This is a genomic window from Vibrio sp. 1069 (genome assembly GCF_033340555.1).
The window spans coordinates 230686-288356 of the sequence record NZ_JAWOWP010000005.1 but is presented as its reverse complement, the minus strand read 5'-3'; the positions used below and the strand labels follow the sequence as shown (position 1 = coordinate 288356).

Annotated in this window: 52 protein-coding genes and 1 pseudogene (2 of these 53 only partly in view); 33 read left to right on the top strand and 20 right to left on the bottom strand. The window is 45.9% G+C overall.

Translation table 11 applies throughout. From position 1 onward, the window contains the following. On the bottom strand, positions 1 to 1041 hold the 5' portion of the coding sequence (locus tag R7040_RS11295; RefSeq protein WP_017633595.1) for a hypothetical protein. It extends 102 nt beyond the left edge of the window; 1041 of the gene's 1143 nt are visible here — the first part of the coding sequence; its start codon is at positions 1039 to 1041; its stop codon lies beyond the left edge, outside the window. 208 nt (positions 1042 to 1249) lie between these two features. On the opposite strand from R7040_RS11295, the gene R7040_RS11290 reads away from it, so the two are divergent. Further along, a complete protein-coding gene (locus R7040_RS11290; RefSeq protein WP_025767962.1) occupies positions 1250 to 1921 on the top strand; it encodes a cupin domain-containing protein in 672 nt (223 codons plus the stop codon). A 73-nt stretch (positions 1922 to 1994) separates the two neighbouring features. Here the strand turns inward: R7040_RS11290 and R7040_RS11285 are convergent, their stop codons facing one another. Next, the gene (locus R7040_RS11285; RefSeq protein WP_005373737.1) at positions 1995 to 2234 is read right to left on the bottom strand and encodes a YdcH family protein; all 240 of its coding nucleotides are present in this window, start codon (positions 2232 to 2234) and stop codon (positions 1995 to 1997) included. Positions 2235 to 2462: 228 nt separating this feature from the next. On the opposite strand from R7040_RS11285, the gene R7040_RS11280 reads away from it, so the two are divergent. Further along, a complete protein-coding gene (locus tag R7040_RS11280; RefSeq protein ID WP_025767963.1) occupies positions 2463 to 3266 on the top strand; it encodes an SDR family NAD(P)-dependent oxidoreductase in 804 nt (267 codons plus the stop codon). Between the two features lie 77 nt (positions 3267 to 3343). Here the strand turns inward: R7040_RS11280 and R7040_RS11275 are convergent, their stop codons facing one another. Beyond that, a complete protein-coding gene (locus R7040_RS11275) occupies positions 3344 to 4246 on the bottom strand; it encodes a LysR family transcriptional regulator (protein WP_017633593.1) in 903 nt (300 codons plus the stop codon). Between the two features lie 80 nt (positions 4247 to 4326). Next, positions 4327 to 5196 (bottom strand): AraC family transcriptional regulator, encoded by an 870-nt coding sequence (locus tag R7040_RS11270; protein ID WP_005387011.1) that lies wholly within the window; start codon positions 5194 to 5196, stop codon positions 4327 to 4329. A 125-nt stretch (positions 5197 to 5321) separates the two neighbouring features. Here R7040_RS11270 and R7040_RS11265 point away from each other — a divergent pair, with 125 nt between their 5' ends. Continuing rightward, positions 5322 to 6470, top strand: coding sequence for a PLP-dependent aminotransferase family protein (locus tag R7040_RS11265; protein ID WP_318081319.1), 1149 nt, complete (start codon positions 5322 to 5324; stop codon positions 6468 to 6470). Positions 6471 to 6881: 411 nt separating this feature from the next. Next, a complete protein-coding gene (locus tag R7040_RS11260; RefSeq protein ID WP_054574562.1) occupies positions 6882 to 7910 on the top strand; it encodes a hypothetical protein in 1029 nt (342 codons plus the stop codon). A gap of 79 nt (positions 7911 to 7989) precedes the next feature. Here R7040_RS11260 and R7040_RS11255 read toward each other — a convergent pair whose 3' ends face one another. After that, on the bottom strand, positions 7990 to 8316 hold the full coding sequence (locus R7040_RS11255; protein ID WP_025767966.1) for a DUF4156 domain-containing protein: 327 nt from the start codon (positions 8314 to 8316) through the stop codon (positions 7990 to 7992). Positions 8317 to 8541: 225 nt separating this feature from the next. On the opposite strand from R7040_RS11255, the gene R7040_RS11250 reads away from it, so the two are divergent. After that, positions 8542 to 9252, top strand: a complete 711-nt coding sequence (locus tag R7040_RS11250) for a biotin/lipoate A/B protein ligase family protein (protein WP_005373753.1) — start codon at positions 8542 to 8544, stop codon at positions 9250 to 9252. Between the two features lie 59 nt (positions 9253 to 9311). Here R7040_RS11250 and R7040_RS30610 read toward each other — a convergent pair. Beyond that, a pseudogene (locus R7040_RS30610) lies at positions 9312 to 9389 on the bottom strand (VOC family protein); the annotation flags it as partial. A gap of 148 nt (positions 9390 to 9537) precedes the next feature. On the opposite strand from R7040_RS30610, the gene R7040_RS11245 reads away from it, so the two are divergent. Next, the gene (locus R7040_RS11245; RefSeq protein ID WP_065275163.1) at positions 9538 to 11106 is read left to right on the top strand and encodes a DEAD/DEAH box helicase; all 1569 of its coding nucleotides are present in this window, start codon (positions 9538 to 9540) and stop codon (positions 11104 to 11106) included. Positions 11107 to 11212: 106 nt separating this feature from the next. Here the strand turns inward: R7040_RS11245 and R7040_RS11240 are convergent, their stop codons facing one another. Then, positions 11213 to 14092, bottom strand: a complete 2880-nt coding sequence (locus tag R7040_RS11240) for an MGH1-like glycoside hydrolase domain-containing protein (RefSeq protein ID WP_318081318.1) — start codon at positions 14090 to 14092, stop codon at positions 11213 to 11215. A 220-nt stretch (positions 14093 to 14312) separates the two neighbouring features. Between R7040_RS11240 and R7040_RS11235 the strand changes: the two genes are divergently transcribed. Further along, on the top strand, positions 14313 to 15224 hold the full coding sequence (locus R7040_RS11235; RefSeq protein ID WP_318096870.1) for a LysR family transcriptional regulator: 912 nt from the start codon (positions 14313 to 14315) through the stop codon (positions 15222 to 15224). Here the strand turns inward: R7040_RS11235 and R7040_RS11230 are convergent. After that, positions 15177 to 16112 (bottom strand): LysR family transcriptional regulator, encoded by a 936-nt coding sequence (locus R7040_RS11230; protein WP_318096869.1) that lies wholly within the window; start codon positions 16110 to 16112, stop codon positions 15177 to 15179. The two genes, R7040_RS11235 and R7040_RS11230, sit on opposite strands and share 48 nt — an antisense overlap. Before the next feature lie 198 nt (positions 16113 to 16310). Here R7040_RS11230 and grxB point away from each other — a divergent pair, with 198 nt between their 5' ends. After that, on the top strand, positions 16311 to 16940 hold the full coding sequence (gene grxB, locus R7040_RS11225; RefSeq protein WP_137282799.1) for a glutaredoxin 2: 630 nt from the start codon (positions 16311 to 16313) through the stop codon (positions 16938 to 16940). Positions 16941 to 16950: 10 nt separating this feature from the next. Then, a complete protein-coding gene (locus R7040_RS11220) occupies positions 16951 to 18075 on the top strand; it encodes an alkene reductase (RefSeq protein WP_318081317.1) in 1125 nt (374 codons plus the stop codon). 82 nt (positions 18076 to 18157) lie between these two features. Here the strand turns inward: R7040_RS11220 and R7040_RS11215 are convergent, their stop codons facing one another. From R7040_RS11215 to R7040_RS11205, 3 genes are read right to left on the bottom strand one after another with little or no spacing between them, the layout of a single operon-like run. Continuing rightward, positions 18158 to 19216, bottom strand: a complete 1059-nt coding sequence (locus R7040_RS11215) for a zinc-binding dehydrogenase (RefSeq protein ID WP_258469489.1) — start codon at positions 19214 to 19216, stop codon at positions 18158 to 18160. A 4-nt stretch (positions 19217 to 19220) separates the two neighbouring features. Then, complete coding sequence (locus R7040_RS11210; protein WP_053304588.1) at positions 19221 to 19733, bottom strand: 2,4'-dihydroxyacetophenone dioxygenase family protein; 513 nt, start codon at positions 19731 to 19733, stop codon at positions 19221 to 19223. A 40-nt stretch (positions 19734 to 19773) separates the two neighbouring features. Further along, positions 19774 to 20535 carry an SDR family NAD(P)-dependent oxidoreductase gene (locus R7040_RS11205; RefSeq protein ID WP_053304589.1) on the bottom strand — a complete coding sequence of 254 codons (762 nt, stop codon included), beginning with the start codon at positions 20533 to 20535 and terminating at the stop codon, positions 19774 to 19776. A gap of 131 nt (positions 20536 to 20666) precedes the next feature. Here R7040_RS11205 and R7040_RS11200 point away from each other — a divergent pair, with 131 nt between their 5' ends. Continuing rightward, entirely contained in the window at positions 20667 to 21689 is a 1023-nt protein-coding gene (locus R7040_RS11200; protein WP_054576148.1) for a helix-turn-helix domain-containing protein, read from the top strand. A gap of 20 nt (positions 21690 to 21709) precedes the next feature. Here the strand turns inward: R7040_RS11200 and R7040_RS11195 are convergent, their stop codons facing one another. Beyond that, positions 21710 to 23143, bottom strand: a complete 1434-nt coding sequence (locus tag R7040_RS11195; protein WP_080996739.1) for a PLP-dependent aminotransferase family protein — start codon at positions 23141 to 23143, stop codon at positions 21710 to 21712. A gap of 271 nt (positions 23144 to 23414) precedes the next feature. Here R7040_RS11195 and doeA point away from each other — a divergent pair, with 271 nt between their 5' ends. From doeA to R7040_RS11165, 6 genes are all read left to right on the top strand, one after another. Beyond that, on the top strand, positions 23415 to 24602 hold the full coding sequence (doeA, locus tag R7040_RS11190) for an ectoine hydrolase DoeA (RefSeq protein WP_005373780.1): 1188 nt from the start codon (positions 23415 to 23417) through the stop codon (positions 24600 to 24602). 54 nt (positions 24603 to 24656) lie between these two features. After that, entirely contained in the window at positions 24657 to 25664 is a 1008-nt protein-coding gene (doeB, locus tag R7040_RS11185; protein ID WP_005373782.1) for a N(2)-acetyl-L-2,4-diaminobutanoate deacetylase DoeB, read from the top strand. 124 nt (positions 25665 to 25788) lie between these two features. Further along, positions 25789 to 26268 (top strand): Lrp/AsnC family transcriptional regulator, encoded by a 480-nt coding sequence (locus R7040_RS11180; RefSeq protein ID WP_005387046.1) that lies wholly within the window; start codon positions 25789 to 25791, stop codon positions 26266 to 26268. A 155-nt stretch (positions 26269 to 26423) separates the two neighbouring features. Further along, positions 26424 to 27944 (top strand): NAD-dependent succinate-semialdehyde dehydrogenase, encoded by a 1521-nt coding sequence (locus R7040_RS11175; RefSeq protein ID WP_213903218.1) that lies wholly within the window; start codon positions 26424 to 26426, stop codon positions 27942 to 27944. 41 nt (positions 27945 to 27985) lie between these two features. Further along, on the top strand, positions 27986 to 29389 hold the full coding sequence (locus R7040_RS11170; RefSeq protein WP_017633577.1) for an aspartate aminotransferase family protein: 1404 nt from the start codon (positions 27986 to 27988) through the stop codon (positions 29387 to 29389). 171 nt (positions 29390 to 29560) lie between these two features. After that, entirely contained in the window at positions 29561 to 30082 is a 522-nt protein-coding gene (locus R7040_RS11165; protein WP_054574550.1) for a DUF2058 domain-containing protein, read from the top strand. A 92-nt stretch (positions 30083 to 30174) separates the two neighbouring features. Here the strand turns inward: R7040_RS11165 and R7040_RS11160 are convergent, their stop codons facing one another. From R7040_RS11160 to R7040_RS11150, 3 genes are all read right to left on the bottom strand, one after another. After that, the gene (locus tag R7040_RS11160; RefSeq protein ID WP_017633575.1) at positions 30175 to 30789 is read right to left on the bottom strand and encodes a LysE family translocator; all 615 of its coding nucleotides are present in this window, start codon (positions 30787 to 30789) and stop codon (positions 30175 to 30177) included. Positions 30790 to 30866: 77 nt separating this feature from the next. After that, complete coding sequence (locus R7040_RS11155; RefSeq protein ID WP_054577722.1) at positions 30867 to 31259, bottom strand: ribosome recycling factor family protein; 393 nt, start codon at positions 31257 to 31259, stop codon at positions 30867 to 30869. A 19-nt stretch (positions 31260 to 31278) separates the two neighbouring features. Next, entirely contained in the window at positions 31279 to 32148 is an 870-nt protein-coding gene (locus R7040_RS11150) for a LysR family transcriptional regulator (protein ID WP_005373812.1), read from the bottom strand. Between the two features lie 105 nt (positions 32149 to 32253). Between R7040_RS11150 and R7040_RS11145 the strand changes: the two genes are divergently transcribed. Then, positions 32254 to 33510, top strand: a complete 1257-nt coding sequence (locus R7040_RS11145; protein ID WP_005373814.1) for an adenylosuccinate synthase — start codon at positions 32254 to 32256, stop codon at positions 33508 to 33510. A gap of 370 nt (positions 33511 to 33880) precedes the next feature. Beyond that, positions 33881 to 34945: an L-asparaginase 2 gene (gene ansB, locus R7040_RS11140; RefSeq protein ID WP_136976629.1), complete on the top strand. Its 1065-nt coding sequence runs from the start codon at positions 33881 to 33883 to the stop codon at positions 34943 to 34945. Positions 34946 to 35021: 76 nt separating this feature from the next. Here the strand turns inward: ansB and R7040_RS11135 are convergent, their stop codons facing one another. Continuing rightward, positions 35022 to 35858 (bottom strand): pyruvate, water dikinase regulatory protein, encoded by an 837-nt coding sequence (locus R7040_RS11135; RefSeq protein WP_005373820.1) that lies wholly within the window; start codon positions 35856 to 35858, stop codon positions 35022 to 35024. Between the two features lie 251 nt (positions 35859 to 36109). Here R7040_RS11135 and ppsA point away from each other — a divergent pair, with 251 nt between their 5' ends. The 4 genes from ppsA (at position 36110) to tyrS (ending at position 41774) form a co-directional block, all read left to right on the top strand. Continuing rightward, a complete protein-coding gene (gene ppsA / locus R7040_RS11130; protein WP_047102763.1) occupies positions 36110 to 38482 on the top strand; it encodes a phosphoenolpyruvate synthase in 2373 nt (790 codons plus the stop codon). Between the two features lie 170 nt (positions 38483 to 38652). Further along, positions 38653 to 39432 carry a hypothetical protein gene (locus tag R7040_RS11125; RefSeq protein WP_005373824.1) on the top strand — a complete coding sequence of 260 codons (780 nt, stop codon included), beginning with the start codon at positions 38653 to 38655 and terminating at the stop codon, positions 39430 to 39432. A gap of 193 nt (positions 39433 to 39625) precedes the next feature. Beyond that, positions 39626 to 40432, top strand: a complete 807-nt coding sequence (locus R7040_RS11120; RefSeq protein WP_025767978.1) for a response regulator transcription factor — start codon at positions 39626 to 39628, stop codon at positions 40430 to 40432. A gap of 82 nt (positions 40433 to 40514) precedes the next feature. Then, complete coding sequence (gene tyrS / locus R7040_RS11115) at positions 40515 to 41774, top strand: tyrosine--tRNA ligase (protein ID WP_025767979.1); 1260 nt, start codon at positions 40515 to 40517, stop codon at positions 41772 to 41774. A gap of 107 nt (positions 41775 to 41881) precedes the next feature. Here the strand turns inward: tyrS and R7040_RS11110 are convergent, their stop codons facing one another. After that, complete coding sequence (locus R7040_RS11110; protein ID WP_053304597.1) at positions 41882 to 42916, bottom strand: ABC transporter substrate-binding protein; 1035 nt, start codon at positions 42914 to 42916, stop codon at positions 41882 to 41884. A 137-nt stretch (positions 42917 to 43053) separates the two neighbouring features. Next, entirely contained in the window at positions 43054 to 43413 is a 360-nt protein-coding gene (locus R7040_RS11105; RefSeq protein ID WP_017819807.1) for a DUF6559 family protein, read from the bottom strand. A gap of 168 nt (positions 43414 to 43581) precedes the next feature. On the opposite strand from R7040_RS11105, the gene R7040_RS11100 reads away from it, so the two are divergent. Then, positions 43582 to 43836 carry a hypothetical protein gene (locus tag R7040_RS11100; RefSeq protein ID WP_005387084.1) on the top strand — a complete coding sequence of 85 codons (255 nt, stop codon included), beginning with the start codon at positions 43582 to 43584 and terminating at the stop codon, positions 43834 to 43836. Positions 43837 to 43937: 101 nt separating this feature from the next. On the opposite strand, the gene R7040_RS11095 is transcribed toward R7040_RS11100, so the two are convergent. Beyond that, on the bottom strand, positions 43938 to 46346 hold the full coding sequence (locus R7040_RS11095) for a beta-mannosidase (RefSeq protein WP_318081316.1): 2409 nt from the start codon (positions 46344 to 46346) through the stop codon (positions 43938 to 43940). A 303-nt stretch (positions 46347 to 46649) separates the two neighbouring features. Here R7040_RS11095 and R7040_RS11090 point away from each other — a divergent pair, with 303 nt between their 5' ends. Next, entirely contained in the window at positions 46650 to 48236 is a 1587-nt protein-coding gene (locus R7040_RS11090) for a BCCT family transporter (protein WP_005373846.1), read from the top strand. Positions 48237 to 48298: 62 nt separating this feature from the next. Here R7040_RS11090 and R7040_RS11085 read toward each other — a convergent pair whose 3' ends face one another. Then, entirely contained in the window at positions 48299 to 49027 is a 729-nt protein-coding gene (locus tag R7040_RS11085) for a UTRA domain-containing protein (RefSeq protein WP_318081315.1), read from the bottom strand. A gap of 210 nt (positions 49028 to 49237) precedes the next feature. Here R7040_RS11085 and R7040_RS11080 point away from each other — a divergent pair, with 210 nt between their 5' ends. The 9 genes from R7040_RS11080 to R7040_RS11040 all read left to right on the top strand — a co-directional run. Further along, positions 49238 to 50305, top strand: coding sequence for an ABC transporter substrate-binding protein (locus tag R7040_RS11080; RefSeq protein ID WP_005373851.1), 1068 nt, complete (start codon positions 49238 to 49240; stop codon positions 50303 to 50305). A gap of 12 nt (positions 50306 to 50317) precedes the next feature. Then, positions 50318 to 51142, top strand: coding sequence for an alkaline phosphatase family protein (locus tag R7040_RS11075; protein ID WP_005373854.1), 825 nt, complete (start codon positions 50318 to 50320; stop codon positions 51140 to 51142). Then, positions 51139 to 52029: an ABC transporter permease gene (locus R7040_RS11070; RefSeq protein WP_017633568.1), complete on the top strand. Its 891-nt coding sequence runs from the start codon at positions 51139 to 51141 to the stop codon at positions 52027 to 52029. The genes R7040_RS11075 and R7040_RS11070 overlap by 4 nt, the downstream gene beginning before the upstream one ends. A gap of 2 nt (positions 52030 to 52031) precedes the next feature. Continuing rightward, positions 52032 to 52820 carry an ABC transporter permease gene (locus R7040_RS11065; protein ID WP_064354533.1) on the top strand — a complete coding sequence of 263 codons (789 nt, stop codon included), beginning with the start codon at positions 52032 to 52034 and terminating at the stop codon, positions 52818 to 52820. Further along, positions 52817 to 53836, top strand: a complete 1020-nt coding sequence (locus tag R7040_RS11060) for an ABC transporter ATP-binding protein (protein ID WP_005373862.1) — start codon at positions 52817 to 52819, stop codon at positions 53834 to 53836. The genes R7040_RS11065 and R7040_RS11060 overlap by 4 nt, the downstream gene beginning before the upstream one ends. A gap of 2 nt (positions 53837 to 53838) precedes the next feature. After that, on the top strand, positions 53839 to 54498 hold the full coding sequence (locus tag R7040_RS11055; RefSeq protein ID WP_064354532.1) for an HAD family hydrolase: 660 nt from the start codon (positions 53839 to 53841) through the stop codon (positions 54496 to 54498). A 192-nt stretch (positions 54499 to 54690) separates the two neighbouring features. Then, complete coding sequence (locus tag R7040_RS11050) at positions 54691 to 55347, top strand: TetR/AcrR family transcriptional regulator (RefSeq protein ID WP_021707693.1); 657 nt, start codon at positions 54691 to 54693, stop codon at positions 55345 to 55347. After that, positions 55334 to 56662, top strand: a complete 1329-nt coding sequence (locus tag R7040_RS11045; protein WP_042523281.1) for an efflux RND transporter periplasmic adaptor subunit — start codon at positions 55334 to 55336, stop codon at positions 56660 to 56662. Before R7040_RS11050 ends, R7040_RS11045 begins: the two co-directional genes overlap by 14 nt. Then, positions 56659 to 57671: the beginning of an efflux RND transporter permease subunit gene (locus tag R7040_RS11040; protein WP_213967454.1), read on the top strand. Its footprint extends 2089 nt past the window's final position; the window shows 1013 of its 3102 coding nt (coding positions 1-1013); the start codon lies at positions 56659 to 56661; the stop codon falls past the right edge of the window. The genes R7040_RS11045 and R7040_RS11040 overlap by 4 nt, the downstream gene beginning before the upstream one ends.

Below are 57671 nucleotides of genomic sequence, written 5' to 3'. Positions count from 1 at the left end.
ACGGATAGTACCGAAGTGAGAAGAATCCCATGCGATCATCGCATCCATTTCTTTATCATTCAGCTCAGTAAAATGCATGTGGTCGCCATGTGCATGACCATCGTAGCTTTCTGCTTCGCCGTAACGTAGACCTGCTGACCAGCTTGGGTTGAAGCGATAAACACCCGAAACATAGTAAGCGCTTAAGTTGTCTGGTGACTCTGCATCGTTTTTATATTTGCTATCTACCACACCGTCTAACAGCATGTATTCAGCCGATAGCGTGAAGTTGCTGTATTTGTAATTACCGTCTGGTGCCCATTTCCAAACAAAATCAGCACCGTAAAGGTTCGCACCTGTCACTGCTGCGCCATGATGGTGATCGTGCTCATGCTCTTCTTCATGACCGTGGTCGTGATCTTCGAATTCTTTAACCTTGCCGTTTTCGTTACGCAGGTAACTTAAACCAAACTGCCAACTTGAAGATTCGGAGAAGTCACTACCAAGCTTCAGCGTCGTGGTGTACACGCCAACTTCAGAACCATCTTCGACAGAAGACATTTTGCTACCACTGAGCGCTTCTACACCAAGTTTTACATAAAGGTCGGTTGGCAACACGATGTTTGCACGTACACCATCATCGTAGTAGTGCGAGCCAAGGAAAGTACGATAAGCAATTGGACGCTCAACAAAGCTATCGGTGTGCATGTGTTGGTTGTTCAGGTAACCAAAGTCAGATAGGAATCGGCCAGCGCGCACGTTTACACCATATGGCAATGCCAAAGTTTCGATGAATGCCTCTTCAAGCTCTAATTCTGTCTCATCACCATGACTTTCAAGAACCGCGGTCAATGCGCCGTAAAACTTGTCGTCGATATTTGATGAGAAGTTTAATTCCGTATGGCCTAGACCAAAGCCTTCTTCGCGCTCAGAATTATGACGTTGGCCATCTTGGTAGTAGCCATCAACAACAACACCAATCTGTGGGTTCGATAGTGTGTCGGCAAAAACAGGGGATGCAAAAATGCTACCGATCACGAGAGACACCAATTTCTTATTCACTACTATTTCCTTTTTGTTATGTTATAACATTTAATTTTGCGATGTTATAATATAACAATTCTCATTACACAAGCAGAAATTTAAATTAGGCTCCGATTTCATGTTCGTACTCAATCCATGAATTGGGCTATCAACAAATGAATCAATTGATGTTTTTTATACGTATACTAATGAGAATTAGTAATTAAATAAGTAACGGAATTTCAATATGTTGAATATGGATTTTTCAAAAAGAATCGTGATAGATACTGCTCAACAGGAGTGGATCGCCAGCCCTTCCAAAGGTGTGTGGCGCAAACCTTTGGAACGAGAAGCCAAAGAATCAGGGCATACCACCAGCGTCGTTAAGTACGAGCCAAATTCGCAGTTTTCGACTCATCCTCACCCTCAAGGAGAAGAAATATTGGTGCTCGAGGGGGTATTCTCTGACGAATACGGTGACTATCCTGCCGGCACTTACCTTCGTAACCCTCCAGGAAGTCAACACGCACCATTTAGCAAAGAAGGCTGTGTGATTTTAGTTAAACTAAATCAGTTCGAATCTGAGGATCTTGAAACAGTTCGCATTAATACAAACCAAGCGAGCTGGCAGAGTGGTGTCGGTGGGTTGCAAGTCATGCCGCTGCATAATTTTGAGCACGAACATGTCGCATTGGTTAAATGGCCAAAAGGTAAGAAGTTTCAACCACACCGTCACTTTGGTGGTGAAGAAATTTTCGTATTGTCAGGAGAGTTTAGAGACGAGCTAGGTACCTATCCCGCTCTCTCTTGGATTCGAAGCCCACATATGAGTGAGCATTTTCCTTTTGTAGAGCAAGAAACGATCATTTGGGTAAAAACTGGTCACCTGCCGCTCCAAGCTCCTGCTCAGCACTCCTAGTGTTTGCACACTTGGCATCGTCCATTGGAACTAAAATCGGCCCGCAATTTACGAGCCGATGATCATTTCGTCACTAAGAACCCATTATTCGCGAGTGGAGCCAGTCTTTGAGCTCAGCCCGGTTATGTTTTAACACGTTCATTTCGTGATCATCAATCGGGCTTCCTTGAAGTTCTAGTACGCGGATTTCCTTATCTAAAGCATTGTAGTTTTTAACGGTTTCAGCAAATGATGCATCGTTTTCGGTAAGCTGAGTAATGGTATCCAAATGTTCTGGGAATTCATGAGTTAATGAGTGATTTTCACCTAACATAGAGACCTCTTGGCTATTATTTGAGTACAAAATAGTGCCTAATTTTTGAGCACCACATGTATAACCGTAGCATCTAATGAGACGTTAATTCGTCGCACCGTCCACAAAAAGAACAACAAAGTTATTTTCAATTTTTCCTAGAAAGTGTTTTCTTTTTAGTCTCAATAGTCGAATGCAAAAGATGCCACTATGATCGTTCTATATTAACCTTCAACAATGAGAGCGATCATGCGAAAGACAATTCTAGTTACTGGATCTACTGACGGTATTGGTTTAGAAACCGCGAAAATGTTAATTAACCGTGAACAACACGTAATAATCCATGGCCGGAATATAGAGAAAGTTCAACAAGTTGAGCAAAGTTTGAGGGAGATGAAAAGTGGTAAAGTTGAAAGCCTTGTTGCTGATTTATCCTCTCCCAATGCGGTAAAACAGATAGTGATGGAGATAACAGAACGGTTCAATCATTTAGACGTCATCATTAACAATGCTGGTGTGTACGCAACACCAAATCCAAGAACTAAAGAGGGTCTTGATGTACGCTTCGCAGTCAACACCATTGCTCCCTACTTACTCACTAGAGAGCTATTGCCGTTGCTCGGAGATACGGGTCGTGTGGTTAATTTGTCTTCAGCTGCACAAACAACAGTAAACACTAGCGCTTTACTCGGTAACAAACCATTGTCAGATGGCGAAGCATATGCCCAAAGCAAATTGGCATTAACGATGTGGTCACGAGCAATCGGACTAAAGCTTAAGAACACTGGCCCTATGTTGGTATCAGTAAACCCAAAATCATTCCTAGGTAGTAAGATGGTTAAAGATGCTTATGGGGTTGCTGGTGGTGATATCCGCTTAGGAGCAGATATTCTAACTCGCGCTGCGCTATCAGAAGAGTTTGCTCAAGCGCATGGTATGTACTTCGATAATGACATTGAAGCATTCGCGCCCCCACACCCTGATGCATTAGATCAAAGTAAAACACAGCAGATAATTGATACTATTGAATTAATCTTAAGCAAACTCTATTAATAACAATTAAGAATTATCTTGAGGTTCGTTTTTATTCGGACCTTAAAAACAATGTATTCGATAAGTGAAACTTGTTATCACTTTTCCGCAAACTCCCAATAAGGTGGCGTGCCATAGTATTCAGCAAAGTAATCAATAAAGGCACGCACCTTAGGCGCAATTAAACGAGAGCTTGGGTACACAGCCCAAATCCCAGCATCCATCGCTAAAGGGTGATCTTCGAGTACTTCCACTAGCTGACCACTTTGTAATTCTTGATAAACACTCCAAACCGAGTTGATAGAAATACCTAACCCGTTTACCGTCGCGTCTCTCATCGCATCACCATTATCAGTTTTAAAACGACCAGAAGTTCTTACATTGACCATTCCATCTTTTGTATTGAATGACCAATTATTCATTCCAACTAAGTTAATACATTGATGATTCGTCAAGTCTTGGGGCTTGTTAGGTCTCCCAAATTGTTCAATATAATCTGGTGATGCAACGATAATACGACGATCTGGCGCAAGCTTTCTTGCGACCAATGAAGAATCTTTCAACTCAGCGACACGAATGGCGACATCGAAACCTCCCTCAACCAGATCAATAATGGAATCAGAAAATCGGCAGTCCACGGTTAACCCTGGGTAACGCGCCATAAAACCTTTTAATGCGGGCACAATATGCAAGCGACCAAAAGTTGCAGAGGCGGTTATACGTAATACTCCCGTTGGCGCACTCTGCCCTGAGCCAACAGCTCCCCTTGCTGCCTCCACTGTTGCAAGGACCTCCTCCGCGTGAGGTAAAAAAGCCTGCCCTTCTTCAGTTAAGGAAACTTTGCGTGTGGTGCGATGAACTAAACGAACTCCTAAGCTGTCCTCAAGTTTGTTGATGTGCGCACTAGCGACAGCAGGAGAAAGTCCAAGCTCCTGACCAGCCATGCTGATGTTGTGTGTCGAAGCCAAACGGACAAATAGCTTTACATGATCGATGTTCATTTAATTTTCAATTATTTGTAAAAAATCACCATATAGAGCTTAGCATTTTCTTCCTTACGGATAGTAAATAAATACTCCAGTTAGAAAAAACTGATGGGCAGATAGAAGTCCAGCTCAAACGCCTCATCATGGCTAAGGAAATGGTTTTTATGATAGTGAACATAAGCGGGAGTAGAACGCTGCTTAAAGCCTGAATTCGGCAACCACTTTTCTAACACCATACTCAATTGAGGAAGAAGCTCTCCATATACCCCTGTTAAGCGAAAAACAGCATGCAAACCACCCGGAATCGTCATTTGATTCACGACACCGCGTACTTTAAGCGGCTTATCAATCGCCATACAAGCCACATAGCGACACTTATCGAGCTCAACCCAAGCGGGGTTGGAGTGATGCAAACCGTATTGAACCGAAAAGTCCCGATTCTCAGAGCTTGCCCACGCCTTCAAAATCAGCCACGCATTACGAATGGAACGGCTATAACCCTCATGCCGCACATAAGCCGCAAAGCGTTGTGGAACCTCCATAATTTTAGGTTCTGGCAACTCGCGTTTAGCAACCCGATGATAACCCGCAGCCACTTCTGGATCTTTTAGATACGGCTTTTCTGCGACTTGTAAATCATGCTTTCGCCACGCGCCAGGAGACATAGCGAACGTTGCTTTAAACGCTCGGCTAAAAGAAGATACCGAGCTAAAGCCGCACTTGTTAGCAATGTCTAACACCGATGAGCTGGTATCAAACATCAGTTGATTGGCGGCGTATTCCATTCTTGTTCGACGGATATATTGATGGACAGACTCCCCTACCACATCTTTAAAAATACGATGGAAGTGCTGTTCAGAATAGGCTGCTACATCTGCTAGCTCTTTAGCCGATAAATCTCTGCTAATGTCCTGGTGAATGTAAAACAGCACGTCATTGATTCTGGAAACTTGTTGATGGCTCACGGAGTAAACTTTCGCTTAAATAGCATAAATGGACATGTTTAACAGCATAAATGGACACACCAAGCTTGGCAATTTACCTATACTATTTCTGACATAAAAAAAGACAATTACGAGAAGCACAGCACATGGAAATCGCACAGTCATTACAACAAACTAAGTCATCCTACATCCGAGAGATCCTCGCAGCAGCGAGCGATAAGAACGTCATTTCTCTTGCAGGTGGCTTGCCGGACGAAAAAACCTTCCCGATCGACTTAATGAAACCGACGCTCGAAAACCTCGCGAATATGCCAGAGGTGTTTCAATATGGCGCAACAGCAGGCTACGCCCCGCTACTTAACTTTTTGACCGATTATTACCAGCTGCCGGAATCTCATTTGGCTATGATCACAACGGGCTCTCAGCAAGGGCTAGATTTGATTGCGCGTGCGTACGTAAATCCGTGCGATAAAGTGGTGATGGAAGCACCGAGCTACCTTGGTGCTATGCAAGTATTCGGTCTAGTGCAAGCCAACATCGTGACCGTTTCACAAACCGAGTGTGGCCCAAACCTAGAAGAACTCGAACAATGCTTTGCCACGCAGCAACCAAAAATGTTCTACGCCGTACCCGATTTTCACAACCCAACGGGCGTATGCTGGGCGCTAGAGACTCGCCAAAAAGTTGCCGAGCTTTGTATACAATACGACGTGGCATTCATCGAAGACGCGCCATACCGCGAGCTGCGTTTTTCTGGTGAAGCGCTTCCACTGGTTTCGGACTTCTGCCCACAGCACTCCATCGTATTGCGCTCTTTCTCCAAAATAGCTTCACCAGGCTTGCGTATTGGTGTAGTTACGGGCAAAAGCAGCTACCTTGAGCCACTCATCAAAATTAAACAAGGTGCCGATCTGCACTCTAGTATTCCTATGCAAGCTTTGCTGCATGGTCTGCTGCAACATGACAACTTCGAAACGCACATTTCAACCATCTGTGCGCTTTACAAATCACGTTACGATGTCATGTTTGCTGAGCTGCAAAAACAGCTGCCAGAAAGTTGCGTACTCAAACCCGTCGATGGTGGCATGTTCGTTTGGGTCGAGATTCCAGAATGCGACACCTTCGAACTGGCGAAAAACCTTCTCGCAAACTGGGTTGCCGTAGTGCCGAGCCCGGTCTTTTATCCAGAAGGTTCAAAGGTAAAAGCCGCTCTGCGTCTTAACTTTACCAATGCTACACCAGAAGAACTGACGACAGCTGTCTCTCGACTCGCGGATGTCCTCAACACGTTGTAATTGAACGCGAGTGTAAGAACCTGCCTTTGAGATTCAAAAAAAGTCTCAAAGGCAGCATCAAAAAAGTTCCCCAAAAAAATTTATATTTTTCCTTCAAATCAACTCTCTACAGTAAGTGCCTGTTTTCTCTTGAACCTCTCACTCATATAAAAATGAGAACTCAATCACGTATTTGATGGTTAGAAAAGTTACGTCTATCTTTCAGTCAAAGACATCAACTTCGCAGCGTTAATGCTCTCAATTTCAGACACTTTATCAATCGTGGCTTAGCGGTTGATAAACGACTAAAAAAGCATCTGTGGGCATACCCACTACGAAGGGTTGACCAGAACCATTCTGAATGTCGCGAGCCAATCTTTTGATTGGCAATTACGTCAGTGAATCGCACCAAATGACAGAGGGGTTATCAGGATGAATACTCGAACCACGACAGGACTCGTCACCATCGGCTGGTCCGTTACACTTTCACTTTTTACCGCATTCGCCGTGTATGCCAATACGTCGCCAAACTGTAGTGACGTATTAGCGGGCAACACAACCGCCGCATCGCAAAAAATGATGGTTTTATTGGGCGAAGACATCACCAAATCCAACCGTATAACTACGGTGATTCCAGCCGAAAACAATCCATTTGTGACCGAAGAACTGGTTTCGGTTTCTAACGACGTATCGCCAAACGGTCGTCTTTCACAAAAGAGTTTGGAAGAGATTCGGAAAGTCCGCTCAAATCTAGAGAAAGCAGCACAGGAAGTAAGCCGATTACAAGGCACTTTTGAAGTGGCTTTCATCAGTTTGATTGATGGTTACTGCCAATTTTCTAATCATAAACGTACTCAACATGCCAAAATCGACTTTGACCATTTGGAAGGCCTCACTTTGTATTCAATCCCCGCTTTAATAGCAATGGTCGATCAGTCGTACTACATGGCAAAGAATCGAATCGCTAATGAGCAGAAACAGTTAAGCGACATTGAAAAAGAGAAACAGAGGCAGAAACAGCAAGCAACTGCGGCAGCAGCCGCTCGTTACCAAGACAGTAACGTACTTGTAAGAGTCGAGAACTTTGATGGCGCTAATGTGACATTTTCCGTTACTAACATTGGTTCACAAGGATCATTGCAACCAAATTTCAACTCGTTTAATGCATATCGTACAGAAAGTGGAGAATTAATCTACAAGTCAGAATCTTTATTACACCTGGCGGATACTGCAGGTAACACACTTGAAACAATGGGTATCGCTGAGCTCTCATCACAAGGTGGAAGTGACATATCGATCTCTCCTGGAGAAACCCGAAAATTCGTTACTAGCATTGCTTCAGAAGTCGCGCCACATACGCAGTTGAGCTTAGAGTTTCCAGCCAAAGTGCTTAATACTGAGCGAGACTTTACATTGTCGTTTTCTGATACATCAGCGGTGGCGACAGCAAACGTTAATTAACGCAAAGTAGCCAGTATTTGTAGAACGCATCAAAGACAGGCGAGCAGCGCCTGTCTTTCAATTATGATCAAGCCAATAGCTACTGTTTGCACTTGTAAGCATTTGCAAACATCGTCACTGACGTAGAAAAGCTCAACGGTTGATACAAGTACAAGGTATCTGCGCCTAAATCCGCCGCCTTGATGCGCATTTGGTTTAGCGTCCCCCAAACCATGTCTTTATCTGCATGAAGCCAGTAGTCGTAAAAGTGTCCTTCTGAGCCGATCACGGTACCCATTAGTTCACAGTTTTCAATCGCATTCACATTGTCCCAAAGCACCTGTACTTGCTCAGATTCTTGAGTTGGGAACGTCACACATCCCGTTAATGATGCCGCTAACGCGAGAGTCATCACTCGCTTTTTCATACTTATATCGCCAAAATTTTTCATAGATGGCAGATTTTATGAATGGCTGATGTGATGACTAGCAAAAACTTTTTATCGCGTGTTCAAGTAGAATTAATGGACAACGGAAAAGATCCAAAAGGTGATCATGCAGCTAGCGAGCAAAAACCTAATAATCACAGACCTAGCAATAAAGCTGTATCTGAGATACAACAGTAATGATTAAATAGCCGCGAGGGATAGAGTTTGGTTGCTAAAAATAAGCTAATTCGCTACACAGCTACGGAAGTCGCTGATGCATTTGACAAAGAAGATGAGCTCATTAAACAAGTTCAGTCCAACCAACTCTCGCAAGTGCTATTGCTTTGGCAAGTAAAAAGTCCAACGCTCGTGCTTCCCGCGGGTAAGAAATGGCCAGTGTCTAATGAGTTAGAACATGCGTTAAATACGTCTGGCTGGAAGCTCTTTTCTCGTAAAACCGGTGGTGCCCCAGTCCCTCAGGTGCCAGGTATTATCAATCTATCCCACATTTACCACTGGCCAGAAGGCGAGCCTTACAACATCAAAAAAGCGTATCTCGATTTATGTGCGATATTAACGGTTTTCTTTAAACAGCTCGGCGTGAAAGTGGATGTTCATGCTACGCCTTATTCCTACTGCGATGGCGAGTACAACCTCAACATTGGCGGGCAAAAAGTCGTGGGAACCGCGCAGCGTGTTTTACTTAAAAAAGGCGGCGGACAAGTGGTATTGTCACAAGCATGCATTCTGATTGATGCCGACGTCGAGAAGATTGTCGAACCAGTACGAATGTGTAATCAGCTTTGCGGTCACAGCGATGATATTCGTGGTGATGTCCACACACCGCTCTTCCATCATGTATCCGACCGCCCATCGGTAGATTCGCTCTTTCAGCAATTGACGAGTGCGTTTTTAACGCATGCAAAAGCGGAGTAATGAAAGGAGCAAGCCTCCCCCACACTCCGAACAGCATTTGATAAACTAAAACTGCATACCGTGATAGCGATGTAAGAATGGGCATCGCCAACGTAAAACCATTCAATCGATCGACCAAACCAGTTATCAGTTTTGCCTGCCAAAAAGAAATGAGATCCAGTTCAAATATTTATCCGTGACGGAATTAGTTGAAGCCTGCGCGTAAAAGCCTCAGAATGTCGCACTTTTCGCACCGATTTGTTTTCGGCGCGTTGTTATCTAACTCTACAATTGAGAATCATACATATGGGTTTTACCTCGTTAGGTCTATCTGCTCCAATCCTTAAAGCTATTCAAGAGAAAGGCTACGACACCCCTTCGCCAATTCAGGCAAAAGCAATTCCTGCTATTTTGGAAGGGAAAGACGTAATGGCAGCAGCGCAGACTGGTACAGGTAAAACTGCAGGCTTTACGCTACCGATTCTTGAGCGTTTATCGAACGGCCCTCGCGTTCGTGCTAACCAAGTTCGAGCACTGATCCTAACGCCAACACGTGAGCTTGCAGCTCAGGTGCAAGAAAACGTATTTATGTACGGCCGTCATCTTCCACTAAGCAGTGCGGTGGTTTTTGGTGGTGTGAAGATCAACCCGCAAATGCAGCGTCTTCGCAAAGGTGCGGATGTGTTGGTCGCGACACCAGGCCGCCTGATGGATTTGTACAACCAAAATGCAGTGAAGTTCGACCAACTGGAAGTGCTAGTACTGGACGAAGCAGACCGCATGCTAGATATGGGCTTTATCCGTGACATTCGTAAGATCCTAGCTCTGCTACCAAAACAGCGTCAGAACCTACTTTTCTCTGCAACTTTCTCGGATGAAATCCGCGACCTTGCGAAAGGCTTGGTGAACAACCCGGTTGAGATTTCCGTTAACCCGGCAAACTCGACGGCGAGAACGGTTGAGCAAAGCATCTACCCAGCAGACGTGAAGAAGAAAGCACCGATGTTGGTTAAATTGATCAAAGACGGCGATTGGAAGCAAGTGCTGGTGTTTACGAAAACGAAACACGGCGCAAACCGTCTGGCGAAGTTCCTGATCGAACAAAATCTACCGGCTGCTGCCATCCACGGCAACAAGAGCCAAGGCGCGCGTACCAAAGCACTGGCGGATTTTAAATCGGGTGAAATTCGTGTGTTGGTCGCGACGGACATTGCTGCGCGCGGTATCGATATTCCGCAATTACCGCAAGTGGTGAACTTTGAGCTACCGAAAGTGGCAGAAGACTACGTTCACCGTATTGGTCGTACTGGCCGCGCGGGCGAAGTAGGTAAAGCGATTTCACTGGTGTGTGCGCTAGAAGCATCTGAGTTGTTTGCGATTGAACGTTTGATTCAAGAAGTACTACCACGTAAAGAGTTGGAAGGTTTTGCGCCAACCAATGTGGTGCCAGAATCTAAACTGGATACGCGCCCAATCAAACCGAAAAAACCTAAGAAGCCGAAAAAACCAAAAGCGCCAAATGCTGCAAGTGAAAATGCCCCAGCAGCCGAAAAGAAAGCAGGCAATGGTGCAAACAAACCTAAACGTCGCTTCAACGGTGGTAGCAACGGCAACAAAAACAGCACCAACCAAGGCGGTGCAGGCAAGCCTAAAGGCAACCGTGAAGGCCAAAGTCGTGCAAACAGTAAACCAGATGACCGCAAACCTAACGGCAACAAGCCAAATGGTAATAAACCGAATGGGAATAAACCAAACGGTAATAAGAGTGGCAACGCTGGTAAACCGTCTGGTAACCGCAAGCCAAACAATGCTAAGCCTGCAGGAAACAAACCGTCAGGTCAGCGCCGTAAGCCTCGTCCGCAAGCTGCAAACTAACCTGTAAACGGCCCCCGATAGCAAATACAACAAAGCCGCTGATAATCTCAGCGGCTTTGTCTTTCTTAGAACACAGTTTTCTAGAACACTGCTTTGTTAAAACAGCCTACATTAAAGGTGTGATTCGAATATCTGCGATTTGCGCTTCGTTCTTTTCACCCTCAATACCACCTGCGTAGATGTAGGTTTCATTCGATTTGAGGTAACTCATATTGAAGTGGTCCTTCAGCGCGACCTGATAGGTTTTTCCCTGCTCCAACGTCACCTCAATTGGCGTTGAGTAACGCATACCTTGGTTTTCACCAATATGGCCCATCTGCAAGTAACCTTGACCAACCACTTTACCTGCATCATCCAATACCTCTAACAATTTCACGGTGTTCGTGATGCCAGTATTAAGTTGCCCTAGGTTATTGTTGTACCAAGCATCGAACTGGTAAGTGCCCGTTACAGGGGCTGTAAACGACTCTGCACCTTTTACGATGCCACTGTCTTTACTCACCGTAACCACTGAGACATTGTCTTTGAGTGGCTGATATTCGCCATCAAGTTTGATGCGGATCTCTTCACCGACACAAACAGGTTGGCTTGGGTTAGAACGGAAGCCTTTATCGTTAATGCTTTCAGCCAAATAACAAGCAAAACCTGTTGGCGTATCGGAATAAGATTGAGCAATCACGTTCTTTTGAATCAGCTCGCCATTGCGATACAAGTTCACGTTGTACTTACTCGTCACGTCAATCGAAACCGAATTATCAACGCTTTTTACCACCAATGTTGGCTCTTGCGGAGAATAAACGCGACTATCTTCACTTGCGTACGGTTTCACACCAGAAACTAAAGTAATGCTGCTATCTACATTCACAAGCGCGCCCAATGTCACGTGGAAATGCCCCTCATCGTCCATCGTGACATTTTCAACTGGGTAGTAACCTGTGTCATCTTTGCTTACTTCAGGCAAGTCAATCGTTACCGAGTAGTTCTTTCCTTTGAAGGCAAAGTTTTCCAACGTGATTTGTTCAGACTGAGCCAACAAGTTATTGCGCACCCAACTTGTGATAAACGGCTTCACTTCCAACTTGCCCGTTTCGGTATGGATGCCGAATAGGGTCTCTACCACCATGTTCAAGTAGCCACCCACAGACCAAAGCTGACGCTGAGAGTTAATAACTGGGCCATCCATGCTTGGATCTTCACCATGATCACTATGGATGATGAATGACTTACCAGAAAGCCACTCTAAGTTTTCCATGTTGGATAAATTAGTTGCCGTACCACGAACCAACGATTGAATGGCATTGTTCGCTGCTGCCACATTTTGTGTTTGATGCGCGGCGCGCAAGCTGTACGCGGTAACAAATGGCCAAATTGCGCGATTATGGTACACAGGCACGTCCGGTTGTTGAGGGAAGTAAACCGGCACGCCAAACTCACTGTGTGGGTAATTGGCCATGATTTGTTTCGCCTGCGCATCACTTGCCACGCCACTGATGATTGCCAACGCTTCGCCCAACATATCGTATTTGTCGACCGCAATGTCTTTGCCATTGTCAAACAAATAGCTTACGTACATACCGCGTTCGGCATTCCAAAACTGATCGTTGATAGCGGTTTTTAACTGCTCAGCCCACTCGGTGTATTTGACCGCGTTGGTTGAGTCGTACTTCTCTGCCAACTTAGCCGCGAGCTGAATCGCGCGGTAGTGAACCACGTTTGTCGATAACGCTTTGCTGCTACCAATCGCATTGACATCGTTTGGCGTCCACGTTGAGTAAGTTTGCTCACGCCAATCGAGGAATGATTGCTCACCAGTGTATAAACCGGATTTCGCATCAAAAGCCGCCAGGCGATCGGCTTCAAGTGTATTACTGATCGCTTTATATGCGCGCTCTGCAAACTGGTTGTACTCTTCCCCATCCAATGCCGAAAGTAAGCGTTCTGCACCAAGCGCCCAAGTCGTACGGTCGGTACTGATTGGCCAACTGCCGCCCGTGCCCGTGTCTTGCACAATCTGCTCGCCATCGTATTGCTGATCGGTCGTGTCGCGGAAAGCAGACAATTTGAAATTCAAACCATTTTGCACGCGAGTTGGATTCATCAATGCAAGCGAAAGGTCTGCTGCGTACGCCAAATCACGCGTCCATACGTAATGCCACTTCGCGCCCGTCTCAAAAACTTCCGCTTTGATTGGGTTGTTGTAGTTGTAATTGCCGTCTTTGATTTCAGAAACGGCAAGCTGGTCTAGCTCTTTCATCGTCAATGCAAACAACGCGTCAAACGCGACATCACCCGACACCACTCGCGGTCCTGTTTGTTCATTGATCACTAAGCCTTGGTCGAGCGCATCACGCAATTCTGTCGTCGTTGAAATACCAAATTCACGCAGCTCAGCTTTAGGATCTTTCACCGAGAAAATCACGGTATCACTCGAGTCATCGTAATTGGCGAACAGTTTCACTTCTTTGCTCTGATGCCCTTCATGCACCATTGCAGGGTCGAGAATCGCATCAGAGTAGTATTTTTCCGCTTCTTCTTGCGTTGCTTTCGTCACAGTCATTGTCGCGCGACTTTCATCGGCAAAGCTCACAGAAAACTTGTAATACCCTTTGTCTTCAAACGTGATCTCAGAGTTGCAGTCATCGTTCATACACGCTTCATTCGTGTCTGGTTTTGGCAGGTACTCCTGAGCTTTATCGAACGCCGCGGGCTCCTCAAAATAGGTGTATTGGATCTGCCAACCCGGATCAGCAATCTTGAACTGATTGCTACCTCGAGCGACGCGCAGTACGGTTTCGTACTCGTTATTACCCAAATAGTTTAGCTTGGCATGCTCTGCCGTGCCCCAATCCCCATTTAAACCACGTAAATATAAGTCGGCTGAAATAATTGGTTTGTCGACCGGCACAGGCGCATCAGAGGAATCTGACCCACATCCAGCAAGACCAATACAAGACGCGACAGCAAGCGCAATAAAACTCGGTTTCATGTTCATCCCTTAGATTGTTGTTTTGGCGACAGTCTAAAGAACACCTTTTTGAGGGGAAAATAGGAAGTCAGGAGCGAGCTATAGATAACATCTATACGTCAGACCCCAACAGTGATGTAGATCTATGAAATGCGCATAATTTCAATCAAATGAGATTACAGATTTGTGATTTATAAATGAAATTGTGCAAAATACCCCTCGTTCTTAGAGGGGAAAGAAAATGGACAAATCTCTGCAGCAATTTTTACTGGTTGCACGCTGCCAAAGCATCAGCGCTGCGGCAAGAATGGGAGGGTTAAGCCAGCCAACGGTAACAAGCAATTTAAAGAAGCTGGAAGAGAATCTCGGCGTGACGCTGTTTGAACGTCATCCTAATGGCATGGTGTTGACCGAATACGGACGCATCCTCTATCGCCATAGCAACGCGATGCAGCATGAATACAACCAAATGATGCAAAGCATTGATGAACGGAAACAGTATCAAGTCGGAAAAATTAAAATGGGTACTGGCGATGCGTGGTGGCCGCTGTTCGTCAAAAAAGCACTCAATGAACATCTGAGCAAGCAGCCATCGGCATCTACGCACGTCGAATTTGGCAACCACTTAGGCTTGATGGATTCATTAATCAGCGAACAGATTGAATTCTTCATCGGCCACGAGATTGTCGGCTTGTCGTCTAAATGTGATGTTACGTTTATTCCGCTATTTCAAACGGTTGATGCCTATTTTGTTTCCCCAAACCACCCACTTCTAGGGAAAACCGTCACCGAAGATATGCTGCACGAATACCCCGCTCTTTCGGTCACTTATGACGCGAAGAAATTCGCTCACGTCATCGATAACCCAATCCCGAAGCAAAATGAACGCGAAAGGCAGCAACTGGATGACAGACCGACTTACGAAGTGGATTCTCTGCTCGCCAGTATTGATGTACTGAAAGAAAGCGTCGCGGTGATGTCTTATACCGGCCACCTCAAACCGTATTTGGAATCCTTTGGCTTACGATGCTTAACCATGGAAAACGAACCAAACCCTGGCACCGTCGGGATTTATCGCCACCGCCGAGAAACCTCTGAATCGCATCTAGATCTGATTGCTAGCATCACTCAGCGCGCTAAATTGCTCAACTAGAAAGTCCAAAAACAGGCGAACTCTTTTCGGTTGATATTGGCGGCTTTGATAAATGACATGTAGATCCGCTTCAGCGCCTTGCGAAAAGGCGCTGAAGTTTTTCATATACCCATCCAAAACCGTTACTAAACGTTGTTTTTTGAGGTCTTGCTGAATATCTAAAATCGATTTCAATGCAATCCCCGCACCGTCCAACGCCCATTGTCGAATCACTTCACCATCATCAGAAAATCGCTTTGGCGTGACCGTGATCGATTGGTGAGACTCTTCATCTTTAAAGTGCCACGTTTTTAATTCTTCATTGCTGCGCACCATGGCTAAGCAGCGATGATCCGCGAGATCTTGTGGACAGTTTGGGACACCTTGCTTCGACAAATAGTCAGGTGATGCGCACAGCACGCGTTGACTCGACGCCAGCCTGCGCGAAATGAGATTGCTGTCCGCTAACTCGCCATAACGAATCACCAAATCGAGCCCCGATTCAGCCAAGTTCGATAAATTGTCATTAAGATAAAGATAAGGCGTCACATCCGGATATTGCTCAGAAAAAGCCGACACCATCGGCTTAATAATTTGTTTGCCAATATCTCGTGGAGCTGAAATTTTCAACGTTCCGCGCACTTGCGAAATACCCGTTTGCAGCAAGTTTTCCGTCTCTTTCACGCTATCAATGATGTTCAGACAAGCTTGATGGTACATTGCCCCTGCGTCCGTGAGTGATACGTGGCGTGTGCTTCGGTTGAGCAGCTTTACGCCATAGCGTTCTTCTATCGCTTGCAGCCTTGCCGTTACCGTCGCCGGAGACAAACCTAACTCCCTTCCCGCCGCTGCCAGACCTTGATGTTTAACGATGCTGACAAACAACGTCATATCCGAAAACTTATCCACCTTCGCGCCCTTATTATTTGGAAAAACTGAATAATCAATTCAGATATAACCCAATTATCAAATTAAGTCGAATCCATATACTGACCCTATCGACATTGTTTAGACCCAGAACGTTATGTGACAGGGCAAAGTTAAACGCCGTAACGCTGTTCAACGCACAACAACACGCCCTGCCCAGCCAAGAGATAGGAAACAAAAATGAAACTGTACATTTATGAACATTGCCCCTTTAGCGCCCGCGTCCGTTTTGTTGCAGGCATGCTGAATATTCAGCTCGATGTCATCAACATTGCTTATGACGACGAGAGCACCACCACAAACCTCATCGGCGCAAAACAAGTTCCTCTTTTGATCAAAGACGATGGTGAAGCCATGGCGGAAAGCTTAGACATCATCAACTACTTCCTTGAATTGGCATCTTCCAATGAAAGCAGCCAACCCTCAGCACCGGTTTTAGACTGGCAAAAACAAGCGTTTTTACCGCTACAAAAAGTCGGGTATCCGCGTTGGTCAAACATGACGTTACCGGAATTTGCAACAGAAACCGCTAAACAAGCATGGCGTGCAAAAAAAGAAACCGAAGCGTTAAATTTTGAAGCCTTGATTAACGATACACCTGCGATTGCGAAAGAAGTCGCCGCTTTGATAGAACAAACCAAACCCTTGCTCAACCTAAGTTCAGAAAAGCAAACGTCACTGGTTGATCAGGCCATTATGTTCTCCATTCTACGCGGTTTTTTCAGTGCGCCCGAAGTGCAATGGGATCCAGCCGTACTTCACTGGATGGCAACCGCTCGTAAAGCGACCAACGTGCCAGTACTTATCTGAGGAGCGCAACATGAAACAAAGAACAAATAAGCTGTTTGAACCAGCTCAACTGAAAGCGTTGTCACTACAAAACCGTATTGTCATGGCACCAATGACTCGCGCACGCACCACTCAGCCGGGCAACATCCCGAATGAGATGATGGCAACGTATTATCAACAGCGCGCTTCTGCCGGGCTGATCATTTCCGAAGCCACGCAAATTTCGGACGATTCTCAAGGCTATTCGTTCACCCCTGGCGTTTACACCGATGCGCAAGTGGCGGGCTGGCAGGGTGTGACCCAAGCGGTCAAATCACAAGGCTCAGCGATGTTTTGTCAGCTATGGCATGTGGGCAGAGTGTCTCACCCAACATTCCAAAATGGTGAACAGCCTATCGCACCATCTGCGCTCGCTCCGGTAGAGACGCAAGTTTGGATTGCAGATGAACAAGGCAACGGCAATATGGTCGATTGTGTTGAGCCTCGCGCCATGACACAAGCGGATATCAACCGAGTTGTCGGTGATTTCGCGAACGCAGCCAAACGCGCCATTGAATCGGGTTTTGATGGTGTAGAAATCCACGGCGGGAATGGGTATCTGATCGATCAGTTCTTAAGAACCAACTCAAACCATCGAATAGACAACTACGGCGGTTCACGAGAAAATCGTATCCGTTTTCTTATCGAAGTAGTGGATGCAGTTATCGCCGCTATTGGTGCGCATCGAGTTGGGGTGAGATTGGCACCATTCATTACGTTTAAAGATATGGACTGCCCAGATATCGTGCAAACGATCCTAGAGGCATCAAAACAGCTACAGGAGCGCGACATTGCCTACTTGCACTTGTCCGAGGCCGATTGGGCCGATGCACCAACGATTCCCGAGACGTTTCGAATCGAACTTAGAAAGCGCTTTCGCAACGCTATCATTGTCGCAGGTCGCTACAATCCTCAACGAGCAAACGAAGTGTTAGAGAAAGGCTACGCGGATCTTGTCGCATTCGGACGGCCATTCGTAGCAAACCCAGACTTAGTCTCTCGCTTGCAACATCACCATCCGTTGGCAGAACTCGATGGCTCAACGTTGTTTGGCGGAAACGAACGAGGCTACACCGATTACCCTGCTCTGCAACAGGAATGCGCAGAACAGGCCTAACAAAAAAGCCCCAACCTAGCTGCTACGGTTGGGGCTGTCACCAAACTAAAATTGGTTTTAGCTAGCTAAATCTGGCTAAGAGTTAAATCACTTCTAACGCGCCGCTGCGCCAAGGTTCGATAACCACTTTGATGTGGTCGTTGGGAGTCATTAACTGTCTAAACGCATCTTCCACACCATCGATCCCTACTTTGGCAGTGAGCATTTTCTGCCAAGGCAACTTATGTTCGGCAATCGCTTGTAGGCATTGCTCAAACTCGTGCGGTTGGTAGTAGTAAGAGAATCTCAAGTCGAGCTCTTTTACCGTCGCGTACGCGTAGTTAATGATTGCGGGTGTCGTATGGATACCCGAGATGACGATTCGCGCTCGGGCAGGAGCGCGGCGCAGAAAATCGTCAATCAAGGTATGCTTGCCAACACACTCATAAATGACCAGGCGTGAATTCATCGCGTACTGTGCCCCGACGGCGATCTCGTCTTCCTTGGTCGAGTTGATCAATCGATTTGCGCCAAACTCGCTGGCAAGTTGCAGCTTTTCTTCCTGAAGATCGACCGCAAGAATATTGCTGACGCCACGTTGTTTCAGTGCAGCAATCACCGCCAGCCCTATAGGGCCGCAACCGACAACCAGCGCTGTTTCTTCCGTTTCGATTTCACTGCGGTTGACCGCGTGCAAACCGACCGCTAGTGGTTCGGTTAATGCCGCCGCCTCAGACGGCATTCCGTCTGGCACAGGTAGCAATAACGCTTCATCAAGCAGGAAATACTCAGAGTAAGCGCCATAAGTACCCGGAGTAACACCAACGCCCGCGCCATTTTGGCTGAGCAACATCGGCACTGAGGTGACTCGGCTACCAACGGACAACGTTTGCTGCGTATCGGCACCGTATTCGATAATTTCCGCGCAGAACTCATGCCCCAACATCACTTGAGCGTGCTCACCGGCTTCATCAGGCATCAACCCGAGCTGGTGGAATACATCAAATACCTCATCCGCGTGTCGAGTAATGTGAAGGTCGGAGCCACAAATGCCACAAGCTAGACTACGAACCAACACTTGTCCCGCTGCAGGTTTGGGGATTTCGACTTGCTTCAGGCGGACACTACCTTCCTGCATTATGATACTGTTCATCTGTTGCATGGGGTTACTCCGCTAGCTCATCGCTTAGGCCAGCAATCGCACCCGGTTTGATGTAGCGCGCAGTGAAGCCTTGTGCTTTCGCTGTTGCAATAACAACTTGCTCAATCCAACCTGCATCCATGATGTTGATGAAGTTACCCTCGTCGTCAAAGTTAATGTTCGCACCTTGGATCACCATAAAGCCATCTGCACCACCCGACTCTTCTGGACAGTGAAAGGTATGAATCGAACCACCTGGCTCATACAAATAACTACCAGCGGTTTGGACTTGGTTTGGGTATTCAATGTAGTGCCAAGCGCCACTCAGTGTATAGAAATGCACCACACCAGTGTGGAAGTGCTTAGGTAAAGTCACGCCCGGTTTGAACTTGGCGCGTATCACCCAAGTTCCGTTTTCTGGATCAAGAAACAGGGGATAAACATCCACACCCGGTAATGCGTCTTTGATGATCGACTCTTCATTGGTATTAAGAGTTAATAAGAAATCTTGGTGCTGAATAACTTCTGGTAATGACATAACTTACATCCTCGCTGTTGCTGTAATGTGGCGTACTCGCCTATCCCATAAGTGGGTACTTAAAATTCTCGAAACCGTCAGATGCGCTGATGGTACAACCGTTGATACAGTTGGCTTTCTCGCTGACCAGAAACGCCACCACATCAGCAATCTCTTCTGGTTGTGTGAAGTTTTGACGCATCTGTTCTTTGCGGATGTGGTCCCACAGGCCAATCTCTTCGTATTGCCTTAACATCGGAGTATCAACGCGTCCCGGAGCGACAGCGCAAACACGAATACCCAATGGTGCGAGTTCTAATGCGGCGCATTTGGTCATCATATCGACTGCGGCTTTACTGACGTTGTAGGTAAAGGTCATCTCAGACGCCATTCGTGCGTAAACAGAAGAAGTATTGAGGATCACGCCCGGCGTGCCTTGCGCTTGGAATTGTCTTCCAGAGGCAAGAATGCCGTAGTAGACGCCATTTTGGTTGACCTTAGAGATCGGCTCAAAATCGGCAATTGGGTCGTGGTCAAGCAGAGGTTTCGGTGCACCGATGCCCGCGTTGTTGACCATGATGTCAAGTGAGCCAAATAGTTCGACCGCGTACTTCACCATGGCTTCGACTTGTTGGTAATCGGTGACGTCCGCAACAAAGGTTTCCAACTGCTTAGGGGCAAAACTTGCGTACATTTGCAGTGATTGCTCTGAAATATCGACAGCAAGCACTTTGGCTCCTTGCTCTCTTAGCTTTGCAATAATAGCTTGCCCAATTCCACCCGCAGCGCCAGTCACGATGGCAGTTTTATTGATAAGTTCCATACAGCTTCTCATCCATGCGTTGTTGTTATCGAAATGTAACTTAGATCAACTCACTGGCACTCACTTGACCTTTTACGAAGTAAATTTGATATATTGCGATTTACAACCTGTTAACATTTTAAAATCGAGACATGTATATCGTACGAAGTGGCGCTGCTGATAAATTTGATAGCTTGGTTTCCGAACTGGGGCAGAATCCGCAAGAGATAATGGCCGCTGTTGGCCTGTCTGCGGCGCAGTTTCGCAATCCCGATACGTATCTCGCCTACCCTAGGCTGGCTGAATTGCTGGAGGAAGCGGCTGCTCGTTGTCAGCAACCGCTGTTTGGCGTGTTGCTCGCCGAGCGTCAAAACCTACAGAGCTTGGGAGACTTACCAATGCTGGTTTCCCGGGCGCAAACGGTCGGTGAAGCCTTGGCGCGGGTGAATGATTTTCTCTATCTGCATTCGTCAGGGGTCACTCTCAACATGACGCCACAAGATGATTGGGTACGGTTGTCGCTCAATATTGATGTGCACAGCGAACGAGGTATCGCGCAGTTGATGCAGCTCAGTGTGTCGCATCTGGCGATGTTTATTGCCAGTCTGCTTGATATTGAAGCAAGTCACTTCGCGCTACATTTGACTCAACACGCAACATTGGAAGTAGAAAAAAGCAAGTTTGCCCAGCAGAACAAACTGCGTTTCGGTGATAAGTTTGACGGTATCCTACTTAAAGCGACTCTGCTTAACGCTAAGAACCACCAAGATGAAGACGCACTAGAGCGCCATTTTCAACAGCACCTCAAAGAGCTGCAAACCCGTTACCCCAACAATCTCAGTGACCAAGCAGCAAACATGATTGGCCGTCTGCTCTCAACCGGAGAATGCAGCGTTGAGCGCGTTGCAAGAGCATTGGACCTGCATCCGAGAATGCTGCAAAACAAGCTGAAACAACAGGGCACAAATTATCGGCAGCTTTTACAACAAGTGCGTCAGGATTTCGCCGAACAGCGATTGCATGAGAATATTCAGAGTATTACCGATATCGCGTTGCAACTGGGCTATGCAGAAACTGCGGTATTCAGCCGTCATTTTCGTCGCTGGACGGGAAAATCGCCAAGGCAATGGCGACAAGAAAAAACTCAGTTACAAACGTTTAAGCCCATCAGTTAAAAGCATAAATAACCTATCGTTCAAACCAAAAAGTGTGAGGTGGGAGGGTTGGTATCGAGAATTTCAGCAATCACAGATAACCCGTGTTTGATGTAGCCTCGGTTTGTTTCTGCTCCCAAGCTGATTCGCACGTAAGGCATTGGCTGATTAGTATCGAGAACAAACGGTTTATATCCAGTGATCTGCACCCCTGAACGCTTAGCCGAAGCAACCAGATCATCGCTATTCCACTGCTCGGGTAGTCTCAACCAAATGTGCTGTCCATTCGGGTGCGAGCTATAAACATGCCCTTCTAAAGCGGCTTTTGCTATTCGCTGTCGCTTAGCAAACTCATTGACTTGAAAGCGAATAAGTCGATTTAACGTACCGTTCTCGATCCACAAATGAGCGACTTCAAATGGTAATGGAGTCGCAGACCAACTCGTTGCCGCTAAACGACCAATCGCGTGCTGCAAAAAATGACGTGGGACCGTCAGATAGCCAGTGCGCATGCCTGGCGCTACAACTTTGGTTAAACTGGTGACATAGAAAGCTTGTTCGGGTAACAATGTGGCAAGGGGTGGGACACGGTTAGGTTCTAGTGCTCCATACACGTCATCTTCAATGACATAGATGTCGTATTGCTGTGCAATATTCGCTATCGCCTCTCGGCGTTCAACATCCATATGCGCACTAGTCGGGTTAGCCATGCTCGGTGTGCAACACAATACCTTGATTGGTTTGTGTTTACATGCCCATTCAAATGCATCCGGCGTTATACCAAACTCATCCATTTCAAGTGGTTGCAACTTAAATCCAAGCATTCTCGAGCGAGAGATCAAGCCATGATCAACCAAGTGACCACAAGCAACTAAATCACCGTGTTCAACAACTGTGCTTAAAGCCAACGTTAAACCATGGCATGCTCCATTTGTGAGTAATATTTGATCGGCACCCACATCCAACCCTTGGCTACTTAGAAATCGTGCTCCTGACTCAATATGATGAGGCTGACCTGTTACCGGCTTTGCTTTACTGATCAAACCACGATTGTTTGTTTGCCCAGCAATCTCCATTAACGCCTGATTAAAAAGCGTAATGTGGCGATCGGTCACCACTGGATGTGCAATCGACATATCAATTTCATCCGGCGTTTCTTTCATCTCTTGTGTCAGCATGAACTCCGTGTCCGTACTTTCATCCACAAAACCTGATTTGACAAAAGTACCATTCCCAACCCAAGACTCGATCGCCCCTTTTTTCTCTGCATAACCATATGCATGGCTCACCGTTTGTACGCTGACGCCAATTTGCTCTGCAAACTCACGATGTGTGGGTAATCGAGTTCCCGGTTTTAGATAACCACTGCGGACACATTCGACAAGATAGTTACCAATGGAGATGTATTTAGCGGTGCCTGGCCGAATGATCGGGTTCAAAGAAATTGTCATGACACAATATTTTAATTGATTCATTTTTAACACTCATTGTAACTTCCATTTAACAAATGGCGAACTTTAACTCACAAAACGAGGTGAAATGCACAAAAATAAACCACAATTGTAATGATTGACATGAAATGTATGGGTTAAACAAACATGTTAAACAGCATCGTTTAATCCAAATACAACCCCAGAGGTAAATTGCAATCATTTTTAACGCAGATCTGGCTAGCTGGTAGAAGGTAGAAATACCTCAGCGTCTCCGAAGGCCCATAAGGCGTCGGATTTCTAACAAGGAGAAAATATGAGAGGCGTTGCTTTGCATTTTACACTGGATGAGTTCCAGGATCGGTTAACGAAAGTTCGGCAATCGATGGAAGAAAGAGAATTGGATGTCCTTATCATTCATGACCCTTCTAACATGGCGTGGCTGACAGGCTATGATGGGTGGTCTTTTTACGTGCCACAATGTGTCGTTGTTGGTCCATCTGATGAGCCAGTTTGGTTTGGACGCTGCCAAGATGCCAACGGAGCATACAGGACTGCGTATATGTCGGCAGAAAACATCACCTACTATCCAGACCATTATGTAATGAATCCGCCGCTACACCCGATGGATTTCCTGGTCGAAGCCGTACTGGCTCCGCGCCTTTGGGATCGTGGTCGTATCGGTGTAGAAAAAGATAACTATTACTTTAGCGCCACCGCTTACGAATCACTCACTACGCACCTACCGAATGCTCAACTTCTCGATGCAACCGGACTAGTCAACTGGTGCCGCGCCGTTAAATCCGATCAAGAACTGGCATACATGTACCGTGCCGCTCGCATTGTTGAAAACATGCACCGTGTCGCGTTCGACATGATTGAACCAGGATTACCGAAACACCACCTTGTTGCCGAGATTAACCGTCAAGCAGTGCTCGGGCATGAAGACCACTTTGGCGATTACACCGCGATTGTGCCGCTTTTGCCATCAGGTTCTGATGCTTCCGCACCTCACCTGACTTGGGATGACAGACCCTTCAAGAAAGGCGAAGGGACGTTTTTTGAAATTGCAGGGGCGCACCGCCGTTACCATTGTCCACTCTCTCGCACTATTTTTCTTGGCGAGCCTGACGACAAGTTTAAACGAGCCGACGAAGCCCTAACTTTAGGGCTTGAAGCAGGCTTGAAAGTGGCAAAGCCCGGAAATACCTGCGCCGACATCGCCAATGCACTAAACCAGGTTCTCGATAAAGCGGGATTCTCACGCGAAGGCGCCCGTTGTGGCTATCCAATAGGTTTGAGCTACCCGCCAGATTGGGGGGAACGAACCATGAGTTTGCGAGACACCGATAAAACCATCTTGAGAGAAGGCATGACATTCCATTTTATGCCAGGGCTGTGGTTCAAAGATTGGGGGTTAGAAACAACGGAAAGTATCGTCATTACCCATGATGGAGCAAAAACATTGTGTGACTTTCCACGCCACTTATTTGTTAAACACTAATTTTTCAAACCTCAAGCTCTGTTGAGCTAGGTCTGAGAACTAAAAGGACTTGATATGCAAAAAAGCTCGATCACAGCCACCATAGACTTTGACCGAGAAGGTGTACAGCACGGCTTTTTAACGCTGCCCTATTCACATGACGACTCCGCCTGGGGCAGTATTATGATACCTATCACCGTGATCAAAAATGGTCACGGACCAACCGCACTGCTTACTGGCGGTAATCACGGAGACGAATACGAAGGCATCACCAGCCTGCTAAAATTGACGAACTCGCTTCAGGCAGATCAAATCCAAGGTCGTGTCATTATTGTACCCATGATGAACTTACCTGCGGTACAAAATGCCTCACGTACGTCGTTTATCGATAAGGGGAATTTAAATCGCAGCTTTCCCGGCAACCCCATAGGCACAGTGACCGAGAAAATTGCGGATTATTTTACTCGTTACCTAGTTCCTAAGTGCGATTTTGCGTTAGACATTCACTCAGGTGGTAAAACGTTAGATATCGTGCCGTTCGCCGCTGCCCATCGTCTCGACAATCTCGATCAAGAAGAAGCCTGCATATTAGGTGCAAAACTGTTTGGCGCACCTTACACCATGATCTTGCTCGAAATGGACGCCACTAGCCTGTATGACACTGCCGTGGAGTCTCAGGGAAAAATCTTTGTTACCACCGAACTCAGAGGAGGCGGAACCAGCACTCCAGAAACCATCGCTTATTCCGACCGTGGCATTCGCAACTTCTTGCGCTTCTCAGGCAACTTGCCCGGTGACTACGAACAACCAACCCAACCAACTAAGTTATTAGATATGCCTGATGCAAGTTGTTATGTGCAAAGCCAACACCACGGCATCACAGAATACTTATTTGATCTTGGCGATACCGTCAAAAAGGGCGATGTATTAGTGAGAATCTTCTCGACCGAGCGCACAGGTACCGCCCCCGTTGAGTACAAGTCACAGCGCAATGGTATTTTCGCGGCACGTCGTTTTCCTGCTATGGTGAATATCGGTGACACTATCGCAGTTATAGCCGAAGACTGCGGCGAGATAGGCTGATTGAAAAGCCAACTAAAGAAATCAAAACAAATGGCATACCAGAAGCAAACTGGAAAGCACCTTATAACAGCGACCAGTCATCAGCCTTTCATGAAATGATTAGTATTCAACAGGGAGACTCATAATGCGCCTCGATCGCTACGACGTAAAAATTCTACAAATACTTCATGATAATGGTCGTATCACCAAATCTCACCTTGCCGAGGCCATCAACCTATCCGTGAGCCCTTGCTGGGAGCGTGTCAAAAAACTGGAAGAAGCAGGCATCATTGAAGGCTACGGAGCAAAAGTAAATACCGATATTTTGTTCAAACGAACGTCGGTTATGGTTGAAGTTACACTCAAAGAACACAACGCCCAAGCGTTCAAACGCTTCGAGCAACTGGTTCAACATTCACCAGAAGTCACTGATTGCTATGCCACGGGCGGTGGTATCGATTACATCCTTAAAATTCAGTCGGAAGATATCGACCAATATCAGCGGCTTATCGACAACTGGTTAGACTCAGATGTGGGCATTGAGCGCTACTTTACTTACATTGTGACAAAAACAATCAAACGTGATGCGGGCACATTCGAAGTAAACCAAAACGCTTTGTTATAAAAGGGAAAATGCGCATCAGGCGTGAACAGAAAAAACACCATATTTAACGGCACTAAAAAGAAAGTTCTGACGTTTTAAACCTCGGTATCAGAAATTATTTCGGTCACTTCTCCATTACAGTTTCATTATGGACAACGATGCTGGGAGAAGGACTCATGACAGCACTGCACAGCTTACACGCTGAAGAATTAAAAGCCTCGCACGACATGATGGCGATAATGAAAGACGTACGTTTGGTGAGAGGTTTAGCGTACGTAAATGGCAAATGGGTAAGTGGTGATCAATTTCATCCGGTGGATAATCCAGCAGATGGCACGGTCATCGGTTACATCACTAAGCTATCTCAGCAACAACTCTATCAAGCGATTGATGAAGCCGACCAAGCCTTTCGTCAATGGCGAAAAATGCAAGCAGAAGAACGCGCTGAAATTCTCATGCGTTGGCACGACCTGATTCTAGAATCAAAGCAAGATCTTGCTCATTTGATGGTGATGGAGCAAGGAAAAACACTAGGTGATGCTGTAGGTGAGATTGACTACGGCGCATCCTTTGTTCGTTGGTTTGCCGAAGAAGCACGCCGCTGTTATGGCGAAACCATCCCAAGTCATATTCCGAATGCGCAGCTATCAACGGTGCGCGAGCCAATTGGTGTCGCAGCACTGATTACGCCTTGGAACTTTCCTAATGCCATGATCACACGCAAAGCCGCTGCCGCACTAGCAATAGGCTGTCCGGTGATCATTAAGCCCGCCAGTGAAACGCCTTTTTCTGCGTTAGCGTTGGCAGAGTTAGCAGACCGAGCTGGCTTTCCACCTGGTGTATTTAACGTGATCACTGGCGATGCGGTGATGGTGTCACAAACCTTGTGCCACTCCGATAAAGTCAAAGCGCTCTCGTTCACAGGCTCAACTCGAGTAGGCAAACTATTGCTACGCGACGCGGCACAAACCGTGAAGAAGTGCAGTATGGAGCTCGGTGGTAACGCCCCTTTCATCGTGCTGCCAGATATGGATGTCGAGCAAGCAGCCAAAGCCGCCGTGGATGCGAAGTTTCAAACCGCAGGACAAGACTGCTTGGCCGCAAACCGTATTTTCGTCCCTGACGATAAGTACGAAGCGTTTTTGGAAGCGTTTGCCAAAGAAATGAGCCACATCGTTTTGGGCAATGGCTTAGACGAAAAAACCACCATGGGACCACTTATTAATCGCACTGCGGTGGATAAAGCGCATGATTTGGTACGTGACGCGCTCGACAAAGGCGCGCGATTGGTAGCGGGATACCACCAGCCCGTACCAGGCGAAAACTTCTTCGCGCCGACATTGCTAGCCGATGTCACCCCTGAAATGGCGGTGTATCGCGAAGAGAATTTTTGTCCTGTGGCAGGCGTATTGCCTTACCAAGACTTAGATACCGTGATTGAAATGAGCAACGACACTGAGTACGGCTTAGCTGCCTATGTTTATGGTCACGATATTCACCAAATTTGGCACTGCATGCGCGGTTTGGAGTTTGGCATGGTGAGCGTGAACTCCGTCAAAATGACAGGGCACCCTATCCCATTCGGCGGCGTGAAACAGTCTGGTCTTGGACGAGAAGGAAGCCGTCACGGATTTGAAGAATACAGCGAAATCAAATACTGCTGCTTAGGCGCTTTACCAACCGTCAGTGGCAGTTGAGACACGAAATATGGATATCCAATTATTCGAGGAGAAGGATCATGAGTAACAAAACCCAACAACTTTTAGAGATCGATCGTCAGAGAGTATTTCATGCCTCAACCCACCTGAAGCAGTATGCGGCCGGGGAGCTTCCGGGAAGAATTATCTCGAGCGGAAGCGGAATACGCATCACCGATTCAGAAGGCATCGAGCTGATAGACGGCTTTGCCGGGTTGTATTGTGTAAACATTGGCTATGGCAGGACCGAAATGGCCGATGCGATTTATGAGCAAGCCAAAGAACTGGCGTACTACCACACGTACGTCGGTCATACGAACGAAGCGCTCGTGACACTGTCAGATCGCATCATCAAAATGGCGCCAGAAGGCATGAGCAAAGTTTACTACGGCATGTCAGGCAGCGACGCGAACGAAACTCAACTTAAGTTGGTATGGTATTACAACAATGCTCGTGGTCTACCAGAGAAGAAAAAAATCATTTCGCGTGACCGCGGCTACCATGGTTCAAGTATCGCGTCCGGTTCAATGACAGGTTTGCCGCTGTTCCACGCCCATTTTGATTTACCACTTGAGCGTATCAAACACACCATCGCGCCATATTATTATCGCCGTGAAGACGAGAGTATGTCTGAGCTCGAATTCTCTCAATATTGCGCAGATCAACTCGAAGCGATGATCTTGGAAGAAGGCCCAGAAACGGTAGCAGCAATGATTGCAGAACCAGTGCTCGGTACTGGCGGTATTGTGCCACCACCAGCAGGGTACTGGCAGGCGATTCGCAAAGTGCTCGACAAATACGATGTACTCTTGATTGCGGATGAAGTGGTGTGTGGCTTTGGTCGCCTCGGCTCCGATTTTGGCTCACTGCACTACGACATGAAACCAGATCTCATCACGGTAGCGAAAGGGTTAACCTCAGCGTATCAACCGCTGTCTGGCGTGATCGTCGGTGAACGAGTTTGGAGTGTGCTAGAAAACGGCACCGACCAATGGGGCGCTATCGGACACGGTTATACCTACTCTGGTCACCCAATGGGAGCGGCAGCCGCGAACTGCAACCTCGATATCATTGAACGTGAAGGCTTGGTAAAAAACGCGGCCGAAGTCGGCGCTTACTTGCAGCAACGCATGGCGGAGACGTTTAGCGATCATCCATTGGTCGGTGATACTCGTGGCGTTGGCTTGTTGCATGCGTTGGAGTTTTCTTCAGACAAGCTCCGCCGTGCACACTTTGATCCAAACTTGAAAGTAGGCCCGCAAATCGCGGCGGCCTGTTTAGAGCAAGGCTTAATCGCTCGCGCCATGCCACATGGTGACATCCTCGGATTTGCTCCACCGCTTATCGCGAACCGTAACGATATAGACACCATTGTCGACAAAGCGCATCAAGCGGTAAACAAAGTGATGGATAACCTCGTCACATCTAAACAGTGGCAGCCATAACCCACCTAGATTTCAGTAACGCTCGCGGGCTTTGGAGAAGGCCCGCTTTGCACTTTCCTTATAGAGATAGCAAGCCAACCAAACATTTTAGACCCATAGAAAGCACTATTATTTACTACAAGTGGCAATAGTGGGTAAAATGCCCAAAATTGCGCACTAACTGGATAAAACATGGCAAAACTTACCCTTCAAGAACAAATGCTGAAAGCTGGCTTAGTTAATGAAAAGAAACTAAAGAAAGCGAAGAAAGGCTCTAAAAAATCACGCGTTCAAGCACGCGAAGTAAAAGCGGCGGTTGAAGAGAATAAACGCCAACAGTTAGAGCGTGATAAACAATTGAGCGAGCAACAAAATGCTGAGCGATTAAATAAAGAGATCAAAGCGCAGATCAATCAATTGATTGAGATGAACAAGATCGACTTAAAAGATGGCGACATCAAATACAACTTCACTCACGGTACGCTAGTGAAATCACTTTATGTAGATTCACTTATCCGCGAGCAGTTGATCAAAGGTATTTTGGCAATCGCAATTGTTGGTGAAAGCTATGTTGTCATTCCACGTGGAGTAGCGAATAAAATTACTCAACGTGATGAGTCCGTCATCATCGAACAAAAAGAACCTGAATCGGACATTCCAGCAGAAGACGATCCATACGCAGATTTCGTCGTGCCTGACGATTTGATGTGGTAACAATAAATAATCGATGCATCAACTAAAAGAGCCGCTGATGTAACATCAGCGGCTCTTTTTATAGAAAAATAATCTACGGAGATGATGTGTTGTTATTGCTTACTTAGTAGCAAATTCGCACCTGATGCGGCTAAAAACAACGAACATCCGCGATTGAAACGTTTCGCCATTTTGGGATTTGAAAACCAGTGTCTCAAGTACAAACCAAAGATGGCATAGATTGAAATGGCGACCATTTCTAATATCAAAAACGTGGAGCCAAGGGCAAAAAACTGCTCTTGAACGTTGGCATTGGCATCAACAAATTGCGGCAAGAATGCAGTAAAAATAAGTATCGCTTTCGGGTTGCCAGCAGCAAGCGTAAATTCTTGCTTCGCAAGTCCTGCGTAATTGCGCGAATTGTCCAAGTCAGAGATCGGGCTGGACTCTGAACGCCAAAGGTTAAACGCAATCCACAGTAGATACAGCGCCCCTACCAGCTTTATTGCCAAAAATAGCATTTCTGACGTATACAAAATCACAGCCAGACCTGATGCAGACAACGCAATCATTGCTGAAAAAGCGGCAATTCTGCCTAAACTAGCCGTAAACGCGGCCCTAAAGCCGTAACAACGAGCATTATTCATTGCCAATAAATTGTTTGGGCCTGGAGCCATATTTAGAGCAAAGCAAGCAGGGATAAAAAGGAGAAGCTGCCAAATATCCATAATAAAATGGTCTTAGTGAGTGATTTTGATCGGTACCCTAACATCTGTTAATAAAGTGAGTAAACCACAAACCGATCTTAAAGCAACTCAGCATCAAATCGTGCCGTGCGAGCTTGAACTAACGTGCAGTTCGTTTCAGCCATCAGCTCCGCTAAGGTGATGTTTGGGTTTTGTCTCACCAAACGTATCAACTTCACGTCCAAAGGTTCCAATTTGTCTTGGTGAGCAAGTAGAGCTTGTTCGATTTTGTTGATCGCAAATCGCATCGTCTCTGCTTCTTCGTTTTTGAGAAGCTCTAAAAACGCTTTTACATCCAAAGCCTCGCCTGAGATTTGCCAGTGACGAGATCGTCTAATTCTCTTAAGATCGCACTGTTTTTCTGCTGCGAGTGTTTTCGCTCGCTTGGCATGGTCGCCCCCAATACGGTGAATCAAGGATGGGAGCGAAATCGTAATCTTCGTTTCTTTCATGGCCTTTTCTTTCATCGTCTTAGCCCTCAACCACCGACACATTCTCGCCAACCCAAGCCAACAACTGTTTTGCCGCTTTGGATAACACCTGATTTTGACGCACGATGTAGCCGAAATCAGTGTTTGGAAAACTTGGCAAAGGCGTAACTTCACGAGAAAGCTTTAATCTCGGATCGAGCGAGAAATCCGGCACAATAGCAGTCCCAAATCCCGCTTCCGCCCAGTCGATTTGTGCTTCCACACTGCCCACTTCCATCACGCGATGCTTAGGCAGATTTAGCTCAGGTAAAGACGCATCAATCAGCTCTCGGGTTCGAGTATCGTGCCCTAGCAGGATCAGCGTCTGGCTCTCTTTTCGATTGTCTTGCCACTCAAAAATGTTATCACCAAACGCACACCAGTGAATTTGCGTGAGAGGCGTAAAATGCAGCGGTTGACTCTCTTTTTGTGCGATAACAAAGCCGATATCGGCACGCGCACTCTTCACCAAATCCACCGCTTGAGAAGATGTGGTGTTGAACAATGCCAAGTCGATCCCCGGATATTCACTTTTGAATTGCTGAAATGGTTTGATAAGCAGTAAACGTGAAACAATATCGCTCGCCGCAATAGAAAGCGTCCCCTGCGTAAGATCGTTGATGGCATTGAGATCCGACTGACAAATTTGCAGCTCATTGAGCATCCGCTGCGCCGTAGCTAACAAACGCTTCCCCGCTTGCGTCAACTGCACAGGATTTCGCTCAATCAATTTCGTGCGCGTGGCTTGCTCCAACTGCTTGATATGCAAACTTACGTTCGGCTGCGTCATGTGCAGTTCCGTCGCTGTTTTACCAAAGTGTTTTACCTCTGCAAGAGTTACGAAGGTTCGCAGCCAGTTCAAATCTAACATTGCCAATTCCGATATGAGATTCTTATCAAGTTAATGAGTATAATTAATTTCTCTTATTATGGCGAACACCTTAAGATTTTTGCATCTGTTTTTGGAGATTAAATTATGTCGTCTATCGTTGTTGTGGGTGCAAACTGGGGTGATGAAGGCAAAGGCCGCATCGTTGACTTTTTGGCAGAGCAAGCTTCTGCGAGCATTCGTTTCCAAGGTGGTAACAACGCGGGTCACACCGTGGTTAACGATCTAGGTACGTTTAAGCTGCACCAGCTACCAAGTGGCGTATTCAACCCAGACTGTTTGGCAGTGTTAGGTCCGGGGATGGTTATCAGCCCTGCGTTGCTGTCTCAGGAGATTGCGGAAGTTGAAGAAGCGGGCGTAAAAGTGAATATGTGCATCTCTGATCGCGCAACACTGTGTCTACCTCTACACGCACTAGAAGATACGCTAGAAGAACAACGTTTAGGCGACAAAGCATACGGTTCAACTCGTCAAGGTATTGCACCTGCTTACGGTGACCGCGTAATGAAGAAAGGCATCCTAGTTGGTTGGTTGAAGCAACCAGAAGTATTGGTTGAACGCCTTCAATTCATGATGGATTGGAAACTGCCGCAACTGCGTGCACTTTACCCGACGTTCGAGTTTGAACAAACCGCTGAAGAACTGGCGAACTGGCTGCTAGAAGTCTCTGCACCTTGGCGCGATTCAATTTGCAACGTAACGCTTCCTCTAAAAGAACTACAAGCGAAAGACAAAACACTATTGTTCGAAGCACAGCTTGGCGCAGGTCGTGACCTTGTTTACGGTGAGTACCCTTGGACAACATCTTCTAACGTTGTATCAATGTACGCGGGTATCGGCAGTGGCCTTCCGGCACTTCGTCCTGAACGCGTTATTGCGGTTGCAAAAGCCTTCAGCTCATCAGTGGGTACTGGTACGTTGATCACTGCAATGGAAGAGCAAGACGCTTTCCGCGAACTTGCTGGCGAGTTCGGTGCAACTACGGGTCGTCCACGCGACATGGGCTACTTCGACGCAGTCGCTACGAAAAATGGCGTTGAACTGCAAGCCGCAACTGAAATTGCACTAACGAAAGTAGACTGTTTGACTGGCCTTAACGATCTGAAAATCTGTGTTGGCTACGAAGGCGACCACAGCGAAAACCCAATCTGGCCTCAAACTGCCTCTCTTGCGCCAATCTACGAGAAGATGGAAAGCTGGAGCGAGGACATCACAGGTTGTCGTAAGTTTGAAGAGCTTCCAGTAGCAGCACAGAAATACGTTCTACGCATTGAGGAACTCATGGGCGTACCAGTAAAAATGGTGTCTGTGGGTCCTGGTCGTGAACAAATGATTATGCGATAAGATGTGAATTAACACATCATTGGCAAGCGGCTTTTATCTGTTCCGGGGTAAAGCCGCTTTTTTTTACACTGTAAACTTTGGAAAATTGCACGGCTAAATTCATGTTTAGTAACCTCATCACGAGACTCCTACCTCCTTTATTTATAAATCAATAAATTATAGGGCTTAACACGTTGTGCACGTTACTAGCACATCTCACTTGTTAAAGAAGCACGTCAATTAGGTTAACTGGTTGATTTGATATTCTTTAAGTGATTAGTTGATCACGATCTTCATCTGCAATTTGTTGAACTAGTACTCAAAAAATCTAACCCGCTGTTTTTAGGATAGATGAGTTCCCCAACATCCAACCTAACAGCAGGTGATTCCCATGACGAAAAATCTTTTCAGCCTCAGTACGATAACCCTTGGTTTGTGCCTTAGTTCTTTGTCTTTCGCGCAATCCGATCTTCCGAACATTAAAATTCTTGCCACTGGCGGCACCATAGCAGGCGCAGGTCAATCTGCAACAGAGTCAAACTACACAGCAGGTAAAGTCGGCGTTGAATCATTGATTTCTGTGGTGCCGAGTATGACCAACATTGCCGATATTTCTGGAGAGCAAGTGGTCAGTATCGGTTCACAAGATATGAATGATGAAGTGTGGCTAAAATTATCGAAAAGAGTTAATGAGCTACTCGCTCAAGATGATGTTGACGGCATCGTCATTACTCATGGTACGGATACGTTAGAGGAAACCGCTTACTTCCTTGATCTGACCGTCAAGAGCAAAAAGCCTGTCGTGATCGTCGGGGCAATGCGTCCTTCCACCGCAATGAGTGCTGATGGACCAGTCAACTTATACAATGCAGTCGTAACAGCCACCGATGAAGATTCAGAAGGACGTGGCGTGCTAGTCGCAATGAATGACACGATTTTCGATGCGCGAGATGTGACAAAAACCAATACAACCTCCGTCAGCACTTTCCAGTCACCCAACTTTGGTGCTATCGGCTACATTCATAATAGCGATGCCAAATATCAACGAAGCCCAGAGCGTAAACATACGACAGAAACCCCATTCGATGTATCAAAGCTTACTAAGTTGCCTAAGGTCGGTATTGTTTATAACTATGCAAATGCCTCCAATTTGCCAGTGAAAGCCTTTGTGGATGCGAAGTTTGACGGCATCGTAAGTGCTGGTGTCGGTAATGGTAACTTGTACCACACTGTGTTTGATGAGCTAGAGAAAGCGAGTAAAGATGGCGTTGTTGTTGTAAGAAGCTCCCGAACGCCTAGCGGCTCAACCACTTTGGATGCTGAAATTGATGACGAAAAATACGGCTTTGTTGCCGCTGGTACATTGAACCCACAAAAAGCACGTATCTTACTGATGCTGTCACTGACTCAGACCAAAAACTATCAAGACATCCAAAAGATGTTCCAATACTATTAATTCTGTCTAAGGTTCATTCGATAGAGGAGGTACACACCTTACCTCCTCTTACACATAGCGACATGAGCGTCTCTTGTTAGCCAAACAAGCGACGCTTCATTCCTGCTTTTTCCAGAATACGCGTAGTAATTTCCTCAACAGACAGAGAGGACGTATTGATATATGGGATCGCCTCTCTTCTAAACAACGCCTCAACAGTGTCTAGCTCCAGCTTGCACTGCTCTGTGCTAGCGTAATCACTTCCAGACAAACGATTTTCACGGATTTCAGTCAAGCGCTCGGGATCGATCGTCAGCCCAAACAACTTATGACGATGGATCTCAAATTCAGGCAACAAACGCATCATCTTCACATCTTCCGCAATGAACGGATAGTTCACAACACGTAAACCAAATTGCATCGCCATGTACAAGCTAGTCGGCGTTTTTCCACTGCGCGACACGCCAAGTAAGATAATATCAGCTTGCTCCAACCCTTTTAGCGTAATGCCATCATCATGCGCCAATGTGTATTCAATAGCCGCAATACGGTCAAAATAGGTGTCGGAATCTTTCCCCACGCTGCGAGAACGCTGCAACTTAGGCTTTGGTGCCATCTGAATGTCGTCTTGCACTTTCTGCACAATACTCTCCAACACATCGTAACTGTATGCTGGCGCTTCAAGCAGCATTTCACGTACTTCTGGAACGACAATTGAGAAAAAGACCAGAGGTTTGACGCCATTGCGCTGGTAGGAAGTTTCAATTTCTTTGACTACGTCAGTAGCTTTGTCCTGGCTTTCTACAAACGGAAAGGTTTTTTCGTTAGGAATGAACGGAAATTGACCGAGAACAACATGCCCTAATGTCTCACATGTTATCGCCGTACCGTCAGAAACATAGAATACATCACGACTTTGGTTATTTATTTGCATTTCTGTTTAATTTTTCAAAATCTTTTGAGTAGGATGGTACACATAATATTAATAAATCAGTTTGGCTTTCAGTTAGGTTCACCACAGCTTTAAAAATTCTTTTGAATTTTTTTCAGCCAGAACGTAATCGTTTGCCTTTGATATCAATCTAAATGAAGCAATGTATGGTCAACGTGTAATAACAGCCAACATGCGATTGTTTAGATCGATTTAAGTCCCCCTACTAAGCTGCAATGTTTCTGGAGAAAGACATGCAAAAGAACACCCTCTGGTTCAATGGCCTATCCATGGATGATGTCGACAAAGTCGGCGGTAAGAATGCTTCACTTGGCGAAATGGTTTCTAACCTAGCAAACGCAGGCGTTTCTGTACCAAATGGTTTTGCGACAACCTCATACGCGTTTAACCAATTCCTTGACCACGAAGGTTTGGATGAGCGTATTCACCAATTACTCGATGAACTAGACGTTGAAGATGTAGAAGCTCTGCGTAAGACAGGTGCAAACATTCGTCAATGGGTATTAGAGGCCCCTTTCCCTGCGGACCTTGAACAAGAAATTCGTGAAAATTACCAAGAACTGATCGAAGGCAATCCTGAGCTTTCAGTCGCAGTTCGTTCATCTGCTACGGCAGAAGACCTACCTGATGCTTCTTTTGCTGGTCAGCAAGAAACGTTTTTGAACGTGAAAGGCATCGACGCAGTACTAGAAGCAACTAAGCACGTTTACGCTTCTCTATTTAACGACCGTGCGATTTCTTACCGCGTTCACCAAGGGTTCGACCACCGTGGCATCTCGCTATCTGCGGGTATCCAACGTATGGTGCGTTCAGATAAAGCCTCGTCGGGTGTTATGTTTACACTAGACACTGAATCGGGTTTCGACCAAGTTGTCTTCATCACCTCTTCATGGGGTCTAGGCGAGATGGTCGTTCAAGGTGCAGTAAACCCTGACGAGTTCTACGTTCACAAGCCAATGCTTGAAGCAGGCGAACACCCAATCGTTAAGAAAACATTTGGTTCTAAGTTGATCAAAATGATCTACTCAGATAACCAAGAAATCGGCAAACAAGTTGATATCGTTGATACTCCTGATGAAGAGCGCAACACGTTCTCATTGAACGACGACGAGATCAAAGAGCTCGCAAAGCAAGCAATGATCATCGAAAAGCACTATCAGCGTCCAATGGACATTGAATGGGCAAAAGATGGCATTGATGGCAAACTGTACATTGTTCAAGCGCGTCCTGAAACCGTATGTTCACAAACGGAACAAAACGTGATTGAGCGCTACGAGCTACAAAACAAAGCGGATGTTTTAGTTGAAGGTCGTGCAATCGGTCAGCGCATCGGTAAAGGCGTGGTTCGCTTGGTTGACTCTCTGGACCAAATGTCTTTAGTCCAAGAAGGTGACGTGCTAGTTACAGACATGACTGACCCAGATTGGGAACCAGTGATGAAAAAAGCATCTGCAATCGTAACCAACCGTGGTGGCCGTACGTGTCACGCAGCCATCATCGCTCGTGAGCTTGGTATTCCTGCAATCGTTGGCTGTGGCGATGCGACAAGCAAGTTAACCGATGGTGCAACCGTGACCGTATCTTGTTCTGAAGGTGAAACGGGCTACGTTTACCAAGGTGAACTTGAATTTGATGTAAAACGCTCTTCTGTTGATGAACTGCCACTGCTACCAACAAAAGTGATGATGAACGTGGGTAACCCTGATCGTGCGTTTGACTTCGCACAAATTCCAAATGAAGGTGTTGGTCTTGCTCGTCTTGAATTCATCATCAATAAGATGATTGGTATCCACCCGAAAGCATTACTTAACTTTGATGCACAAAGCGATGAGCTAAAAGCAGAAATCACTCAGCGTATTCGTGGTTACAAAGATCCTATCGATTTCTACGTAAGCAAACTGACAGAAGGTATCGCAACCATTGCTGCGGCATTTTGGCCGAAACGCGTTATTGTTCGTATGTCTGACTTTAAGTCTAACGAATACAGCAACTTGGTTGGCGGTAAAGCATACGAACCGCATGAAGAAAACCCAATGCTTGGCTTCCGTGGCGCGTCTCGTTACATTTCTCCAGTGTTTGAAGACTGCTTCGAGCTAGAAACTCAAGCAATCAAACGCGTTCGTAACGAAATGGGTCTGAAAAACGTTGAAATCATGATCCCATTTGTGCGTACACCAAGCGAAGCAGCATCAGTGATTGATTTGCTAGCGAAGTTTGATCTGCGCCGTGGCGATCAGGGTCTTAAAGTCATCATGATGTGCGAACTGCCATCCAACGCGGTCCTTGCCGATGAGTTCTTGAAGTACTTTGATGGCTTCTCGATTGGCTCAAACGACATGACTCAGCTAACGCTTGGTCTTGACCGTGACTCTGGCGATGTCGCACATCTATTTGATGAGCGCAACCCAGCGGTTAAGGTGATGCTTCAGATGGCGATTGATGCGGCAACAAAAGCAGGCAAATACGTTGGTATTTGTGGTCAAGGCCCATCAGACCACGACGACTTAGCGGAATGGCTAATGGATCAAGGTATTAGCTCTGTATCACTAAACCCAGATACGGTTATCGATACTTGGTTAAAACTCGGTAAAGTTAGCAGCAAGTAACACACGATAAACTCTAGCCCTCACACTCCCCTTGTGAGGGCTTTGTTATTCACACGTCATTTCACAATCAGTTCGTGATTCCTCTCTCAAGTTCGTCATTTAGTCAATTTCATTATCAAAGTCTGATGACCTAAAATGAATGGTATATCGATAACTCCAGAGAGAATTTGATGAAAAAGCCTATCGCACTCCTTACTACATTGATGCTCCTGGCATCCCCTGCTTATGCCGATTGGGATGAAATTTCCAATAAAATGTCTGAGCTTGGCGACGCAGTTTCTGATACTGCACAAGATGCTTGGGACGACACCAAAGCGTTTTCAAAACAAGCGTGGCAAGATTTCACGAACTGGTCCGAGGAAGCGATCAATACCGCAGGGGAATGGACAGAAGCCAGCATCGAGAAAAGCAAAGAATGGATAGATGCTGCCGACAAAAAAATTGATGAGCTGATGGAAGGCGATACGCCAGAAGAAGCTCGCCAAGCCGTGGACTTAATGGCAGATAGCGCTTTGCTCAAGTTATTTAATGAAAAGCCGGAGGCAAAAGCTATTTACGACAACGCGTACGGCTACGCGGTCTTTGATTCTCGTAAATTATCTTTGCTGTTCCACACCAACTCAGGGTCAGGAGTCGCAGTGAATAAGGAAACAGAAGAACGCACTTATATGAATATGTTTGGTTTGGGCGTTGCACTTGGGGCTGGCGGCAAATTTTACCAACAAGTGGTTCTGTTTGAGAGCAAAGAAGACTTTGATACGTTCGTCAACGAAGGATGGGAGGCCACAAGTGAAGCCTCTGCTGTTGCGGGCGAAGATTCAGAGCAACTTTCAAAACAATTTAACAGCGGCGTCGCCGTCTATCAGTTGAACGCTAAAGGTTTGCTCATCGATGCTAACGTGTCTGGTTCTAAATATTGGGTTAACGAAGAGCTCACTAACTCGCAGTAATGCATAGCAACTAATCGCTTAAATAAAACCGTTGTTATGCCCCCTTATCAATAAGTTAACGGGGATATGATTCCTCAAAACTGAGCACTTACGCAACTTTCTCTATGGAAGTCACCAGAAGATGGCGACTTCCCTTTCTCGTTGGATTGCTTTTGGTTATGCTTGCGCAAAACCACCTGCAATTCGGTATCCCATGCCTGACAATAACTTTAATAATCTGCTAGCAGAAGCAATTTCTGCTCTTAACACGCCTAACTTTACTCCTAAACTTATGCGTGTCATTCGCACTCTTTTTCATTTTGATTGCGCAGTTATTTTAGGTTACCGAGAAGGTAAACATCCTATTTATCTCTACGACTCAATTGAGAACGAGCGAGAGTTACTTTTTCAACGCTACCTTACTGACTCATTTCAAAATGACCCTTTTTTTCTCAAACTAAACGAGACAAAGCAACAAGGCGTATTTACGCTCAAAGACGTGGCGCGTAAAGGCGTTGACTTCACCTCATACTGCGAGCAGTTCTATCATCAAACAGGGTGGAAAGACGAACTTAGCATGCTAGTCGAAGTTGAATCTGGCCGTTGGGTCATGCTGTACTTCGGGTATATGAATGATGGAAAATACTTTTCTCAGCAACAAATCAATAAGCTAAAGCCCTATTTCCCGATAATTCAGTCGCTTTGTCAGCAGCATTGGAAACAAACGGAATTTACCTTTTCTGAGCCTGTTTTTGCACAGAGTGCTTATTCTGGCAGTATGCGATTAGCCATTGAGCAAGCTTTAGCAACGTTTGGCGTAGAATCACTCACCCGTCGCGAACAAGAGGTGGCTTCGCTTCTCGCTCAAGGGTTTGACACCAAAGAAATTGCCGCGCGGTTACACTTAGTTCAAGGCACGGTCAAAAATCATCGAAAGCGAATTTACTCGCAATTAAATGTGTCTTCATTGAGTGAGTTATTCCAGCTTTTCCTCAATCACCTCATTCTCCATTCAAGATAAAAAACTGTCCCTTAAGGGATATATCGAGAAAAGGTGTCGCGTTTTAGTCTGAATGTAACAACCACTAAAACAGACAAAAAGAATGACGACACCATTACTGCAAGATTTACAAGATCGCGGCTTGATTGCACAAGCCAGCGATTTGGAAGAAATTCAGACACTTCTCTCACAGCCACAAACCGTTTACTGCGGCTTCGATCCTACAGCTGGCAGCTTACATATCGGCCACCTCGTGCCTTTGATTATGCTTAAGCGCTTTCAAGATGCCGGACACCAAGCTGTTGCCTTGATTGGCGGTGCAACGGGCATGATTGGCGACCCAAGCTTTAAAGCGACTGAGCGCAGTCTGAACTCAGAGGAAATCGTCTCAGGCTGGGTTAACGATCTTTCTAATCAAATTCAGCAGTTGATGAATCACCAACTGGCCAAGCCGATGATCATGGTAAACAACGCTGACTGGATGAAAGCGATCAATGTGATCGACTTCTTCCGCGATGTGGGTAAGCACTTCTCAATCAATACTATGGTCAACCGAGAATCGGTAAAACAACGCCTGCAACGACCTGACCAAGGTATCTCCTTCACCGAATTTAGCTACGCCCTACTGCAATCGTACGATTTTGCCGAGCTAAACCGTCGATACGGTTGCCGTTTGCAAATCGGTGGCAATGACCAATGGGGAAACATCGTCAGCGGGATCGATTTAACTCGCCGTCAAAATGGTGAGCAAGTATTTGGCTTAACTCTGCCGCTGATCACCAAATCCGATGGCACCAAATTTGGCAAAACCGAAGGCGGTGCAGTATGGCTAGATCCTAGCAAAACCTCTCCTTACGCGTTCTACCAGTTCTGGCTTGGCGCAGAAGACGCCGACGTTTACCACTTCTTGCGTTACTACACATTCTTGAGCTGCGAAGAAATTGCCAGCATTGAAGCGCAAGACCAAGCAAGCCAAGGTAAGCCACAAGCACAACGTATTCTCGCTGAAGAAATGACGCGATTTGTTCATGGCGAAGAAGGCCTAGCCAGTGCCGAGCGTATCACTCAAGCTTTATTCAGCGGTAATGTGCAACAACTGAGTTTGGGTGAATTAAAACAGTTGGAGTTGGATGGTTTACCAAGCATTGAGAGCACACAACAAGATTTGGTTGAGCTGTTGATTGAGTCGGGCTTAGCAAGTTCGAAGCGTGTTGCACGCGAACACATCAGCAACAACGCCATCAGTGTAAACGGTGAAAAAGTGGCGGCTGATAACCCGAGTTTAAGCTTCCCACTGTTTGATCAATATTGGTTACTGCAACGCGGTAAAAAGCACTTCTGCCTCGTAAAGCGTGCCGCGTAGCAACACTCGCAGTACAAAACCTATAAAAAAATTCCCCTCACCACTTTCGTGATGAGGGGAATCCAAATTTGAACGATTTTAAGCCTAACAATAGGCAAAGACGTTGCTTATTGCGTTCTTAAACGTTGCCAGTACTTTTCGTAAATCGCTAACGTTTCTGCGCCAACATCATTAATAAACTCGCCTTTTTTCATGTCTTCTGATGAAGGGAAAATAGTACGGTTATTTTTCAACTCTTCTGGCAATTTGTCACGCCCAGCGTTTGTTGCCGACGCATAACCCAAACTGGTCACGATTTCCGCTTGGTTCTCTGATTGGTACATGAAGTTAATAAATTTATGCGCCAATTCTTTGTTTTTACTGCCAGACGGAATAGTGAAGTTGTCCATCCACAATACCGCGCCCTCTTCCGGCATCACGAACTTCAGTTCAGGCATTTCAACCTGCCCTTGGAATGCGTTGCCGTTCCATTGCATGCCGACCGATGTTTCACCGGACACGTAAGGGACTTGCGGCGCATCTGAGTTATACAGTAATACGTTGTTTTTCAGCGCAACTAGAGAATCAAAAGCCTGTTCGATTTCAGCTTCGTCTTTTGTATTCACGCTATGGCCATTTTTCTTAAGCGCCATACCAAACACATCGCGCACGTCATCGATCAACATGACTTGTTGTTCGTATTGAGACTCCCATAAGTCTGCCCATTTGGTCACTGGTTGCTCAACCATGGATTCGTTGTAGCTGATCCCGGTAATGCCCCAAATATAAGGCAGCGAGTAATCATTTTTCGGATCGTGCGCTTGGCCAAGTAAACCGTCCATTGTGTCTTGCATGTTTGGCACTTGAGCGTGATCTATTTTCGAAAGCAGCCCTTCTCGACCCATTTTTTCAATGAAGTACGCAGAAGCAAAAACCACATCGTAACCAGAACCTTTTAGCAATTTTAGCTTGGTGTACATTGATTCATTATTCTCAAAGGTCGAATAATTAATCGTAACGCCTTCTTGTTTTTCAAACGCTTTTAACGATGCTTCCGGCAAATAGCCACCCCATGCATAAACGTTCAACGTTTTGCTATCTGCATGAGCAAACATGCTGAGCACAAGAGCACTCAGCCCCAATCCTTTGATGATTAATTTCATGGTATGCAATCCAACCAGTCCAGCGACGCGCTGGGATTCGGGTGCATAATTAGGTAATTGTTACCCAATTGAAAGAAAATTTAATTAATCTTTAACAGCAAAAATATTTATCGAATTTATAAAATTAACGCATGTTTTTAATAGCGACTGTGCATACCAAAATGATGAGACATTCCATCTTCCATTCGGCCGCCTTTCCAGCCACCAGAGCCGAGTAAATTAAGCACATCTTGAGCGGTATAGTCGGCACCAGAAAAGAAATCATGCGCCACGTCTGAGCGTATTGCTTGCAACTCTGGTTGATTTTCCAAATCAAGATCTTGCGGATCCGCATATAATGCCAACGCAATTTTTTGTTGGCACGCGCTTAACTCACTGGTGCTCGTCTTTACCTGACCAACCGAAAAATACTCACGACTGCCGTATCCCACCACCAATCTAGTACTCATTAGTTTAATCACTTTCTTAATGCGACGACGTTGTATAAATCTCAACATGTTTTGTTATTCCTGTATTAAGTTGGCTATGGTCGTATTCTTTTTGTTCGAATTAAAACACTCTGTTTTATCCGCGAAATTTCTCTAGCGCTTTTCGCGATGATCGGTTGTATAATACGATCCTGAAATATTTTGTTACGTTACCTCGGTAACCCCTGAGACTGCAACATGAACAACAGCAGATGGGTCGGCTTTATAGGCGGCACGATTGTCTTACTTAGTACCTTTATCCTCTTCGGATCTTCCGTCCACGCTGCTTGGTACCGAATCCCTGCGGAAGCCATTCATGGTATCGCCTTCACTTTGGCTTTTGGTTTAGGGTTAAACAGCCTGCTGGCGTACGCGACGGCAGTGATTACTCTTGCTGCACTATTCTACATTGGCTTTGTCGTTAGCTATCGGGTCCATCAGAAACTTAAATAGTCTTCTGTCTCAACCTGAGCTTAATAACGGATACTTGGTAACTAAAAAGGGAGCAAACGCTCCCTTTTTAGTTATCAGCATGTAGATGTTCTATGCCCGCTTTAATCATTAAGGTGGCATACCCTCAACGACTGCTGCATACCTGAAACATCATCACCTAAATACTCAACCGTCATTGGAACCTTAGCCAACAGAGTAAAACTGGAGTCACTGAATCTTCCATCAGCATCACTCTCCAAATGAACAAAAAACGCAGGCTTATCCGCAATCAATGTAATTCGCCTCCCTTCAATAGAGACATCTATATTGGCTTTCGCTATCGGCAAGGTTTTTAGCTCGTGAGTACTAAACCATGTGTTGCTTATTCTGTCTTCACCGATTTGCGCTTCAACATAGAAGAAGCCTGACGTAAGTTCATCCTTCTCGATCAATTCATCCAACTGCCACAAAATCGTATTGCTGTCTGCTATGACTGTTTGTTCTAAGCTCCAACATTGCTTTTCTTCCCCTTGCCAATCTACCCACTTAAGCAGTGCGTTGACGCTTGCGGACTCTTTTGCATCATTGAGCAAATGTAGGCTCAACTTGCCTGTATGCTCGGAAAATACCAAATACTGCGGCGCAAAAAAGCGTTTTGCATGGTAGTGCAACTGCTTCCATCGACCACTGTATTCCAAACTAGACCAAGAACTGACAGGCCAATTGTCGTTGAGTTGCCAGTACAGCATGCCGCGACAAACTGGAGAAATGGCACGCCAATGATCGCATGCAGTTTTGATCGCGATTGCCTGCTGAACTTGACTTAAATACAGCATGCTCTCAAATCCAGAGGGAAAACGAAAATAGCGCGTGAACATCTCTGTGATAATACTATTACCACGAGGGTTCTTCTGATGTTGTTCGAAAGTTGGGGATGTAATATTCCAGTCTTGCTCAGGGACAAACCGCTTAACTTCAGCAAAAGATGGCCAAGATTGAAAACCAAACTCAGAGAAAAAACGAGGATTCACGTCAAAGTAGGCACTGAATGATTTTCCTGAATGCCAAACGTCCCAAAAGTGCATATCGCCTTTACTATCATCATGCCACGCATCACCGAAATCCAATTCACCATTACACGGGGAACTTGGCCAGAAACGGCGAGTGCTATCTTGCTCGGTAATCTCCTTCTCAATCATGCGATTGAGGCGATCGTAGTTAACCGTGTATTTGACTTTACTGCGCTTAGATTCGTCATACCAACCAATAGCTCCAATCACTTCATTATCACCACACCAAAGTGCGATTGATGGGTGCTTCTTAAGCCTCGGGATTTGGAATCTAAGTTCTTCTTCTACGTCTTTTAAAAACTCGTCGTTTGATGGGTACAACGAGCAGGCGAACATCATGTCTTGCCACACCAACAAGCCAAGTTCATCACAAAGGTTATAAAAGGTTTCACTCTCGTACTGACCACCGCCCCATACGCGAATCATGTTCATGTTGGCGTCAACCGCACTTTGCAAAAGGTTGCGATAACGTGTTTCGTACTCTCGCCCCGGCATTGCGTCAATAGGGATCCAGTTGGCACCTTTAGCATTAATCGGTACGCCATTGACGATAAATTCCATTGCAGAGCCGTGCTCATCAGCTTGGTTATTTAGGGTTAACTGACGCAAACCAATGTTGTGCGTTAACTTTTGCTCTCTGCAAGAAATGGTAATGGGATAGAGATACGCTTCGCCATAACCCGATGGCCACCAGCGTTGAGGCTCCAAAATGTGGAACTGGCAATGATAGTGACCACTTCCTTTTGTTTGAATACGTTGACGCTCACCATTAAATTCAATCATCATTTCATGGCGTTGACTGTCCGTTTCCACTTCAACTACTACATCAAGAAACACACTCCCATCGGCTTGCCATTGCTGCTCTGTCGAGAAACCTTTGAGCCAAAGCTCATTCACAATGTCGATTTGAATGGGGTCGTAAATACCCGACACCATCAAACAAATGCCCCAGTCCCATCCGGAATGGCATTGTGTTTTGCGGATCAAGTTCATGTGTGGAATTTGGTTGTTGCCCATTGCCGATGGAATAGGAAATGGCAATTTTTTTGCTCTTGCGATACCTTCTAAATCCACCCGAGCAAACTCAACCCGAATCGTGTTAGTACCTTGCTTTAAATGCGGTTTAATATCCACACGTTGCTGGGTAAACATGTTGCTGCAAGTTAGTGCTAACTCACCATTAACATAGAAGGTTGCCAAGGTATCTACACGAGTTAGCGTCATCCAAATTTGCTTGGCAGACAACGTAAACGCGTCGACGTCAAACTCACGTGAGATATGCCACTCACACTCTTCAATCCATCGAACTTTGTTTTCATTATCGGCAAAATAAGGATCTGGAATCTGCTCTGCTTGTAAAAGCGCCGACACATTATCGCCCGGAATAAACATTGGAATTTCAAGATTGGGGCGCTGTGGCGAGGTAAGCATCCACTGCCCATTTAGTTCGAAGTGAGCCATCGAGTTAAACCTTAGCTTGGGAAAAACATGTTTTCTCAATGTAATCCTGATAAACCCATGCAAAAACAAGGGAAATGTTAATTACATACGAAATGCGGTGCATTTCACGTAAAAACTCTTTCTTTTGATCTCTACCCAAAAATCAGCAACTTGGCTAACCTGTTAAAAATTAATCGAAATCTAAGGTTATATTTGCAACTTCGACATGTTAACATCATCGGCTTTTTGAACATCCTCACACTTTTCGTTGAAACGATGTGAGGGGAAATGCACGGCTTCATAGCCCTAAAAAGCGAAGTAATTATGTCAAATATGACGAATGCCGCCTCCCACACAGCGCCTATTCAGGATGCTGACTATTCTGCTATTCATCCCCCATCTTTACTCAAGCGCCTCGAACTCACCAATCCTGTCTTTTGGTTAAGTGGTAGCTTCCTCACTCTATTCGTTTTACTTGCTCTAACGAATACCGACTCTCTAACCGCAATGGTTAACACCGGCTTCGGCTTTGCTACTAAATATTTCGGAGCTTACTGGCAAGTACTGCTTCTTCTGAATTTCCTAATTGGTTTGGCTCTTGCGTTTGGTCGCACTGGTTATGTGCGCCTAGGTGGTCTAGCGAAACCTGATATTGATAACTTTAAGTGGTTGTCAATCGTACTCTGTACTCTACTTGCAGGTGGTGGTGTGTTCTGGGCCGCAGCTGAGCCTATCGCGCACTTTGTGACTGCTCCGCCTCTATACGGGGAAGCCTCACCGAAAACTGCCGCAATCAATGCCCTATCTCAGTCTTTTATGCACTGGGGCTTCTTAGCTTGGGCGATCCTTGGTGGTCTATCTTCCATTGTCTTAATGCACTTGCATTACGATAAAGGCCTGCCTCTTAAGCCGCGTACTCTGCTTTACCCTGTGTTTGGTGATAAAGCCATTAAAGGCTGGATTGGTGATGTTGCTGACGCATGTAGCATCATTGCAGTAGCAGCAGGAACCATCGGTCCTATCGGCTTCTTAGGTTTACAAATTAGCTACGCGCTAAACTCATTGTTTGGCCTGCCTGATACGTTCGTAACGCAAAGTATGGTTATTATGGCGGCGATCCTGATGTATACCCTTTCCGCACTGAGCGGTTTGAGCAAGGGTATTCAAATCGTCAGTCGTTACAACATCATTTTGTCTGTACTATTAATTGGTTACATCCTGTTCTTCGGGCCGACAAGCTTTATCGTTGATGGCTACGTGCAAGGCGTTGGTCGTATGGTGGATAACTTCTTCCCTATGGCACTTTACCGTGGTGATACAGGCTGGCTAAGTTGGTGGACAGTATTCTTCTGGGGTTGGTTTATCGGTTATGGCCCAATGATGGCGATCTTTATTGCTCGTATCTCTCGTGGTCGTACAATTCGCCAATTAATCATGTCTATTAGCATCGCGGCACCGCTGATTACTTGCTTCTGGTTTAGTATCGTTGGTGGCAGTGGCCTTGCGTTTGAACTTGATAACCCTGGTTTGATTTCATCTGCGTTTGAAGGCTTTAACTTGCCTGCAGCACTGCTAGCGATTACTGGTGAATTACCTTACCCAATGATCATTTCGGTTCTTTTCCTGATCTTAACGACAACATTTATCGTGACGACGGGTGACTCGATGACTTACACAATCAGTGTAGTGATGACGGGCTCAACAGAACCAAACGCAGTGATTCGCTCGTTCTGGGGTCTGATTATGGGTATTGTCGCTATTGCGCTTATCTCAATGGGCTCTGGTGGTATTTCTGCATTGCAGTCTTTCATTGTAATTACTGCCGTGCCTGTGTCTTTCATTTTGCTGCCAAGCATTTGGAAAGCACCCGGCATTGCAAGCAGAATGGCAAAAGAGCAAGGCCTCGTTTAAACCGCCTCTCTAACCAATATGCGAAAAAGAGCCCTTCATTGGGCTCTTTTTAATTCTGCGCTTTATCCTACGCTATCAATGCGAATCATCACGGCGTCTGGACGCCAATACTCGAATTCGCAGTCCATTAAATGCCCATCTTGTTTGTAGTTTACCCGCCGAATTTTCAGAACGGGTTGTCCTTCAGCTAGGTTCAACGCCTTAGCGACATGAGCAGGCGCTGACGTGGGAATCACATCAAAACGAGAGCGCTTTGTCTCGTAACCATACTTCTCACGATAAATGCCCGTCAGGGACATGGTGAGGTTCTCAAACAATATACCCTCAAACAGTGCCGCTTTGAGCACGTTCTCAACAAACAATACCGCTCGCCCATCAATAAAACGTAACCGTTCAATTACATAAATTGGGGTAATTCGCTCCACCTCTAACGATTTGGCATACTCACCTGCGGCCATTTCACTTCGCATGTTGAGTAACTTAGTTTCTGCAATACGATGCTGCTCTCGAATCATCTGATGGAAGTGAGAACGAGACAACGGGTTGTAACAGATACGCTCAGGAGATACATACCAACCCCGGCGCTCTTCTCGATAAATAAGACCTTCAGTTTCTAAAGATACCAACGCATCTTTGATAGTGATTCGAGTTGTAGAAAACAGCTCACTGAGCTCTCTCTCTGACGGCAGTTTTTGTCCTTCCGACATGATGCCGGAAAGAATCTGCTGTTTTAAGCTGCTTCTAATTTTTCCTAATTGGGTACCAAATTGTCCGGTGCCTGTCGCTCTCATTCTGATCTAGTCCAAGGATAATTTGACGAATAACATAAGGCGTTTACGTAACAAAAATATGACATTAATCAACAGAACACATACTGAACGTATGAAATATAAGTGCCATATAAAATCAGCAAAACTGTCAAATTACTTGCGCTAAATCGTCACATTCCATCCATAGCATACAAAGCGAACTTACTGACCTAGTCCAGAAGGATGGAGACAATGAAAACTTTGCTAAGTCGTTCAATTACCGCACCAGCGGCAATCATTGCGGTAACGCTCGCTACGCCAACAGTAGCGAAAGAAGCCGATATTGAATCTTTGGTAGCAGCAGCACAAAAAGAAGGGGCGGTTTACAGTGTGGGTATGCCTGACAGTTGGGCAAACTGGAAAGACACTTGGGCTGATTTAAAGTCAAATTACAACCTTAAGCACCAAGACACGGATATGAGCTCGGCTCAAGAAATCGCAAAATTCGAAGCTGAGAAGAAAAACGCGACCGCAGACATTGGTGACGTAGGCTTTGCCTTCGCACGTGTAGCGGTAAAAAAAGGCGTCACTCAGCCATATAAACCAACAACTTGGAATGACATCCCAGATTGGGCAAAAGACGAAGATGGTCATTGGGCACTTGCTTACACTGGCACTATTTCTTTTATCTCCAACAATAACCTCGTAAAAGACGCGCCAAAAACGTGGGATGACCTATTAAAAGGCGACTACAAAGTGACCGTAGGTGACGTAGGCGTAGCAGCACAGGCAAACAACGCGGTTCTCGCCGCAGCGTTCGCCAACGGTGGGGACGAATCCAACCTCAAGCCTGCGCTCAAATTCTTTTCTGAACTCGCGAAGCAAGGTCGTCTTTCATTTACCGATCCGAACATCGCCAACCTAGAAAAAGGCGAAGTGGAAGTGGCGATCATGTGGGACTTCAATGCATTGAACTACCGCGACAAAATTGACCGCGACCGCTTTACAGTGAGCATTCCTCAAGATGGCTCTGTGATTTCTGGTTATACAACCATAATCAATAAATACGCGAAGAACCCTAATGCTGCAAAGCTTGCTCGTGAATACATCTTCAGCGATCAAGGGCAAATCAACTTAGCAGAAGGTTATGCGCGTCCAATCCGCACCAACATCACACTGCCTCAAGCAGTGCAAGACAAGCTAATTGCTAATGACCAATACAGCAATGTTCACCCAGTGACTGACTTCTCAGCTTGGGAAAAGTCCGCACGTAAGCTGCCACGTCAATGGCAAGAAAGTGTCTTAATCCACCAGCAATAAGAGTAAGTCGTTATGAGCAATAAGGTCATCCTTGTTGTTCTAGATGGACTGAACTATCAGGTAGCCCGTGATTGCATGGGCTACCTCAATGGTCTTCTAGAACAAAGTCGTTCCCAACAAGAAACTCGCGCAACGCTTTATCCTGTGCAGTGTGAGCTGCCCTCTATGTCTCGCCCACTTTATGAGTGCATTTTAACGGGCGTTCGCCCTGTAGAAAGCGGCATCGTAAACAACAATATCGTTCGTCTATCCAAACACGATTCCATTTTCAGTTTGGCAAAAGCCCAAGGAAAAGTGACCGCTGCGGCTGCCTACCACTGGGTAAGTGAGCTTTATAATCGCGCGCCATTTGAACCTGTTCGCGATCGTTTCACGCATGATGAAACCCTGAATATCCAGCACGGCTGCTTTTACCATTGGGATCATTATCCTGATGAAGCCTTGTTCCTGGACGCAGAGTATTTACGCCGCAACTATCAACCTGATTTCTTACTGATCCATCCGATGAATATCGACGATACAGGACATAAGTTTGGCCTAGACTCTCGCCAATACCGCAATTGTGCGCGAGGTGCAGACATTATTCTTTCCAACTACATCGATCAATGGCTTGCTGATGGGTATCAAATCATTGTGACCAGCGATCATGGCATGAACAACGATCTTTCTCACGGTGGGATTTTACCTGAAGAGCGAGAAGTTCCCCTGTTTGTCATTGGTGATAAGTTTACCCATCAAGATTGTCATATTAAGCAAACTGATATTTGTGGCACCGTTTGTCAATTGCTAAACCTTGACCACACGAAGCCATACACTCAGGAATTGTTAGCACTATGAGCAGTTCAGTCCTCTCCCCAAGCTCTAGCGAATCACGTTCAAATTTGGCAAGTACTTGGTTAAAGCGCTTTAAGCCAGCCATTTGGTTGGCGCCTTTCGCACTGTTTTTCTATCTATTTCAACTCGCACCGATGATTTGGGTACTGTTAAACAGCTTTATCTACGATGGCGAGTTTGCCTTCGATAACTACATTGAAGTGCTCGACTCCGCCTTTATGATGCAGGCGTTTGGCAACAGTTTGTGGTTAGCTGTATGGTCGAGCATTTTTGGCTTAGCCATTGCGACTCTGTTGGTCTCTTCTCTGCGCAGAGTCGATTCTAAAGTCCGCGACGGTGTGATTGCGTTTACGAACATGAGCAGCAACTTTGCAGGCGTACCTCTGTCATTCGCTTTTATTATTATTTTGGGCACCAATGGGGCGATTACCCTTTTGCTCAAGCAGTATGGCTTACTCGGTGATTTCGACCTTTATGGTAAATGGGGCCTGCTGGCCATTTACATCTACTTCCAAATCCCGCTGGCGGTATTGTTGCTCTACCCTGCGTTCGACGCGTTGAGCGATGATTGGCAAGCAGCTGCTGCGCTACTGGGAGCCAAAACATCACAGTATTGGGCGAAAATCGCTCTGCCAGTGCTCTCACCAGCCTTATTCGGTACCTTTATTATCTTAATAGCCAACGCAATTGGCGCATATGCGAGTGTTTATGCGTTGACCTCCGGTAACTATAACGTCATCACAATTCGAATTGCGAGTCTGGTATCGGGAGACCTGTTCCTTGAACCTAATCTCGCCGCTGCAATTTCGGTGATTCTAATGGCGTTACTTGCCTTTATCACAGTGATTAACCAATGGCTCATTTCGAAAAGCTATGCAGGTAGGAAGTAGTCATGCACAACGTTAATAATCGATTCCATAAAACGGTGGTTTATTCCATTGTTGGGATCATGCTCATCCCGATTTTAGCGACCTTTGTCTATTCGCTTTCATCACGCTGGGGCGCCACGGTGCTTCCAGATGGTTTCACTTTTGATTGGTACGTTAAATTGCTGACCGACCCACGCTTTTTGCAAGCATTTGGGCGTTCGCTGTTTATTTGTATTGCTTCGCTAACCCTCAGTGTGATTCTAGTTCTGCCAGCGATATTCGTGGTGTTTTACTACTTTCCAAGGCTCGATAAGCTCATGAACGTATTGATTTTGCTACCATTCGCTGTACCACCAGTGGTGTCCTCCGTCGGCTTGCTTCAACTTTATGCTGACAGTGAAATCTCCCTTATCGGTACTCCTTGGATTCTAGTAGGTACTTACTTCACCATCGCGTTACCGTTCATGTATCGTGCGATTTCTAATAGCTTCGAAGCAATTAACCTTAACGATTTAATGGACGCTGCACACTTGCTAGGAGCAAGCACAACCAAAGCGTTTTTGATGGTCATTTTACCTAACCTCAAAAAAGGACTGATGGCATCGCTTTTCCTTTCATTTTCATTTCTATTGGGAGAGTTTGTGTTCGCCAATATTTTAGTCGGCACACGTTATGAAACCCTGCAAATCTACTTGTATAACATGCGTCAGACGAGCGGCCACTTTACGTCTGCCTTAGTGATGACCTACTTCCTATTTATTTTTTTACTGACTTGGTTGGCAAGTCGTTTCAGCCGAGGAGTCAAACAATGAGCTACGTAACAGCGAAAAATCTAACTAAACGTTTTGGTGATAACACCGTATTTGAGGACATTCACTTTAACATCGAGCAAGGTGAATTCATTACGCTTTTGGGCCCTAGCGGTTGTGGTAAATCGACACTACTTCGCAGCCTTGCTGGGCTTAACCCTGTCGATGGAGGCGAGATTTGGGTAAACGGAGAAGATATCACGCATCAAGTCCCGCAAGAGCGTGGTATTGGGATGGTCTTTCAATCGTATGCGCTGTTTCCCAATATGACCGTCGAAGGCAACATTGCATTTGGCTTAAAAATGAAAAAGCTTGCGAATGATGATATTCGACGTGAAGTGGCTAAAGTCATCAAACTGGTGGATCTGGCAGGTAAAGAAAAACACTATCCGCATCAACTTTCTGGTGGTCAGCGCCAGCGTGTCGCACTCGCTCGAGCGTTGGTGGTGAAACCTCGCATATTATTGCTTGATGAGCCACTTTCTGCGCTTGATGCCAAAATCCGCAAACACCTTCGTCAGCAAATCCGAGACATTCAGAAAGAGATGAATCTCACCACTATCTTCGTAACTCATGACCAAGAAGAGGCGATGATTATGTCTGATCGTATCTTCCTAATGAGTAAAGGGGAAATTGTTCAAGCAGGAACACCTGAAGAAATTTATACTCATCCTGCTAACGAGTTTGTGGCCGGTTTCATGGGGCACTACAACCTTGTAGAGGCCAATAAAGCCAAGCAACTCTTCAACATTGATACCGAATGGAAAGTAGCGATTCGCCCAGAGTCTATATATGTAAAAGAGCAAGGTCGTCAATATGATAGCCACATCTCAGCGCCACAAGTAGGTACGATCACCAACCACCAGCTTCTAGGTAATGTTATTCGCTATCAAGTGAACGTTGAAGAGTGTGAGCTCACTGTTGACTTGCTTAACCGCTCTTCAGAACGCTTACTAGCGAATGGCAGCCAACTAGAGCTACTCTTTAACCTAAACGAAATTCAACCAGTGAGAGCCTAAACATGTCCAAACCTTTGTATGTTTTTGATATGGATGAAACCCTAATAAACGCTGACTGCGCAATGATTTGGAACGAGTTTATGGTTGAGAGAGGCATCGCGACTGATCCTTTATTTATTAAGGAAGATCAGCGTCTAATGGCCTTGTACTCTGAAGGCAAAATGGACATGGAAGACTATCTAGCGTTCTCCATGAAGCCACTAGAAAACATGCCGATTGAAGAGGTAAATGCCTTGGTTGAAGAATGTGTTGAAAGCCATATTTTGCCTAAACAGTTCCCTCAAGCCAAAACCCTGATTGAGCAACTGTCTCGTGATGGTATAGATATGGTTATCATCTCTGCCAGCGTCACTTTTTTGGTGGAAGCCGTTGGTCGCCGTCTTAATATTCCAACCGCACTCGGAATTGATTTAATCGAGAAAAACAACCGTTATACTGCTGAAATCGACGGTATCCCGAGTTATCGTGAAGGCAAAGTCACGCGATTAAAACAGTGGCTAGAAAATCAGCCTGAGCGTTATTCCGAAATCCATTTCTATACCGATTCAATCAACGATTTACCGCTTTGTGAATACGCGAACTACGCTTATCTGGTAAATCCATGCCCACAACTAAAAGAACACGCCAACAGACCGAATTGGAGTGTGTTAAGTTGGGGTTGATCTAGCCTCACAAGACCGTTCTTCCTAAGTAAATACTTTTCTATTTGTTCAAAGAGCAGTTCTTTCTGCTCTTTTTTACTTCTCTTCATCACAAATTAATCACTTGATTAAATACTGATTAATTTTTCACATGTCACATGAGAAATCAGCGTCTTATAATTAATCAAATGTTTAATATTTTGAGAGAAGATTGTGACGGAAGCGCATCGAAGGGCGGGAAGACCCACAGATAATATCGACGCAAGGGAAAAACTGATTTTCCATGCGCGCGAACTCTTCACCATTATGGCTTATGACAAGGTCTCTACTCGCCTAGTCGCGCAGAAAGCAGGCGTGAACGTGGCGATGATTCGTTACTACTTTGGCAACAAAGAAGGCTTGTTCGAGACCATGTTGCGCGAAACACTGTCACCGATGCAAAAGCAGATGCAGACGTTGGTATCCAACAGTAACGAGCAAAACTTTCTCGATCTAATGCGTACCTACTACCGCGAAATGATCAAGGTACCACAGTTCCCACGCTTAGTTGCCCAAGTTATGAATATGCCCCCATCGGAAACCCAACGCAAACTGCTCGAAAAAGTCTTCGCAGATATCAGTAAGCCAATGCAAGGCGTGATCTTTGATAAGTTGATCGATAGTGGCGTTTTACGAAAAGACGCCGACCCTCAACTTTGTCGCGTCTCTTACATCAGCTTGATGGTATTTCCTTTTATGGCACCACCAGCACTGCTCGCCATTCATGGCATTGAACTTTCTGAAGCCTTCTTGAACCGATTATTCGAACACAACATACAACTGATGAAACATGGATTTTTAGACTCGGGCGACCAATATGAAGATAAATAAAAAGCTGCTGTTCTTTCCTGCTCTTGCGGTGGGGGTCGTCATTCTGTTTTTGGCGATTAGCCTCAAACCAGATTTGCCCGTAAAACCCGCTGGAGATCGTGCACGGTTGGTCGAGACGATTCCACTTGAGCTCAAAGCCATTGCTCCAGTAGCCATAGGGTTTGGCAAGATCGCCCCAAAAGTGGAATGGAAAGCGATAGCCGAAGTGACGGGGAAAGTGGTCTACCGCCATCCGCAGCTGGAAAAAGGACAAGTGTTGCAAGCAGGGACAGAAATCTTGCGAATCGACCCACTCGATTACGAACTGAAACTGGTTCAAGCTCAAGCCGATCTCAAATCTGCTCAAACCTCTCTGGCTAAGCTGAACCAAGAAGAAGCGAATCTCAAAAGCACACTCAAGATAGAAGCCAACCGTCTGGTTATCGCCAACAAAGAGTTAGACCGTAAACAAAACCTACGTAAGAAAGGCTTAACCTCGCAATCGGATGTAGATCAGCAAGAGCAAAGCGCGCTCTCTCAACGTAAGTTAGTGCTGGATATTGAAAATCAAATTGGTTTGATGCCGGATGAGAAACGAGTCGCGGAAGCCCTAGTTAAAGTTAATGCATCAAAAGTGGATGAGGCCGAACGTTCGCTTGATAAAACCATCATCACGCTTCCTTACGATTTGCGTATTGCTGACGTAGAAATTGAGAAAAAGCAAGTGGTTAACCTCCAACAAACCATGGTGACAGGACATGGTATTGATGTCATGGAAGTGGAAGCTCAACTATCCATTCATGACATGCAAACTTTGGCGGCGAGCATCGGTGAGTTTGTCCGCGATGAATCTGGTATTCCACAACCTGATATGAATGCGATTCATGCCAACATTGAACTCAGCAGCGGTAACCTCTCTGCAAGCTGGCCAGCAAAAGTTGCACGCATCAGTGAAACGGTTGATCCAAGCCAAGCGACTGCCGGTGTGATTCTGGAAATTGAACAAGACTACCGTGCATTAAACCCAACGTCTGCGCCTCCATTGGTGAACGGCATGTTTGTGCGTGCCTTGATTGAGGGACAAGAGAACCCGAGTTGGGTCATCCCAGAGCGTGCGCTTCATGGCGATAAGATTTACCTGATGGGAGATGACAACCGTCTGCAAGTCGTCACGGTTGAAGTGTTATATCGTCGCAATAACCAAGTGGTGATCGATGGTGAACTAGAGCAAGGTCAGAAGCTGATCATCAACGATTTGCTGCCTGCGATTAACGGCATGCTATTGAAAGAGTCACCTGAACAGTCAGAAACGGCTATTGAGGAGTCTGATTCATGATCCGATTCTTCGCCAAGCATCCAACAGCAGCCAACTTGCTGATGCTAACGCTGCTGATATTGGGGATTTCTTCACTTTCCACGATTAAGCGTGAAACTTTTCCTGAGTTTGATCCGCCCTACATCCTAGCTGGTGTGGTTTACCCCGGCGCTTCCCCTCAAGAGGTAGAAGAGAGCATCTGTATCCGAATGGAAGATGCTGTCGATGGCCTTGCCAACATTAAAGAAACTCAGTGTGAAGCGATTGAGGGTTCTGCGCGTCTTATCTTAAAACTGAATGAAGAAGCCGACATTGGGCGCATGTTGGTTGATGTTCAAACCCAGATCAACTCGATAAACGACTTCCCACAAGAGATTGAATCTCCTGTGGTCCAAGAGCTCGATTGGAACGAGCCAGTTGTGGATGTCGCGATCACCGCAGATACCACATGGCCAGAGCTAAAAGCGTATGCCGAACAGCTTAAACGCACGTTAAAAATCGATTACGATGTCTCTTTGGTTGAAGTTGCTGGCTTCTCTGACCACCAATACCGAGTAGAGTTAGACACTCAAGCTATCCGACAACTTGGTTTGAGTGTTGGTGATATTGCGGACCAGATTGGTCGTCAAAACGTCAAGTTGCCAAGTGGTAATGTCGAAACGCCAGATAAGAACTTTCTGATCCGCTTTGACGAACGACGCGTGACGCCGGAAGAGCTTGAGACTATCGTCGTGGGCTCTGGTACAAATGGCTCAATCATCCGTCTAAGAGATATTGCGACGATTACCGACCGGTTTGAATTGGACGAACAGAAAGTCCTCTTCGATGGTCACCCTTCTGCCCTACTAAAAGTCAGCAAAAACAAAGAAGATGACGCACTGCGTATCAAGGAACGGGTTGCTCAATTTGTCGAAGAACAACAAGCTATCGCGCCAGACGGTGTGATGCTACAAATGACCAATGACCTTTCATCCGTGCTTTGGGATCGCCTGACCATGATGGTCAAAAACGGTTGGCAAGGTATCATTCT

Excerpts from the sequence above, each read along its gene's own strand:
- R7040_RS11245 (WP_065275163.1), top strand. The coding sequence starts at position 9,538 with ATGGGTTTTACCTCGTTAGGTCTATCTGCTCCAATCCTTAAAGCTATT.
- R7040_RS11085 (WP_318081315.1), bottom strand. The coding sequence starts at position 49,027 with ATGAGAGCGACAGGCACCGGACAATTTGGTACCCAATTAGGAAAAATT.
- R7040_RS11220 (WP_318081317.1), top strand. The coding sequence starts at position 16,951 with ATGAAACAAAGAACAAATAAGCTGTTTGAACCAGCTCAACTGAAAGCG.
- R7040_RS11170 (WP_017633577.1), top strand. The coding sequence starts at position 27,986 with ATGAGTAACAAAACCCAACAACTTTTAGAGATCGATCGTCAGAGAGTA.
- R7040_RS11235 (WP_318096870.1), top strand. The coding sequence starts at position 14,313 with ATGGACAAATCTCTGCAGCAATTTTTACTGGTTGCACGCTGCCAAAGC.
- R7040_RS11180 (WP_005387046.1), top strand. The coding sequence starts at position 25,789 with ATGCGCCTCGATCGCTACGACGTAAAAATTCTACAAATACTTCATGAT.
- R7040_RS11080 (WP_005373851.1), top strand. The coding sequence starts at position 49,238 with ATGAAAACTTTGCTAAGTCGTTCAATTACCGCACCAGCGGCAATCATT.
- R7040_RS11070 (WP_017633568.1), top strand. The coding sequence starts at position 51,139 with ATGAGCAGTTCAGTCCTCTCCCCAAGCTCTAGCGAATCACGTTCAAAT.
- R7040_RS11150 (WP_005373812.1), bottom strand. The coding sequence starts at position 32,148 with ATGTTAGATTTGAACTGGCTGCGAACCTTCGTAACTCTTGCAGAGGTA.
- R7040_RS11265 (WP_318081319.1), top strand. The coding sequence starts at position 5,322 with ATGGAAATCGCACAGTCATTACAACAAACTAAGTCATCCTACATCCGA.
- R7040_RS11205 (WP_053304589.1), bottom strand. The coding sequence starts at position 20,535 with ATGGAACTTATCAATAAAACTGCCATCGTGACTGGCGCTGCGGGTGGA.
- doeB (WP_005373782.1), top strand. The coding sequence starts at position 24,657 with ATGCAAAAAAGCTCGATCACAGCCACCATAGACTTTGACCGAGAAGGT.
- R7040_RS11145 (WP_005373814.1), top strand. The coding sequence starts at position 32,254 with ATGTCGTCTATCGTTGTTGTGGGTGCAAACTGGGGTGATGAAGGCAAA.
- R7040_RS11160 (WP_017633575.1), bottom strand. The coding sequence starts at position 30,789 with ATGGATATTTGGCAGCTTCTCCTTTTTATCCCTGCTTGCTTTGCTCTA.
- R7040_RS11285 (WP_005373737.1), bottom strand. The coding sequence starts at position 2,234 with ATGTTAGGTGAAAATCACTCATTAACTCATGAATTCCCAGAACATTTG.
- R7040_RS11275 (WP_017633593.1), bottom strand. The coding sequence starts at position 4,246 with ATGAACATCGATCATGTAAAGCTATTTGTCCGTTTGGCTTCGACACAC.
- R7040_RS11200 (WP_054576148.1), top strand. The coding sequence starts at position 20,667 with ATGTATATCGTACGAAGTGGCGCTGCTGATAAATTTGATAGCTTGGTT.
- R7040_RS11260 (WP_054574562.1), top strand. The coding sequence starts at position 6,882 with ATGAATACTCGAACCACGACAGGACTCGTCACCATCGGCTGGTCCGTT.
- R7040_RS11280 (WP_025767963.1), top strand. The coding sequence starts at position 2,463 with ATGCGAAAGACAATTCTAGTTACTGGATCTACTGACGGTATTGGTTTA.
- doeA (WP_005373780.1), top strand. The coding sequence starts at position 23,415 with ATGAGAGGCGTTGCTTTGCATTTTACACTGGATGAGTTCCAGGATCGG.
- R7040_RS11165 (WP_054574550.1), top strand. The coding sequence starts at position 29,561 with ATGGCAAAACTTACCCTTCAAGAACAAATGCTGAAAGCTGGCTTAGTT.
- R7040_RS11290 (WP_025767962.1), top strand. The coding sequence starts at position 1,250 with ATGTTGAATATGGATTTTTCAAAAAGAATCGTGATAGATACTGCTCAA.
- R7040_RS11125 (WP_005373824.1), top strand. The coding sequence starts at position 38,653 with ATGAAAAAGCCTATCGCACTCCTTACTACATTGATGCTCCTGGCATCC.
- ansB (WP_136976629.1), top strand. The coding sequence starts at position 33,881 with ATGACGAAAAATCTTTTCAGCCTCAGTACGATAACCCTTGGTTTGTGC.
- grxB (WP_137282799.1), top strand. The coding sequence starts at position 16,311 with ATGAAACTGTACATTTATGAACATTGCCCCTTTAGCGCCCGCGTCCGT.
- R7040_RS11175 (WP_213903218.1), top strand. The coding sequence starts at position 26,424 with ATGACAGCACTGCACAGCTTACACGCTGAAGAATTAAAAGCCTCGCAC.
- R7040_RS11120 (WP_025767978.1), top strand. The coding sequence starts at position 39,626 with ATGCCTGACAATAACTTTAATAATCTGCTAGCAGAAGCAATTTCTGCT.
- R7040_RS11065 (WP_064354533.1), top strand. The coding sequence starts at position 52,032 with ATGCACAACGTTAATAATCGATTCCATAAAACGGTGGTTTATTCCATT.
- R7040_RS11210 (WP_053304588.1), bottom strand. The coding sequence starts at position 19,733 with ATGTCATTACCAGAAGTTATTCAGCACCAAGATTTCTTATTAACTCTT.
- R7040_RS11155 (WP_054577722.1), bottom strand. The coding sequence starts at position 31,259 with ATGAAAGAAACGAAGATTACGATTTCGCTCCCATCCTTGATTCACCGT.
- R7040_RS11105 (WP_017819807.1), bottom strand. The coding sequence starts at position 43,413 with ATGTTGAGATTTATACAACGTCGTCGCATTAAGAAAGTGATTAAACTA.
- R7040_RS11240 (WP_318081318.1), bottom strand. The coding sequence starts at position 14,092 with ATGAAACCGAGTTTTATTGCGCTTGCTGTCGCGTCTTGTATTGGTCTT.
- R7040_RS11135 (WP_005373820.1), bottom strand. The coding sequence starts at position 35,858 with ATGCAAATAAATAACCAAAGTCGTGATGTATTCTATGTTTCTGACGGT.
- R7040_RS11110 (WP_053304597.1), bottom strand. The coding sequence starts at position 42,916 with ATGAAATTAATCATCAAAGGATTGGGGCTGAGTGCTCTTGTGCTCAGC.
- R7040_RS11060 (WP_005373862.1), top strand. The coding sequence starts at position 52,817 with ATGAGCTACGTAACAGCGAAAAATCTAACTAAACGTTTTGGTGATAAC.
- R7040_RS11195 (WP_080996739.1), bottom strand. The coding sequence starts at position 23,143 with ATGAATCAATTAAAATATTGTGTCATGACAATTTCTTTGAACCCGATC.
- ppsA (WP_047102763.1), top strand. The coding sequence starts at position 36,110 with ATGCAAAAGAACACCCTCTGGTTCAATGGCCTATCCATGGATGATGTC.
- tyrS (WP_025767979.1), top strand. The coding sequence starts at position 40,515 with ATGACGACACCATTACTGCAAGATTTACAAGATCGCGGCTTGATTGCA.
- R7040_RS11215 (WP_258469489.1), bottom strand. The coding sequence starts at position 19,216 with ATGCAACAGATGAACAGTATCATAATGCAGGAAGGTAGTGTCCGCCTG.
- R7040_RS11075 (WP_005373854.1), top strand. The coding sequence starts at position 50,318 with ATGAGCAATAAGGTCATCCTTGTTGTTCTAGATGGACTGAACTATCAG.
- R7040_RS11255 (WP_025767966.1), bottom strand. The coding sequence starts at position 8,316 with ATGAAAAAGCGAGTGATGACTCTCGCGTTAGCGGCATCATTAACGGGA.
- R7040_RS11045 (WP_042523281.1), top strand. The coding sequence starts at position 55,334 with ATGAAGATAAATAAAAAGCTGCTGTTCTTTCCTGCTCTTGCGGTGGGG.
- R7040_RS11095 (WP_318081316.1), bottom strand. The coding sequence starts at position 46,346 with ATGGCTCACTTCGAACTAAATGGGCAGTGGATGCTTACCTCGCCACAG.
- R7040_RS11090 (WP_005373846.1), top strand. The coding sequence starts at position 46,650 with ATGTCAAATATGACGAATGCCGCCTCCCACACAGCGCCTATTCAGGAT.
- R7040_RS11055 (WP_064354532.1), top strand. The coding sequence starts at position 53,839 with ATGTCCAAACCTTTGTATGTTTTTGATATGGATGAAACCCTAATAAAC.
- R7040_RS11100 (WP_005387084.1), top strand. The coding sequence starts at position 43,582 with ATGAACAACAGCAGATGGGTCGGCTTTATAGGCGGCACGATTGTCTTA.